Below are 45,592 nucleotides of genomic sequence, written 5' to 3' on the forward strand. Positions count from 1 at the left end.
GAAATGGAAGGGCAACGACCGGATACGTTCACGCAGCTTCTCCAATACATCGACCGCGGTCTCAGGGGGAGTGGCAGGCAGGACAACGACAAATTCCTCGCCGCCATAGCGGGCGATGTAATCCGTCTCCCTCAGGTTTTCCCTCAGCGATCGTGCGAGCAGCTGCAGCACCTTGTCCCCGGCCAAGTGACCATAGGTGTCATTGATCTCCTTGAAACGGTCAATATCGATAATCGCCAGAGTGGTCGGCTCACGATACCGGTGCCAGCGCCTGTACTCCTGCTCCAGACGCTCCTCCAGCGCCTCCCGATTGGGCAACTGGGTCAGCATATCGGTCGTGGCCTTTTCCCGCTCCTTCTTCAGTTCCTTCTGCGCCTCCCTGGATTCAGCCTCCATGGCAGCCACCTTGTCGCGCAGGTCATTCACCTGGGCCTGGAGTTCCTGCTCCCGGTCCGCCTCCGCGTCACGGTATTCCTTCAGGGTGGCATTGAGCCGATCAACATGGTCACGCACCGCCTGCTGCAGCGCACTCAGCTCGGTTGCACCCAGTGCCTCGCTGCCCATCTCGTCGAGTTCCTGGTCAATGCGCCGGTCAAAATGCTCGGATACGTCCTGCCAATGCTCAAAGTCCAGCGCACCGGTCTCGAACTGGGTACGCAGCCGCACAAGGCGCTGGTCCAGCCCCGCCAGGAACTGCTCAAATTCCCGCTGCCCCCGGCCCACGGCCGCCACGATCAGGTGCACCACCTCATCCAGTGCCGCCTGGATCTGATGCCAGTTCTGGCTCTCGCCAACGCCTTCAAGCAGCTGCTCAATCCGTTCCCCGGCCGGCCCAGAGAGCGGGATGTGCTGCTGGATATGGCGCAGCAGCTGCAGCAGGCGAGCCTTGAGGTTATGGAACTGATCATCATCAACCCGGGGTTCACCGCTGTCGAGTTCAAGCCCGTTGGCGCTGGTGTCCATGACAGAGTCTGGCGCCGCTGAAGAAGGGGTTTCAGCGGCTTGCGACGGCGCCTCTTCAGCGTCGTTGCCCGACGTTCCAGAACCGCGACGTCCAAAAAGGCGCTGCAGCAACGACCCCTGTTTCGTGCTCTCGCCGGCCGCACTGAGCAGCTGCTGCTGAATGGCCGCAAGCTGCTCGAGCAACGCCGGCAGCGCGTCGAACCGGCCGATGGTTTCCGGCGATGTGCGCTGCAGGGACTTCAGTTGCCGCCGCTCTTCCCGGCCCGCCCGCGCGCGCAGGGGCTCGGCAAGACGTCCAATGGCCCCCTGAAGCCGGCGAATGACCTCATCACGCGCCTCGTCAAAACCGGAAACACGTTCCTCCAACGCTTCCTGGAGCCGAAGCAGACGGTCCGCATCCGGATTGTCGGAGCGGGCCAGCTCACGCAACTCCCCAAGCAGCCCATCAAGATCGCTATCCTGGCCCTCGGCAACAAGCGAGACACGCACCAGCAAGCGCTGCAGGCTGTTCTGCCGGCGTTGCCACTGCTGCTCGTCCTGCTCGTGCTGCTCCAGCGCCGCGATGTATTTCTGCCGCCAATCCTGATCACTCATCCCGCCCGTTCTCCGTCGCCGCTCCCCGTTTTCTGTCTTTCCGCCGGCGCGCACGCGGATGCGCGCTGTCGTATACCTGGGCCAGATGCTGGAAGTCCAGGTGTGTATAGACCTGTGTGGTCGCAATGTCCTTGTGGCCCAACAGTTCCTGAACGGCCCTCAGGTCACCGCTGGATTCCAGTATGTGACTGGCGAAGGAATGACGCATCAGATGCGGATGGACCCCCTGGTCAGCCTGCTGGAGCTGGCCCCAGCGACGCAGTCTTGCCTGCACGGTCCGGCGGTGGATGCGCCGGCCGTGGCGGCTGACGAATACAGCCTCTTCCCCCGCCGCGGCCAGGGCCGGGCGATGCGCCAGCCAGCAATCCAGTGCCTGCAGCGCTACCCGACCGACCGGCACAATACGCGTCCTGTTGCCCTTGCCGGTCACCCGCACACTGGCGTCACTGGGATCCAGCTGGGATTCGTCCAGTGCCACCAGCTCAGCCAGCCGCAACCCGGATGAATACATCAGCTCCATCATGGCAAGGTCACGCACCTCCAGTGGATCCCGGGGCGTACGCGCCAGCAAATGGTGCAACTGGTCCACGTCCATGACCCCGGGCAAGGGAGACTGGCTGCGGGGCGGGCGGATGTCGAGGGCCGGGTTATCCGTCACCATCCCTTCCCGGATCAGGAAGTCGTAGAAACGCCGGATGGCGGAGAGATGGCGGGCTATGGTGCGGCCAGAGCGCCCTGCACGCGCCAGGCCAGCCGCATAGCGCCGCAATGCGGCTTGATCCAACGACAGAAGCTGCCATCCCTGCTGATCACACCATTCGCTCAGTTGGTTCAGGTCCCTGCCATAGTGTTCACAGGTCCGCTGAGCGCAGTGCCTCTCTGATGCCAGATAGCGCAGGAAGCGCTGTACCGGCTCCGGGTGCGTTCCAGCGGCCTCAATCCGTTCAGCGTGCGCATCAGTGGACGCCATACCGGAGCTCCCGGGGGATGGGGGTCAGTGACCGGCTTCCGCCTCGGGCGGGGTCATACGGCCTTCCGGTGCCAACAGAGGCGGCAGAAGCCGGCCCAGGGTATCGCTGATGTAGGTCATGAACAGGGACCCCATGCTGCTGTGGAAATAGCCTTCTTCAGCACTGGCAATGGCAATCAGCCCCAGGCACTCGTCCCGGCGCACGGGAATCACCGCTGCCGAACCGACCTGGTCAGGGGCCGCAAACAGAGCCTCACGGTGGCTATCACGCAGACGCCCGAACAACGGCTGGCTTTCATCCAGTGCCTCACCAAACACCGCCCTGGCCTCATCGCGGCCCAGATAACGCACGGCGCCACACTGGGACGGAGGTTCACCGTCGGTCAGGACCGTCAGGGTCGCGCCCTGAAGCTGGAACTCACCCCGGATGGTTTCATCCAGAATCGCCGCCACCTCCTCCACGGAACGGGCATCCAGCAACTGCATCAACAACCGTTTGCTACGGGCAAACAACTGATCATTCTGGCGGGCGATACCAATCAGCCCGGACAGCTCCTCGCGCAGTGCATCCCGCTGCTCACGGAACAGGTGCACCTGGCGCTCCACCAGCGAAATCGCCTCGCCGCTGTCATGGGGCAGCCGCAGTTTCTGCAGAAGCGCCTCATGGCGTTCAAAAAAATCCGGATTGGCCTCCAGGTACCTGGCGACATCGGCTTCAGAGACCGTGGCGCTTGCCGGTTCCGCTGTCGGGTCTGTCATTCACTACCTCCCGTCTGTCAGGCGGAGTTTCCGCCCCGACCCTTTTTCTTCCTGTTGTTCTGGGGGCGACCGCCACCCTGGCGGGAACGCCGTCCGTCACCAGGTGGCTTGATCCTACCCTCGAAGACCCGCGTCGCGGGCCCTTCCATCGTAACAGCTGCCCCATCCCCCGGCCACGAAATGGTCAGCGTGCCACCCAGCAGCTCCACCGTCACGCTCTCGGCCAGAAGCCCGCGCAGTCGCCCGGCCACCACCGCAGCACAGGCACCACTACCACAGGCCCGGGTTTCGCCCACACCACGCTCGAACACCCGCAGCCGGATCCGGTCCGGCGCCACGACCTGCATAAACCCCGCGTTGGCTCGCGCCGGGAAGCGTGGATGGGCTTCCATCAGAGGGCCAAGGCTTTCAACGGGCGCCGTGTTCACATCGTCCACCACCAGCACCCCGTGCGGGTTGCCCATGGAAACGGCGGAAAGGGGCAGCGTGTCACCATCCACCATTACCGGGTAGGTCACCGCCTGCTCATCCGCGGCAAATGGAATCGCAGCCGGAGCCAGCTCCGGAACGCCCATATCCACCCGGACCTGGCCTTTTTTGGTGACCTCCAGAGTCATGATGCCAGTCGCTGTCTGCACCTTGAGCCGATTCTGGCGGGTCAGCTGCTGATCGCGCACAAAGCGCGCAAAGCAACGGGCACCGTTGCCACACTGCTCCACCTCGGTGCCATCCGCATTGAAAATGCGGTAGCGGAAATCCACGTCCGGGCGCTCCGGCGGTTCCACCATGAGCAGCTGGTCAAAGCCAACCCCCAGGTGGCGATCCGCCATCTTCCGGATCTGGCTGGTCTCCAGCTGCACCGGCTGGGTGATGGCGTCCACCACCATGAAGTCATTGCCCAGCCCGTGCATCTTGGTGAAGCGCAGCCAACCACCACGCCCCCGGCGCCCGTCACCGCTCATGAACCGAACTCCGGCAGCGGCATCTCAGGTGCCAGCTGGTCTTCCAGTGTCTCGCGCCGGCGCACCAGATGTACATCGTCACCATCAACCAGGATTTCCGCCGGTCGATTACGGGTATTGTAGTTTGAACTCATAACAAAACCGTAGGCGCCAGCCGAACGCACGGCAAGGAGGTCGCCAGCGCCGATCGCCAGCGACCGCTGTTTACCCAGGAAATCGCCGGTTTCACACACCGGCCCCACCACGTCGTAAACCGCCGGTTCAATGTCGCTGCGTTCAGCCACCGCCTCAATCCGCTGCCAGGCGGAATAGAGCGACGGCCGGATCAGGTCGTTCATGGCCCCGTCCACGATGGCAAAACGATGTGCCTCGTCCCCCTTGAGCCCTTCCACGCGAGTGATCATGAGGCCGGCGTTGGCAGCAATGGAGCGCCCCGGCTCCAGCAGCAGTTCAAGATCGCGCCCCGCCAGGCGCTGCCTCAGGGCTTCACCATAGGCTTGGGGACTGGGCGGCTGCTCATCGCCATAGGGCACGCCGAGCCCGCCTCCCATGTCCAGGTGCTGGATGCTGATTCCCTCTTCCGCCAGGGCATCAATCAGGGCCAGCATCCGCTCCAGCGCATCCATCAGCGGCTCCAGACTCTGCAGCTGGGAGCCGATGTGGCAGTCGACGCCCACGATCTCGACACCGGGCATCGCCTTCGCCTGGCGATACAGCGTTCTGGCCTGCTCGATATCGACACCGAACTTATTGGCCTTCAACCCAGTGGCGATGTAGGGATGAGTCTGGGCATCCACATCCGGATTAACACGCACGGATATGGGCGCGATCTGGCCACGCTGCGAGGCCACGTCATTGATCATGGCCAGCTCAAAGTCGGACTCCACGTTGAAGCAGCGTACACCGACTTCCAGGGCCCTTTCGATTTCCCAGCGCTGTTTCCCCACGCCCGAGAAGACGGTACAGGCGGGATCACCGCCAGCACGGATCACGCGCTCCAGTTCACCCCCGGAAACAATGTCGAACCCCGCCCCCAGGCGCGCGAGCACATTGAGCACGGCCAGGTTGCTATTGGCCTTCACGGCGTAACAGATGCGGTGCGCCCTACCAGCCAGGGCTTGGTCATAGGCATGGAAGTGCCGTTCCAGCGTAGCCCTGGAGTAGATGTAGCAGGGTGTCCCGTGCGCCTCGGCAATCCTTCTCACCGGCACGGATTCGGCGTGCAGCTCACCGTTGTATTGATTGAATAGATCCATGGATCGGCACCCGCCTGATCAGCAGAGATGAGTGGAGATAGTCTGCGCGTCCAGCACGCTGGCATTATCCGGCGCCTCGGGCTTGCCCTCCCGATGCAACGCTCCTTTCTGCCCACACCCGGCCAGAACCAGCATCAGTGCCAGCATCACCAGCATAGAGCCACGCATAAGCCACCTCCCCGAGCAAACGGGGCATTATAACGCCACAGTTGACGGAACTCACACACGGATGTAACCCCGCCCCCACGCTTTCTGCTAATCTCGGGCGCTATGAAGGAATATCTGATCAAGCGGGTTCGCACCGAACCAGGCACCAATACCAATACGGCGCCTGCCAGCCTCCAGGTGGACGACGACGGCACCATCCAGGCGGCGGACGATGCGGCCGAGGCCCTTTTCGGCTACGGCATCCTGGAAATGCAGGGACTGCCCCTGCACAAGCTCGTGGCCAGCCATGAAGACAACCCATTGATGCCCCCCCTGAGCGACGCCCTGGAACAGGGCCAGAGCGCGCTCATCACCGTCCGTCACGCCTCGGGCTACTTTTTCTCCATCAGCCTGCGGCGCGCCGCCAATGACACCAGCGCGAATACCGAAGATGCCATGCGCATCCGCCCCCGCCAGGCCACCCCCCTCGATACCCGGGTATTCCGTCTGGCGGAAGAGAGCGGCGGCATCGGCATCTGGGAGATGGACCCGGACCACAACCGCCTCCACTGGTCGGAAGGGCTGTACCACCTGCTGGATCTCCCGCCGGGCAACCAGCTCGACCCGGAACATGTGCTGTTCTATTTCCAGGAGCACCAGAGCCAGGTACGGCGGGCCATCCTCCAGTGCCTGCGCCAGGGCGAGGCGTTTTCCATGGAAGTCCCCGTGCTGACCGCGAACCAGAACCACCGCTGGCTGCGGCTGACCGGCCGCAGCCTGGATGACTCCGGCAAGCGCCGCCTGATTGCCGGCAGTGCCGTGGACATCACAGCCCGGCGGGCGGACGCGCACTCGGCACAGGTCTGGAAGTACCGTACGGAAAGTGTGCTCGCCGCTTCCAATGACCTCATCGTTATTGTGAACCCGGAGCTGGAGATTGTGGCAGTCAACCAGGCCTACACTGATGCCTTCCACTGCGCCTTTGGCGTGACCCCTAACGTGGGCGACCGCCTCTCGGATCTGCTCGCGGACCATCCCGATGAGCGGCGACTCTATACCCGCTTGTGGGAACGCGCCCTGAGTCAGGAGGGGTTCTGTATCGAGATGCCGCTGGCCCAATCCGAGGAACAGCAGCGGGTCTACGAGATCCAGTTCAACCGGATTTTCTCCCCGGATGGCGAGCTGCTGGGCGCCGCCCATGTTGGACGGGACAAGCGCATTGCGCAGCTGGACGGCGAGGACCACGTCCACTACCTCAACCGCCATGATCCGCTGACCGGTCTGCTCAACCGCCGCGAGATCCTCCAGCGCCTGCACCGAGCCCAGAACCTCCAGCGCGAAGCCGGCACGCCCCATGCTCTGGTGCACATGGACCTGGACGGTTTCAGCACCCTCAACGCCCGTTTTGGCTCCGGCGGCTGCGACCGCTACCTGCGCGAACTCAGCAGCATGATCTCGGGCCGGCTCCGCCAGCGTGACGCCATTGCTCGGGTCGCCAGTGACCAGTTCGTGGTCATTCTGGACAACTGCGGTACAGAGGAAGCCGTCAAGGTCTGCCACGGCCTCCGCGATGCTGTGGGGGGATTCAGTTTTGAATGGCGTGGCGATACCATCCAGACCACCGTCAGCGCGGGTCTTCTGCCACTGAACCAGGTAATTGGCGAGGCGCCGGAACAGTGCCTGACGCTGGCCGCCGATCTGTGCGAAACAGCCAAGGCCACGGGCCCCTCCAGCATCAACCTTTACCGGGCCACCGATGAAACCGGCAACGAAACCGCTACCCGGGAAGACCTGGCGCAACTGATGTACGCCATAACCACCGACGCCATTGAACTGCACTTCCAGGCGCTGCGCCCCATCGCCAGTGCCAGCTGGGGTGACCATGTGGAAGTGCTCGCACGCCTTCACCGGGAACCGGACGATCAACGCCCAAACGACGAGCCACTCTGGCGTCCGGCCTCCTTCATGCCACTGGCAGAACGCTTTGACCTGGGATATGTCCTGGATCGGCGGGTTATTGCCCGCGCACTCGCATGGCTTGAGAACAACCCGCTGATGCAGCCGCGGCTGAAGATGATCAGTTTCAACCTCTCAACCAGCAGCATCATGGATGAAGGGTTTGCCAGCGAAGTGGCCCGGCAAATCGAAGCCAGCTCTTTTGAAGCAGCCAGCTTCTGCTTTGAGATCCGGGAATCCCATGCCTGGCGCTACCCGGAAGCGGCCCGGCGCTGCGCCCAGGCACTGCGCGCCTCAGGCTGCCGGATCGCCCTGGATGGGGCTGGCGTCACTGGCCACACCCATAACCTGCTCGGCGATCTGGGGGCCAGCATCATCAAGATGGATGAAAGCCTGGTGCACGACCTGGCGGATAACCCGTTGCAGGTGATCATGGTCGAGGCCATCCACCGGATGGCCCTGCTGTGCGACGCGGTGACCGTTGCCCCCTTCATCGAGGACGATGCCACCCTGCGCAAGGTGCGGGAACTCGGGCTGCACTTCGGCCAGGGCTACCGCCTCACCGCCCCAGAGCTTCTGGACGAACTCGCGCCTCCGAGCCAGCCCGGGGCGCGGGAAAGCATCTTCGGGACGCGCCGCTAATCAGGAGCGTCCCCCGCTCCCATTTCATCCAGCCGTTGCGCAGCCTCCCGCGCCGCCTCGCGCACCCGCTCCGGTGCCGTGCCCCCGACATGGTCGCGGGCACTCACTGAGCCCTCAAGCGTGAGGACCTGGTACACATCCTCATTGATGACCCCACTGAACTGCTGCAACTCGCCCAGCGCCAGGTCCTCCAGGTCCCTGCCGTCGTCGTCGGCATAGGCCACGGCCTGCCCCACAACCTCATGAGCATCCCGGAATGCCAGACCCTGGCGCACCAGATAATCCGCCAGATCAGTGGCCGTGGCAAAGCCACGCCGGGCCGCTGCCCGGGTGTTGTCCCGGCGCACGGCGAGCGCGGGCATCATGTCCGCGTAGGCCCGCAAGCATCCCTTGACCGTGTCCACCGTATCGAACAGAGGCTCCTTGTCCTCCTGATTGTCCTTGTTGTAGGCCAGCGGCTGCCCCTTCATCAGGGTTAACAGCGAGAGGAGATGGCCGTTCACGCGTCCGGTCTTGCCGCGCACCAGCTCGGGCACATCCGGGTTCTTCTTCTGGGGCATGATCGACGAGCCGGTACAGAACCGGTCCGGAAGATCCACGAAACTGAACTGCGCCGACGTCCACAGCACCAGCTCCTCACTGAACCGCGACAGGTGGGTCAGCAACAGTGCAGCAAAACTGTTGAACTCAATGGCGAAATCACGGTCACTGACCGAATCCAGCGAATTGGCGGTTGGGCCATCAAAGCCCAGAAGCTCGGCGGTATAGTGGCGGTCAATCGGATAGCTGGTGCCGGCCAGGGCCGCGGCACCGAGGGGCAGGCGGTTGACGCGTTTGCGGCAGTCGAGCAGACGCTCGTGGTCACGCTGCAGCATCTCGTTCCAGGCCAGCATATGATGACCGAAAGTGACGGGCTGGGCACTCTGAAGATGGGTAAAACCGGGCATGATGGTGTCCGCCTCGCGCTCGGCAAGCTCGATCAGCCCGGACTGCAGGCGCCCCAGCTCAACCGCGATGGCATCGATTTCGTCACGCAGGTAGAGGCGGATGTCGGTGGCGATCTGGTCATTGCGCGAACGCCCGGTGTGAAGCTTTTTGCCGGTCACGCCGATACGCTCGGTCAGCGCCGCCTCGATGTTCATGTGCACGTCCTCAAGGCCCACGGACCACTCAAAGCGTCCTGCCTCAATATCGGCGTGCACTGCCTCCAAGCCCTCAATGATCTGGCGCTCTTCCTCGCGGGTCAGCACGCCAACCCTGGCAAGCATCCGGGCATGGGCAATAGAACCACGAATGTCATGATGGTAGAGCCGCTGATCAAAGCCCACCGAGGCTGTGAACCGTTCCACAAAGGCATCCGTGGGCTCGCTGAAGCGCCCGCCCCAGAGTTTGCTCGCCGCTTTCCGCTCGTCACTCATGGTCTATCCTGTTGTCATAAAATCCAGTAAACCCGCAGACCGCGTAGTATAACAGCCTTCTTACTCAGGGCCCTATTCCTCATGACCCAGACCCCAGAGCCAAAAACCGACGGCGGCTTCATCCCGGATCTGTGCCAGGTCCGTGCCGTCTTTCTGCTGGTGCTCACCACCGAGCTGGTGGTGGTGCTCTTCGCGCTGGCGCAGCCCTCCGACGGCCTTCTGGACTGGCGCTACCTGGGCCTCGCCTCGCTGCTGGTCCAGTGGGTCACCCTGACCGCCGCCGGCCTCATCTGTGCCCTGCGGCGCAGGCTTGAAACACTCGGCGTAACGCTGACCGTCACCATCATTACTGCCCTGGTCCTGGCCGATACCGCCCTATTCACACTGCTTGGCCAGTGGCTGCTCACACCACCCCCCTCGCCGTTGAACGCCCCATTCACTTTGCTGCGCAACCTGATCATGGCGGCACTGATCACGCTGATGCTGCTGCGTTACTTCCATCTTCAATACCAGCGCCGGCGCCAGGAGGAAGCGGAGCTGGAGGCTCGCATCGCCGCCCTGCAGGCCCGCATTCAGCCCCATTTCCTGTTCAACAGCATGAACACCATCGCCAGCCTTATCGTCTCGGAGCCCGAGCGCGCTGAGGAGGTCGTTCTGGACCTGTCCGAACTCTTCCGGGCCAGCCTCAATACCACCGGCGAGCGACTCATTACACTGGGCGAGGAGCTGAGACTGTGCGAGCGTTACCTGGCCATCGAACACCTGCGCCTGGGCTCGCGCCTGCACGTGGAATGGGCACTGGATGAGGCGGCGGATGACCGCCCCGTCCCGCCGTTGATTCTGCAACCACTGCTGGAAAACGCGGTCTATCACGGTATCCAGCCCCGCAGCGAGGGCGGCACCATCAGGGTGGAATCCGAACTGACACGGCGCTGGCTCTACATTCTGATCCATAATCCCCTCGCCAGTAACCTGGCCGGCCAAAACCAGGGCCAGCGCATGGCGCTGGAGAACATCCAGGCCCGGCTGAGCGCGGTTTACGGGGATGCTGCGGCACTCAAGGTCAGCCGGAGAGAATCACAGTTCACCGTTACACTGAGACTGCCAGGGAACAGGGAGTACAACCCATGAGCGAACACCGCATCCTGATTGTCGACGACGAGACCCCGGCCCGCGACCGCCTGCGGCGCCTGATCGACGGCCTGGACGACTGCCGGGTATGCGCCGAAGCCACCAACGGCCAGGAGGCGCTGAGTATGGCGGAAGCATACGGGCCGGATGTCGTGTTCATGGACGTGCGTATGCCGGAGATGGACGGTATAGAAGCAGCCCAGGCGCTGACCGCCCAGGCCACGCCACCCGCGGTGATCTTCTGCACCGCCTATGACGACTACGCCCTTGACGCCTTCCAGGTACAGGCCACGGACTACCTGGTCAAACCCGTGCGCCGGGAAGCGCTTGCTGGCGCCCTGACGCGGGCGGCGCGCGTCAACCGCGTCCAGAGCCGCCAGTTCGTGCCCGAAGAGCCGCCGGCCATTGTGGTACGCAACCAGGCCGGTGTGGAACGCATCGAGCTGGACCGACTCTATTATGCCCACGCCGATAACAAATACGTTTCCCTCGTCCATGACCGGGGCGAAACCCTGTGCGACTACAGCCTGAGGGAGCTGGAAAACAGCTACAGCAGCCACCTCCTGCGCATCCACCGCCACACCCTGGTCAACCGGCGCTACCTGGAGGCGATGACCCGGACCCAGGCCGGGCACCAGGCTCAGCTGTCGGATCCTTCCGGCACCCGCCTGCGCGTCAGCCGCCGCCACGCCGCCACAGTCCGCGATTTCCTTGAAGGCTGAACCGGCCACGGGCGACAACCGCCCGCTGAAACGCTACCCTAGGGATCCCGGAAACCATCCACCCACTGAGGAACCGCCACTCCATGGCCCGAGACACCCTGCGCATCGCCACCCGCCAGAGCCAGCTTGCCCTGTGGCAGGCTGAGCACATCCAGGCCCAGCTTGAGCAGGCCCACCCCGGACTCAACGTGGAGCTGGTGGGCATCAAAACCCGTGGCGACAAGATCCTGGACGTGCCATTGGCCAAGATCGGCGGCAAGGCGCTGTTCGTGAAGGAACTCGAAGAAGCCATGCTCGACGGGCGCGCGGACATTGCAGTGCATTCCATGAAGGATGTGCCCATGGTTTTCCCGCAAGGGTTGGGCCTGATGGCCATCTGCGAACGCGGCGCGCCCACGGATGCGTTTGTCAGCAATCACCATGCGGATGTGGACGCGCTCCCGGAGGGGGCGGTTATTGGCACCTCCAGCCTGCGCCGCCAGGCCCAGCTCGCCGCCCACCGGCCCGACTGCCGGATCGAGACCCTGCGTGGCAACGTCAACACCCGTCTCGCCAAGCTTGATGAGGGCCAGTACGACGCCATTGTCCTGGCCACCTCTGGCCTGCGACGGCTCGGCTTCGACACCCGCATCCGCTATGAGATCCCTCCGGAGATCAGTCTCCCCGCCGTGGGGCAGGGAGCGTTGGGCATTGAATGCCGCACTGACGACACGGATCTCATCGAGATGCTGCACCCCCTGGTCCACGCGGACTCGCGGGACCGCGTTCTGGCGGAACGGGCCCTGAACACACGCCTTGAAGGCGGTTGTCAGGTGCCCATCGGAGCCTATGCCGAACTGGAAGGCGATGAGCTTTACCTGCGCGGCCTTGTTGCCTCTCCCGACGGCAGCCGCGTCCATCAGGTGGACGGTCGCGCCCACCGCAGCGACGGCGAGGCTCTTGGCCGACAGCTGGCTGAACAGCTTCTGGAAAAGGGCGCCGGCGCCATACTGGCGGAGGTCTATGGCTACGAACCCGAATAATGGGCCCCTCACCGGGCGCCGCATTCTGGTGTCACGCCCGGAGCCCAAGGCCACAGAAACCTGCGAGGCACTTGAACAGGCCGGTGCCAGCACCCAGGCCCTGCCACTGATCGAGATAAAACCACAGCCTCTCGATGGTCGGCAGCGCAGCCTGATTCAGGACCTGGACAATTTCGGGAAGGTTATCGCGGTCAGCCCCAACGCCGCCCGGCTGCTACTGGCACACGCGGACGAATGGTGGCCCCAATGGCCTGTGGCACTTGAATGGTGGGGCCCTGGCGAAGGCACCGCCAAAGTCTTCCGTGACGCAGGCCTCCCCGGGCAGGCCCCCGCCAGCGGCCATAACTCCGAAGCACTGCTCGATTGCGATGCCTTCCAGCCCGAAGCGGTGGCTGGAGCCAGGATACTGATCGCCCGCGGTGACCAGGGCCGGGAATTGCTTGTGAACACGTTGACGGAACGTGGCGCCCGGCTTGAGGTGCTCCCGCTGTACGAGCGGGCCCCCATCGAATGGCCGGAAACCACGCTCCTGCAGCGCCTGACCCGTTTCGACCCGGACACCGTTCTCGTGCTATCCGGAGAAACATTGAAGCACCTGCTCGAGGTAGGTCAGAATACAGACGCGAAGCTGCGGGAACGCCGCCTCGTGGTACCGGCGGAGCGGGTTGCCCAGCAGGCCCGGGAAGCCGGCTTTCGCGACGTCCGGGTAGCCGCGGCCATGACCCCGGACGGGCTGATCGACGCCTGCACGGCGTCCCCCTCTGATGCGGAGTAACGGACACTCGTGAACGACAACAGCAAACAGCTTCCGGCGACCACCACGGCCAGCCCGCACCCCAAATCCCCAAGACTCTGGCCACTATGGCTGGTCATACTACTGCTGGCTGCCGGCCTGATCGGCTCTGGCGCCCTGCTATGGCAACAGCAGCGGCTGCAACAACAGCTCAGCAGCCGCATTGACAGCCTCAACAGCGCCACCGAGGAGCTGCGCCAGAACCAGCGCTCCAGCCGTCAAGCGCGGGAACAGCGCCTCAACCGCCTGGAAGGCAAACTCGACAAGCAAGCCAGCGAGCTCAACACCCAGTCCCGCCAGATCGCGCATAACGCCCGCTCACTGCTGGGACTCGGCGAGCGCACCCGGACTGATTGGCTGCTTGCGGAAGCGGAATACCTTCTGCGGCTGGCCAACCAACGCCTGGCACTCGAAGGCGATCACAAGGGCGCTCTCCGCCTGTTGCAGAGCACCGACGAACTCCTGGCGGGCACCGACGCTGCCGGGGTCCATCCCATCCGCGAAGCCCTTGCCGAGGAAATCCTGGCATTGCGCACCATGGAACCGGTAGACCGGACCGGTATCCACCTGCAACTGGAAGCCGCCATGGGCATGGTTCCGGAGCTTGGCAACGCCCAGTCCATGGACAGCACCGCCACGCTGCCCGAGGCCGAGCGCCCCCCGTCCGCGGCGCAGGATGCCAGCCTCTGGCAAGACATTCTGGGCATCCTTGACCGCATGGTCCGTATCCGCCGCCTGGATAAGCCCACCCAGGCACTGCTGACGCCTGCCCAGGAAACCCAGGCACAGCTTCACCTGCAGTTGATGTTCGAACAGGCCGCTGCCGCGCTGCTGCGCGGCGACAACGCCGTCTACAGGCGCTCACTCGGGCGCGCGGACGAATGGCTGGAGCGCTGGTACGGCAGCGACAACCAGACCGCCACAGCCCTGCGCGAGCTGATCAAGGACCTGCGGGACATCCCCATCAGCACCACCATGCCGGATATCAGCGAATCGCTGGCCCTCCTCAAGGCCCGGATCCGGGCCCGCACAGAGGCCTCCGGGCCAGAGCAGAAGTCAGAAGACAATGCAGGGCCGGACAACAAACCGGAGACTGACACGACCGCCGATGGGGAGACCACCCCATGAGATCCCTGCTCATTGTCCTGTTCACCGCCCTGCTGGCGGGCACCCTTCTAAGCCTGGGCATGGCGGAGGAACCCGGGTATGTCCGCGTCAGCATCGGTCCCTGGCTGGTCGAAACCAATTTCTGGGTAGGCCTGGCGCTACTGGTGCTGGCGGCGCTGGCCCTGCACTGGCTTCTGGACCTTATGCGGGGCCTGCGGCTGAGCCCCACGGCCATGGGCCAGTGGCTGCGTAACACCGGCCGCAGCCGTTCCCGGCGCCTCACCACCCGGGGCCTTCTGGAGCTGGCCGAGGGCAACTGGGGGCGGGCCCGAAAGCTGCTGGAAAATGGCGCCGGCAACGCGGAAACACCGCTCATCAACTATCTATCGGCAGCGGAAGCCGCACACCAGCTGGGGGACCAGGAGCAGGCAGAACGGCTCCTCAAACTCGCCTGGGAAAGCACGGCGGGCTCGGATCTGGCAGTCGGGCTCACCCAGGCACGGCTCCAGCTCAATGCCGGGCGCAATGAACAGGCACTGGCCACATTGCTCCGGCTGCGCCGCAAAGCGCCCAACCACCCTCACGTCATCCGCCAGCTGGCCAACGTTTACCGTAACCTTGAGGACTGGCAGGCCCTCAGTGAGCTGCTCCCCGAACTGCGCCGCCAGGCCGCGCTGGATGCCAGCAGCCTTAACGAACTGGAACAGGAAGTCTGGCTCAATGTTCTGGACCAGGCCGCAGAGCGGCTGGAGCGCCACCCCCCCGAACAACGCAACATGGACCAGCTGGACCGGATCTGGGACCAGCTGCCGCCAGCCCGGCGCCACGATGAATCCGTGGTGCACCATTACGCCAGCCACCTGGCCCGCCTGGGCGCCGAACCCCGTGCCGAGAGTCTGCTGCGCAAGGTATTACGCCACAACTGGAGCGATCTACTGGTTAACCTCTACGGTCGCATCCATGGTGCGCGGGCGGATGAGCAGCTGTTAACAGCCGAAGGGTGGCTTCAGGAGCGCCCAAATAATCCGGAGCTGCTGCTCGCACTGGGGCGGATCAGCCTGCGTAACCGCCTCTGGGGTAAGGCCCGGGAATACCTGGAGACAAGCCTGGGCGTACGCCACAGCCAGGAAACGGCCGCGGAGCTGTGCCGACTCTACGCTCACATGGGCCGCTATGAGGACAGTGTCACCCTCCTGCGCCAGGGCGTTCTGGAACATCATGGCCTGCCCTGGCTGCCCATGCCCGAGGCTCGCCCTGCCGCCCGAGCACGCTGATCCCTCAGTCCCTGGGGGCGTACTCAAGAACGTCCGAGTAAAAACGGGCCGCATCGAAGCCAGCTGGCGTCAGGCCATCCAGAACATTGTAGACCATGGCCGGCGACCCGCTGGCCAGCACCATGACCCGGGCCAGATCATGACCATCCGCCAGCACGGCCTCCGCAAGGCGCTCGTGGTGGCAGTCCGAGGCAGCATCCGCTTCACAGACCACTGGCTGGAAATGGAAGCCGGGCCAGTCCTGCGCCCAGCGTTCCGCCGTGTTGCGCAGATACATCTCCGCGCTATCACGCGCCCCCCAGTAAAGGGTCACCGGCTGTTCCATCCGGCTTGTACGCAGATAATCCACAATGCTCTTGGCCTGAGCAAAGCCGGTTCCCGCCACCACCAGCAGAAGCGGCGCCTGCGGCGGCTCGCTCAGACAGGCATGGCCATAGGGCATGGAGATCCGGGCACAGCCTTCATGGCGGAGGTAGGCCATCACTTCACAGGCACTCTCCCACTCCGGCGGTGCCTGGATATGCAGGGTCAGCTGATCCGCACCAGGGGCACTGGCGATGGAAAACCAGGCGGGATCCCGGCCGGGCAGATGAATGGCCAGATACTGGCCGGCATGGAAGCGTACGGGGCGCCCCTGCGGCCATTCAAAACGTACCTGATAGATGTCATCACCCAGCTGTCCGATCTCAGTGAGATGGAACAGGTCTGACTTCGGCTGTTGTGTGTTGGCGTCCATACTTCCTCGTACGTAGCGTAAAGGAGCCGGGTTCAATCAAGGCCAAGCTGCGGCCAGAGCTCATCCACCCGGCGCTTCACATCGTCGCTCATGGTGATCGGACGCCCCCACTCGCGGTCCGTTTCGCCCGGCCATTTGGTGGTGGCATCCAATCCCATCTTGGAGCCCAGCCCCGCCACTGGCGATGCAAAATCCAGGTAATCAATGGGGGAGTTATCCACTAGGGTGGTGTCCCGGGTCGGATCCATACGGGTGGTGATGGCCCAGATCACGTCCTGCCAGTCACGGGCATTGATGTCATCGTCGGCCACGATCACGAACTTGGTGTACATGAACTGGCGCAGGAAAGACCATACGCCCATCATCACCCGCTTGGCATGGCCAGGGTACTGCTTTTTCATGGTCACAACGGCCATACGGTACGAACAGCCTTCCGGAGGCAGGTAGAAATCCACGATCTCGGGGAACTGTTTGCGCAGTATGGGCACGAACACTTCGTTCAGGGCCACCCCCAGCACGGCGGGTTCATCGGGCGGCCTGCCGGTGTAGGTGCTGTGATAGATCGGGTTCTTACGGTGGGTAACCCGCTCCACCGTGAAGACCGGGAAGGTCTCCACCTCGTTGTAGTAACCGGTATGATCCCCAAAAGGCCCTTCCGGCGCTGTATCATCCGGATAGATGTGCCCCTCCAGAATGATCTCGGCGCTCGCCGGCATCTGCAGATCCCCCACCCCGGCATTGACCAGTTCCGTGCGGGAACCGCGCAAAAGCCCGGCAAAGGCGTATTCGGACAGGGTATCCGGAACCGGGGTTACGGCCCCCAGGATGGTTGCTGGATCAGCCCCCAGCGCCACCGCCACGGGAAAGGGCTCCCCCGGGTGCTGCTGTTGCCACTGCTGGAAGTCCTGGGCCCCGCCGCGGTGGGCCAGCCAACGCATGATCAGACGGTTCCGCCCGATCCGCTGCTGGCGATAGATGCCCATGTTCTGGCGTTCCTTCTCCGGCCCACGCGTCACCACCAGCGGCCAGGTAATCAACGGGCCGGCATCCCCGGGCCAGCAAGTCTGAACCGGCAGCTGGTAGAGATCAACATCCGTGCCCTCCAGAACAACCTCCTGACAGGGGGCGGACCGCCGGATCTTGGGGCCCATCTTCATGACCTGGCGGAATATCGGCATCTTGTCGAAGGCATCGCGGAACCCCTTGGGCGGTTCGGGCTCCTTCAGGAAAGCCAGAAGCTCGCCGATCTCGCGCAGACTGTCGACACTGTCGCGCCCCATACCCAGTGCCACACGCCTGGGCGTGCCGAAAAGGTTGGCGAGCACGGGCATGTCATGGCCAGTGGGATTCTCAAAAAGCAGCGCAGGGCCCTCATTACGCAGGGTCCGGTCCGCAACCTCGGTCATCTCCAGGTTGGGATCCACCGGTGTCCGGATGCGTTTGAGTTCGCCCTGCTGTTCGAGCTGCTCGATGAAGTCACGAAGATCCTGGTATTTCATCGACGCCTCGGGGAATCAGGAGTAAGGAATAAAGGTCACCGCTTCTTCATGGCCTGGAAGAATTCGTCGTTGGTCTTGGTATCACGCAGCTTGTCCAGCAGGAACTCCACTGCCGCCACATCATCCTCCATGGAATGCAGCAGCTTGCGCAGAATCCAGACACGCTGGAGCTCGTCCTCGCCCACCAGAAGATCCTCACGGCGGGTGCCGGAGCGGCGCACGTTGATCGCCGGGTAAGTGTGGCGTTCAGCGATCCGGCGATCCAGGTGCACTTCCATGTTGCCGGTGCCCTTGAACTCCTCGTAGATGACCTCGTCCATCTTGGAACCGGTATCAACCAGCGAGGTGGCCATGATGGTCAGGCTTCCGCCCTCCTCCACATTCCGTGCCGCGCCGAAGAACCGCTTGGGCTTTTCCAGGGCGTGGGCGTCCACGCCGCCGGTCAGCACCTTGCCGGAGGACGGGATCACGGTGTTGTAGGCGCGCGCCAGGCGTGTGATGGAATCCAGAAGCACCACCACGTCTTTCTTGTGCTCAACCAGACGCTTGGCCTTCTCGATAACCATCTCGGCCACCTGGACGTGACGGGCCGGCGGCTCGTCAAAGGTGGAGGCAACCACCTCGCCACGCACGGTACGCTGCATCTCCGTCACCTCCTCCGGGCGCTCGTCGATCAGCAGCACCATCAGGTGGCAGTCCGGCGAATTGCGCACGATGGACTGGGCCATGGTCTGCATCAGCAGGGTCTTACCGGCCTTGGGCGGGGACACGATCAGCCCCCGCTGGCCCTTGCCGATGGGCGCCACGAGGTCCAGGATCCGCGCCGACAGGTCCTCGGTCGAGCCGTTACCTGCTTCCAGGCGCAGCCGCTCTTCCGGGAACAGCGGTGTCAGGTTCTCGAAGAGAATCTTGTGACGCGAGCTGTCGGCCTTGCCGAAGTTGATCTCGTTAACCTTCAGCAGCGCGAAATAGCGCTCACCGTCCTTCGGCGGGCGGATCTTGCCGGATATGGAATCCCCGGTGCGCAGGTTGAAACGCCGGATCTGGCTGGGCGAGACATAGATATCGTCCGGGCCCGCCAGGTAGGACGCATCGGCAGAGCGCAGGAACCCGAAACCATCCTGAAGGATCTCGAGCACGCCATCACCGTGGATGTCCTCCCCGCTTTTGGCGTGTTTCTTGAGGATCGCAAAGATCACATCCTGCTTTCGCGACCGGGCCATGTTTTCGAGGCCCATCTCCTGGGCAACCTCGATCAGTTCGGGAACGGGTTTTTTCTTGAGTTCGGTCAGGTTCATAAATTGTCTGGGATTACGCCTGGATGGATAGGATGAAGTTGGTTGTTATCAGACTGTCGGGGAAGCGAATGTCCGGATTGCCCGGGTTCTGCCGATCGGGGCGATCCAGTGAAGCCAGGGTCAGAACGGAGATTCCGGGATTGGCGGACGAGTGGGGCACCGATCCGCCTGCCTTAATCAGGAATTGCAAAAATACACCATTTTCGGCGCCAGTGCAAAACCCTCCGTTATTACCCCTCAGGGGGCATTGGTCCAGCCCCTGGCGGGTCGTATCATGGCAGAATACGGACCCCTCACAGGAGACCCAATCCAATGGCCGCAGCCAGCGATTTCGTGCCCCTCAACCTTGCCATTCTGACCATTTCGGACACCCGGGGGCCGAGCGAAGACAGCTCCGGCCAGTTCCTGGTGGATGCCGCGCTGGAGGCAGGGCACAGCGTGGTGGCGCGACGCCTGCTCCAGGACGACACCTGCCTGATGCGGGCGCTGGTCAGTCGCTGGATCGCCGATCCTGAGATCCAGAGTGTGCTGATCACAGGTGGCACGGGCCTGCAGGAGCGCGACAGTACGCCGGAGTCACTGGGACCGCTGTTCGAAAAGACGATTGAGGGCTTCGGCGAGGAATTCCGGCGGCTTTCCGCCGGGGAGATCGGCAACAGCACCATCCAGTCCCGGGCCTTCGCCGGGCTCGCCAACCACACGGTTGTCTTTTGTATGCCCGGCTCCACCGGCGCCTGCCGCACGGCCTGGGAGGGCATCGTCCGCGACCAGCTCGACAGCCGCCACCGGCCCTGCAACTTTTCCGCCCTGCTCCAGCGCAAACCCGAACGGGATCTTAAGGGCCTGGACCACCCCATTGCCCTGGACGCTGCCCGAGGCTCCCACTGATGGCTGGCTCCGATGCACTCATAAGCGTTGATGAAGCCCGGTCACAGCTGATGAAGGCGGCCCGGATCCTTCCAGGTACCCAGAGCCTGGCGCTGGATGCCGCGCTCGGGCGGATCCTGGCCGAAAGCCCGGCATCCGCCGTCCAGGTGCCACCAGCGGACAACAGTGCCGTGGACGGCTATGCCGTGCGCACGTTCGATGCCGAAAAGCCAGCACTGACCGTCTCACAGCGTGTACCCGCCGGCCAGGCGCCAGCGCCCCTGGAAACGGGAACGGCGGCCCGCATCTTCACCGGTGCCTCAATCCCCGACGGTGCCGATGCCGTTGTCATGCAGGAAAACACCCGGGCCGACGGGGATGAGGTGCAGCTGCTCCAGAATCCCGAGCCCGGCCAGAACATCCGGCCCGCCGGGCAGGACATCGACACCGGGGCGACCCTGATCCATACCGGCACCCGACTCGATCCCTGGCACCTGGGGCTTCTGGCCTCTGCCGGGCTGCCGACAGTTACCACTTTCCGCCCCCTGCGCGTAGCCATCATCAGCAGTGGCGACGAGCTGGTTCCGCCAGGCCAACCCCTGGCCCCTGGCCAGATCCACAACTCCAACCAGCCGATGCTGACCGGCCTTGTGCGCGCCGCAGGCTGGGATCCAGTGCCCTTCCACACCATGGCGGATACTCTGGAGGCTACCCGGGAGACACTGGCGCAGGCCTCGGAGCAGGCGGACGCAATCATTACCACGGGCGGAGTCTCCGTGGGCGAGGAAGACCACATCCGGGACGCCATCCAGGCCCTGGGTGAGCTGGATCTGTGGCGCATGGCCATCAAACCCGGCAAGCCCCTGGCGTTCGGCCATATCGGCGAGACGCCGGTACTCGGCCTGCCCGGCAACCCCGCCGCCGTGCTGGTGACCTTTCTGGTGCTGGGCCGCCCCTTCCTGCGGGCATGCCAGGGGGAAGGCGGCGACCTCATGCCACAGGCCTATACCATGCCCTCCGGCTTTGCCGTGGAACGCGCGCAGGGACGGCGTGAATTCCAGCGGGTGCGGTGTCGCTCCATCGAGGGCCGCAGCTGGCTCGAACCAGCGCCCACCCAGAGCTCGGGGGTACTCAGCAGTGCCTGCTGGTCACAGGGGCTGGCTATCATTCCGGAACACCAGACCCTGGCGGTCGGTGACCCGGTGTCTTTCCTGCCGTTCCCGGAGTTGCTTCATGGCTGACACCTGCATCACCCTGCGTTTCTTTGCGAGCCTGCGCGAGCGCCTGGGCACCAGCGAGGAGCTATTGCCAGCCGAAGGCGTTGCCAGTATTGGCGATATCCGGCAAAGGCTCCAGCAACGCGGGGATGAGTGGGCCAAACTGCTCGGTGATGAGCGTGTGCTCATGGCCGTGAACCAGGCCATGGCGCGGGCGGATACCCCGGTACAGCCCGGCGATGAGGTTGCCTTTTTCCCGCCAGTCACCGGAGGCTGACATGGTCCGAATCCAGTCCGCCCCCCTGGCCACGGAGCCGGTGCTTGCCACCCTGGAAGCGGATGCCCCCGCCGTGGGCGCCGTCTGCAGTTTCACCGGCCTCGCCCGGGAGCTCGGGGACCATAGTGGCGTCCAGCAACTCTTCCTGGAGCATTACCCGGGCATGACCGAGTCCGCCATAGAGGGCGTGATCGATGAGGCCGCTCAGCGCTGGACCATCCATCGTGCCGAGGTGGTGCACCGTGTGGGCGAAATACAGGCGGGAGAGCGGATTGTCTTCGTCGGAGTCAGCAGCCGCCATCGGCAGGATGCCTTTGAGGCCTGCCAGTTCATCATGGACTACCTGAAGACCAGCGCTCCATTCTGGAAAAAAGAAATCACGGCGGACGGCCAGGGCGAATGGGTGGAACAGAAGGCCAGCGACCGCGAGGCGGCCCGGCGCTGGTCGGATTCAGACGGTCTCTGATCGGGAATCGCCGCTGATCCGCGCCAGATCGTCCGGGCTGTTCACATTCAGGAAGCCATCCACCATGGCACTGCAGTCCATCCACTCTGCCTGCAACTGTTCCGCCAGAGCCAACGCTCGTCGTTCTCCACGACGGAGGTAGCGTTCAACAAGGCCCAACAACGCCACCGGATAATAGCCGTGCACCGGATGGCGTTGATCGCCGGTATCCGAAAGGCAGGGAATAGCCGGACGCCGCCGTGCCGCCTCCAGAATCTGGACCGCCCAGATGGGCGGCAGCCGCGGGGTATCACAAGGCGCCACAACCACTCCCTGGAAGCCACGGGAACGGGCCCAACGCAGCCCCTCTACCAAACCCGCCAGCGGACCGGCATCGGCAAAAGCACGATCAGGCAGGACAGTATCCGTTCGCTGGCCGTAAACCGCTTCGTTGCGATTGGCACTGATCGCCAACGCCGACGTTACCGGCGACAGAACGTCAGCCAGATGATCCACATAGGCGCGCCCGTCGAGCCGCAGAAGCCCCTTGTCTTCCTGGCCCATCCGCTCACCGCGCCCACCTGCGAGAATCAGACCTCCAACCACCATAGCGCATCACAACGCCCCGTTTTGGCGGGGCGAACCGTGTTACAGGTTGCTGTCGAGAAAAGCTGTCAGCTGGGACTTGGACAGCGCGCCCACCTTGGTGGCGTCCACATCGCCGTTCTTGAACAGCATCAGGGTCGGGATCCCCCGGATGTTGAACCGCGGCGGTGTCTGCTGGTTCTCGTCGATGTTGAGCTTGGCGATCTTGAGCTTGCCCTCGTACTCATCCGCGATCTCTTCAAGCACCGGATGGATCATCTTGCAGGGCCCGCACCATTCCGCCCAATAGTCCACAAGCACCGGTACATCCGATTTGAGGACTTCATCTTCGAAGGTGCTGTCGGTCACGCTCACAATATTGTCGCTCATCGCCCTACTTCCAAATTGCCGCTGTATGAATGGGAGTCCGCCAGTCGCACCCCGCTGTTAACGGGACACGCTGTTTTCCCCTCTGTTGCTTGGACCGCTCCACGGGTTAGTATCCGGTTTGAATACCAGCCCTGAACACGGCGCTGTTCAGAATATATGGGCTTTCAGCAGGATTTCAAGACAGGTGACTTCCCCGCACAGTTCCCAGGACGCCCCCCGGCTTCTGGCCGCCGTGGATCTGGGCTCCAACAGTTTCCACATGGTCGTGGCCCAGGCGGTCCACGGCGAGATCCGTACCATTGAGAAAATGGGCGAAAAGGTCCAGCTCGGCGCGGGCCTGGACAGCGACAACTACCTCTCCGCGGAGGCCCGTGACCGGGGCCTGGCCTGCCTGCAACGCTTTGCCCAGCGAATCCGCAGCATGGAGGCGGACTCGGTTCGGGTGGTGGGCACCAACGCGCTACGCGCGGCGCGCAACGCGGATCATTTCATCCAGGCCGCCGAGCAGACGCTGGGTTGCCCGGTGGAAATCGTAGCCGGGCGGGAAGAAGCCCGCCTGATCTATCTGGGCGTCTCCCACACGCTGTCGGACGATGTGGGCCCCCGCCTGGTCATCGACATTGGCGGCGGCAGCACTGAGTTCATCATTGGCGAGCGCTTTGAGGCCCGCGAGACAGAGAGCCTTCACATGGGCTGTGTCTCGTTCCGCAACAGTTACTTCCCGGATGGCAAGATCTCCCGCAAGCGCATGGACAAGGCCATCACCCACGCCCGCCAGGAACTGCTCAACATCCAGCAGCGATTCCGGGAGCGGGGCTGGCAGAGCTGCGTGGGCTCGTCCGGCTCCATCAAGGCCATCATCGGTGTGGTGAACGAGCTGAAGCTGGCCCGCGAGGGCGTTACGTGGGAAGCGATGAAGTCCCTGCGCTCACGGTTGATCGACATTGGCCGGACCAGCAAGCTGGATGCCCTTGGGGTGCGCGAAGACAGGCGCAGCATTTTTCCAGCAGGCTTCGCCATCCTCTATGCCGCCTTCGAGGCTCTGGGCATCGACTCCCTGAGCTTTGCCGACGGCGCCCTGCGCGAGGGGGTGCTCTATGACCTGCTGGGGCGCGACAACCACGAGGATGTGCGCGAACGCACCATCCAGGCGCTACAGGGCCGCTACTCGGTGGACCTGGACCACGCGGCGGCCGTGGAAGCCACTGCCATCCGCGCGCTGGACCAGGTTGGCCCGGCCTGGGGGCTGGACGCCGCCTACTACACCAACCTGCTTTGCTGGGCCTGCCGGGTCCATGAGATCGGGCTGGCCATCAGCCACACCCAGTACCACAAGCACGGCAGCTACCTGATGACCCATTCAGACCTGCCGGGCTTTTCACAGGACGACCAGCGCGCCCTGGCCACCCTGGTCCGAACGCACCGACGCAAGTTCAATAACGGGCTGTTCAAGCACCTCTACCCGGATGAAATACAGCCGATCAAGCGCCTGGCGGTGGTATTAAGGCTCGCGGTTCTCTTCCAGCACGGGCGCGCCGGCGCGGCGCCACCGCCATTCAGCATCAGTGCCAAAGGGGCCCGCATCAGGGTTTCACTGCCCGAAAACTGGCTGGACGACCACCCCCTGACCCGGGCCGACCTGCTGAGCGAAAGCGACTGCCTCAAGCAGGCGGACATCGACCTGGTGATTCAGGAGTAGGCATCCGCCTCCAGTGACTCCAGCGTCTCGCTGGCCTCCAGCCAGGCGGCCTCAGCCTCGGATTCACGCTGCGCCAGTTCCGCCTGGCGATCCAGCAGCTGCTTGAGTTCGTCCTTGCGCGCCGCCTCGTACAGGCCGGTGTCCCCGAGGGCTTCTTCCACCTCGGCCTTTTCCCGGCCAATGCGCTCCAGCTCTTTCTCCCAGCGTTCAACTTCTTTCTTCCAAGGGGCCATCTTCTGGCGTTGCTCGGCGGCCGCTTTCTTGCGCGCCTGGCGTTCCGCCGCGCTTTCCTTCACGTCGGCGTCCGGGGTCGAAGCCTTCGCTCCCGACTTGCTGCTGCTTCCCCCCGAGGTTGCCTCCCCAGATTCCGCCAACCAGCGCTCGTATTCGTCCAGATCCCCATCGAACTCGCTCACGCCGCCGTCCGCAACGCGCCAGAAGGTATCCACGGTGTTGCGCAACAGGTGGCGATCATGGGAAACCAGAACCATGGCGCCATTGAAGGACTGCAGAGCCATGGTCAGGGCCTGACGCATTTCCAGGTCGAGGTGGTTGGTCGGTTCGTCCAGGAAGAGCACATTCGGCTTCTGCCAGGCAATGATCGCCAGCGCCAGACGTGCCTTCTCGCCCCCGGAGCAGTTGCGGATGCTCGCCAGTGCATCGTCCCCGCGGAACCCGAAACCACCCAGGAAGTTGCGGATCGACTGATCCGACGCCTCAGGCGTCAGGCGCTGCAGGTGCAGAAAGGGGCTGGCATCCAGGTCCAGCTCATCCAATTGGTGCTGGGCAAAGTAACCGGGGCGGAAGTGCTCGCCGGTAACCCGTTCGCCACTGAGCAGCGGCGTCGCACCCCGCAGCATGCTGATCAGGGTGGACTTGCCCGCCCCGTTCACACCCAACAGGCCGATCCGGCTGCCCGGCAGCAAATGCAGATGGATGCCACTGAGCAGGGGCTTGCCCGCATACCCCACGGCACCACCCCGGACCGTCAGCAGGGGATTGGAGATCTTGTCCGCCTCGGGGAAACGGAACTCGAACTGGGAGTCCACATGCGCCGGGGCAATGGTTTCCATGCGCTCCAGCGCCTTGATGCGGCTCTGGGCCTGCTTCGCCTTGTTCGCCTGGGCCCGGAAGCGATCAATGAAGGCCTGGATCTCGGCCACCCGTTTCTGCTGCTTCTCATACTCCGCCTGCTGGCGGGCCAGGCGTTCCGAGCGTTGGCGCTCAAACGCATGATAGTTGCCCGCGTAGTAATGCAGCTTACGGTGCTCGAAATGGATGACATGCGTTGCCACCCGGTCCATGAAATCCCGATCATGGGAAATGAACAGCAGCGTGCCCGGGTACTGCTTGAGCCAGCCCTCCAGCCAGTAACAGGCCTCAATGTCCAGGTGGTTGGTGGGCTCGTCCAGAAGGAGCAGGTCCGAAGGCACCATCAGCGCCTGGGCGAGGTTCAACCGGATGCGCCAGCCTCCCGAGAAGCTTTCCACCGGCCGATCCATGTCCTCATCCGTAAAAGCCAGTCCGCGTAACAGGGCCTCGGCCTCGCGCGGCGCGTCCCACGCCTTGAGATTATCAAGCTCGCCATGCACCCGCACCATCTCATTCTCGTCGCCACTGGCTTCGGCGCGGGCCAGGCGCTGCTCCAGGCGCCGCAGTTCGGCATGGCCATCGAGCACAAAATCCCGGGCCGTGCGCTCACTGCCGCCCACTTCCTGTGCCATGTGGGCAATGCGGCAGCCACCGGGGATCTGGATCTCGCCGTTCTCCGGCGCCAGTTCCCCCAGGATCATTTGAAAGAGACTGGACTTGCCGGCACCATTACCGCCAATGAGTGCGACTCGCTGCCCCGGTTGGATGGTGGCGGAGCAGTCCTCAAGCAACCACTGGCCGCCGCGCTGAAGTGTCAGGTTATTCAGTACAAGCATGGCGGCATTCTACAGGAAAGACCCCATGCCACGGCAGGAGCCGCCGGACAATCTCGCGCTGGACAATCCTCTCTGGCAGTATGCGCTGAGCCTCTGGAGCCACGAAGGCATGGCGCAACGCTGCCTCGAAGCCCAGTCCCAGGGACTGGCAGTCATCCCCCTGCTGGTGGCCCTTTTCTGTGCCGCCCGCAACACCCAGGTCCCTGAGGCCGAACCCGTCGCGCTCCAACAATGGCGCGAAGGGGTAACCAGTGACCTGCGCGCCCTGAGAACGAGCCTTCCCAAGCACCACAGCGCCATCGTTGCATTGCGCGACACTGTGAAGGCAGCGGAACTCCAGGCCGAGCAGGTGGAGCTGGCCTGGTGGTGGCAGCACCTGGCGGAACACGACCTGCCCGGTCATCCGGGCCTTTCGCGGGCCCAACTCGCCCGTCATAATCTGGACAGCCTCCTTCCGGAGCTCGCCCCGTCCCTTGCGGCATCGCTGGTTGAGCTGTGGCGGGAGATTATGGAAGCCAACGGAGATCCATTATGATACGACGCACCTCCCTCGCCCGGTACCGCACCCCTCTTGCCGGCGCCTTGCTGATGCTCACGGTCGGCTGCAGCGCCGACGCCGATGTTTCCCTCGAGTCCGAGAACGAGCGCTTGGGCTACGCCATGGGTAAGCTCTTCGCCGACCGCATCCAGCAGGATATGCAGGACCTTGATAGTGATGCGTTCATCGCTGGCGTGCGGGACAGCCTGGAGGGCAATGAGGCCCGCCTGTCGGACGAGGCCATTCAGAAAGCGGTACAGAACTACCAGAAACGCCTTCAGGAGGAAGCCGCCAGCAAGGGGGGCAAACAACAGAGTGACAGTGATGGCGGAGGCGATGCCGAGGCCAACCTGGCTGCTTCCAGGGACTTTCTGAAGGAAAACCGCCAGCGTGACGGCGTCAAGACCACCGACTCAGGGCTGCAATACGAAGTCATTGAGGAGGGGGATGGGCAATCGCCAGGCAAAAACGACCGGGTCACGGTCCACTATACCGGCGAACTGATTGACGGTACGGTCTTCGACAGCTCCCGCAAGCGCGGTGAGCCCGCCACCTTTGGACTGCAACAGGTGATTCCTGGTTGGACGGAAGGGCTCCAGCTGATGAACGAGGGCGACCGCTATCGGCTCTATATCCCGCCCGACATGGCCTACGGCGAAAACGGGCCACCCTCGATCGGACCCAATCAGGCGCTGATCTTCGACGTCAAGCTCATCGAAGTCCAGTAAGGCCCCTGATCAGGCCACCTGATCGGCATGCGCGTTGTGGAGGTTCTCGATCAGGAGATCCTCCAGCTCGAAGCGCTCCTCCATGATCTCGCCCAGGTTCGAAACCCGGGCATACATGGCACGCATGTCGTCCTCCGTTGTCTCGCTCACCTCAAGCAGGTCGTTGAACGCCAGCATTTCCTGGGTGGTCTTGCTGATCTTCGGATAGACCCGGTTGGCCACTTCAATACCGCCGTCGTCGAATTCACGGGCCTCGTTCATGAGTTGCTCGTAGACTTCGAAATGGCCGGCGGAGACATAGTCCAGGAGCTGCTCGCACAGGGAGGAGAGCTGCTCGTACAGCGGCTCCGGCTGACTGAAATCCGGGCTGCTCGCGAGCCCGCAATACTGAACGATCAACTGTTGGCGTGACTGCAACCAGCGATCGATCAGTTCACTGACCCCTCCCCAACGCTCTTTGGCGCTCCGGCAGTCTTCCAGCATATTCCCCTCCCCTCAACAAGTCAGGTGTTTGTGGAACCCCTGGAGGATTCCTGATTGTTGGCATTCAACACCATGTGCAGTTTCAAACTACCGAAACTTTACCACTCCAGCAACCCATCCCGCTGCCGTCCTGAGCCCGCCACCAGTAACCCCAGGCCCACCAGCGCCGCCCCCGCGAACAGAACAAAACTCCAGCCGGCTATGCTCAGCCCCAGGAACTGCCACTGGACTTCCGCGCAATCCCCGGAACCCTCCAGCGCCAACCGGATCACCTCCGTCAACGGGAAGGTTTCACGCAGATAATCGTAACCAGGGCCACAGGGGGGTATCCGGTCCGCGGGCAGGCTCTGGAGCCAGAGCTGACGCCCAGCCAGGCCAGCACCGGTCAGCGCCGGAATCAGCATCAAGGCGCCGCCAAGCCGTACCCCCCAACCGGTAGGCCCAATCAACGCCGCCAGAAGGGCCACCAGTCCCAGCCCCACGAATGCCATGCGCTGGAGCATGCAAAGGGGGCAGGGTTCCAGACCCATCCCATATTCCATGTACAGCGCCACGGCCAGCACGGCCGCGCACGCCAGCGCAACAAGCGTGAACAGTATCCGGTTGAATCGCATGCCTACTCCTGGGCCATTCCCTTGGGCCGGATGCACAACCGCAAACGGCCCCCTACAATGGGGATAAGTTACCACCCACAACCATAGGCAGCATCCTCCATGCGTCAATTTCCCGCATTACTGATGGGACTTATCGCGCCTCTGGCGCTGGCAGCGGGCGGCGGCGGGGGTGATGACAAGCCCCCCTCCACCTATCTGGAACTCTCCCCTGCTTTCGTGGTCAACATCGGCGACAAGGATTCAGTAAGCAGTTACGCCAAGGCCAAGGTCACGCTGCGTTTTCATGAGGGCAAAGCACGCAAGAAAGCCAAAGCACACACGCCCTGGCTGCGCCATGAAGTGGTGATGCTGATGAGCGACCGGTCCGTGGATGAGCTGCAGCGTCCGGAAGGGCAGACCAAGCTGCGACATGCCATCCGCAAGGCCGCGAATGAGCGGCTTGTGAGCGAAGTTCCCGAACTGGCGAAAAACAGCGGGGGCGACGGGCACAAGGACCCGGAACAAGCGGAAGGGGGTGAGGGTGAGTCCAAATCAAAGGGACCGGTCCGGGAAGTACTGTTACCGGATTTCATCGTTCAGGCCCGCTGAGCCGCCCTTGAGCTGGACGCTGCTGCTCGCCGATCGCTTAGCAGGCCAACGGCCCCAACACCGTGCTGTACTACAGCCAGCCCAGAAAGCCGCTGCTGGTGGGCTGACCAGTCCGCTCTGTTGCGACGCTAAGACCGTCTTCCCACCCTGCCTCCCAGGCAGCCCTCACCACATCGGTGCGATAAGGGCAACGCGACGGCTCCATATGGATGGCAGCTGCCGCATAACCATGCTGGTAGGCTTTGTTCAGCGATTCCAGATCCCAGCCAAGTTCCCCACTTTTCGCCATGGCGCCGCGCCTCCGGATGCCGCTTTCAGGTCAGCGAGCAACACCTCGTTACCCTTTGCAACAAACAGTAACAACGGCCAAGGCGATCAACAACTGACCATTAACGGATTGTGCGCCACTGCCTTCCGGTAGAGGGACAGCGTTCACAATGCGGGCTTATTCCGCGAGATAACGGGCCAGGAAGGTCTCGAAGTCCTCGCTTTCCCCGCCCTCGACGGTTTGCTGTTCAGCCAGCGACTGGCGTGCCTGATCAGCAAGGTGGGCGTCCCAGCCATCCGGTGCCTGACTGCGGATCTGCGCCTGCTGGGCGCTTGCCTGAGCCAGCCCCCAGTCCACCAGGTCCCGGCCATCGCCAAGCTCTCCCAGAAGACGGCCCGACGGCGTTTGGGCCGGATCATCCAAACGAGCGCGCATGGTGGCAAGAACGGCCTGGTAGCGTTCAGCACCCGGCAGAACCGCTGCCAGTGACTCAAGCTGATCCAGGATCCGATGCCCTGCCCCGGCCAGCTCCTCGGCTCCGGCGCCAAAGCAGAACCGCGCCCCCGGACTGCGGCCATGTCGGACCACGTCCTGGAACGCATTGTCCAGGCTGTCGCACTCATTATCGTCAATCAGCGGGCTGTCACTGACCAGGCAATGCAGCAGGAACAGGTCCATGAAATCAAGCTGGTCCTCGGTAACGCCCACGGGTGAGAAGGGATCCAGATCGAGACAGCGTACCTCCACGTACTCCACGCCTCGTTGCTGCAGGGCATGCAGGGGCTTCTCGCCGGATTCGGTGACTCGTTTGGGCCGGATGGCGCTGTAGTACTCGTTCTCGATCTGCAGCACGCTGTCGTTGATCTGGATGCGCTGCCCATCCTGGAACAGCCCAATGTCCCGGTAAGGAGGCCAGGTGGTGTGGATGGCGTTATCCAGGGTCTCGGTGTAGGTCTCGAGTCGGTTGAAACAGATATCCAGCGAGGATTGCGCCTGGTTGTTGTAACCCAGGTCGCTCATGCGCAGCGAGGTGGCGCCCTGCTGCAACAGGGTCCGCTCCCCCAATGGTTCCAGGCCGGAGCGCTTGCCGTTCATGAAACTGGTATCCAGCGCCGGTGAGGCCCCGAACAGATACATCAGCAACCAGCTCTGGCGACGGAAGTTACGGATCAGCCAGAAGTACTGCTGGGTCCGGAATTCCCCCAGCGGGCCCGGGTCCCCAAGCTGCTGCTGCCACTGCTGCCAGAAAGCGTCCGGCAGGGAGAAATTGTAGTGGGTACCGGCGATGCTCTGCATGATGCGCCCGTAGCGCCAGGCCAGGCCCCGCCGGTAGACGGTTTTGAGCATGCCAATATTGGAGGTGCCGTATTGCGCAATGGGAATGCTCTGCTCACCATCCAGCCGACAGGGCATGCTCAACGGCCAGAGACGCTCCTCACCCAGATGGCGATGAACATAGCCATGAATGCCCTCAATCGCCGCCATCAGCTCCGGCGTGCTCCCGCAGACCGGGGTGACCAGCTCCAGCAGCGCCTCGGAATAATCCGTGGTAATGGCCGGGTTGGTCAGCGCGGAGCCCAGCGCTTGCGGGTGCGGAGTCTGGGCAATGGCACCGTCCGGGTCCACCCGGAGCCCTTCCTTCTCCAACCCCTTGAAAAAACCCGGCCAGTCACCGCCGGCGATCGACTCCAGGGCCCTGAAACGGCGTTCCCCCATGCAATACTCCCGGTTAATGCTGTTTGTCGGACTGACAGGCGCGCGCAAAAGCCTCCGCCATGGCGCCGCCGGCTTCCGGCTGCTTTTTGGATGTGGTTCCGCGCTTATCCGGGCTCTTACGTTGGCGCTTTCCAGCCGGTTCACCCTGACCGGCCTTTTGGGCACCGGCCGTGTTCTGTTTGCCCTGGCCCGGTTCATCCCCCATACGCATGGTCAGCTCAATACGCTTGCGGTCCTTGTCCACGGACAGCACCTTAACCGTAACGACGTCCCCCGCCCGGACTACATCCCGTGGGTCCTTCACGAACTCATTGGACAGCGCCGAAATGTGCACCAACCCGTCCTGGTGTACGCCAATGTCCACAAAAGCACCGAAGTGGGTCACGTTGGTGACGTTGCCTTCCAGCTTCATGCCGGGCTCCAGGTCCGCAAGCGTCTCCACACCTTCCCGGAACTGGGCATGCTGGAATTCAGGACGCGGATCCCGACCGGGCTTTTCCAGCTCGTTCAGGATGTCGCGGACCGTCGGCTCACCAAAGCGCTCATCCGCGAGTTTTTCAGGGTCCTGGGCCCGGGTGAATGCGTGATCACCGATAACCGCATCCAGGGACCGACCCTCCTTCTGCGCCAGGGCCTCAACAAACCCGTAGGCTTCCGGGTGGACTGCCGAGGCATCCAGCGGGTGCTCCCCGTCCATGATGCGCAGAAAGCCTGCCGCCTGCTCGAACGTCTTGGCACCCAGCCGGCTCACCTCCAGAAGCTCGCGGCGGCTGCTGAACATGCCCTTCTGCTCCCTGAGCCGGATGATGTTCTCCGCAATCCCGGTATTGAGCCCGGCCACGCGCGTGAGCAGGGGCACCGAGGCGGTATTGAGATCCACCCCAACGGCGTTCACGCAATCCTCGATCACCGCATCCAGGGTCCGGGCAAGCTGCACCTGGGAAACGTCGTGCTGATACTGGCCCACACCAATGGACTTGGGCTCGATCTTGACCAACTCCGCCAATGGATCCTGAAGGCGCCGGGCAATGGAGACCGCGCCGCGGATGGTCACATCCAGCTCCGGCAGCTCCCTGGACGCATATTCGGAAGCGGAGTACACGGATGCCCCGGCCTCGTTCACCATCACCCGAGTGACGCCCAGCTCCGGGTAACGTTTGATAAGATCCGCCACCAACCGGTCCGTCTCCCGGGACGCGGTGCCATTACCGATGGCAACCAGGCCGACCCCGTGCTGGCGACACCAGCCCGCCAGTTGCTCAATCGACTGGTCCCACCGGTTCTGTGGTGAATGAGGGTGAATGGTGCCCTGGTCCAGAAAACGGCCTGTGCCGTCCACGATAGCCACTTTCACGCCGGTGCGGAGCCCCGGGTCCAGGCCGATGGTGGCTGTCTTGCCAGCGGGCGCTGCCATGAGCAGGTCCTTCAGGTTGCTGGCAAAGACCTGGATGGCCTCGGATTCAGCGCGTTCGCGCAGACTGCCCATGAGATCGGTTTCCAGGTGCGTACTGAGCTTGACCCGCCAGGTCCAGCGCACCACGTCGCCCAGCCAGGGATCCGCCGGGCGCCCCTCATTGCGGATGCCCCAGTGCGCAGCAATCATCCCCTCAGCCGGATGGGGCGCGCGACTGTCCGCTTCCGGGTCGCCCACCTCGATGCTGTACTGCAGTACGCCCTCATTACGGCCCCGGAATATCGCCAACGCCCGATGGGAGGGCACCTTCTTCAATGGCTCGCGATGATCAAAGTAATCCCGGAAACGCGCCCCTTCTTCCTCCTTGCCGCTGACCACCTGAACACGCAGCTGGCCGTCCTGCCACAGGAAATCACGCAGCCGGGCCAGCAGGTCCGCATCCTCGGCAAAACGCTCCATCAGGATGTAACGGGCGCCATCCAGTGCGGCCTTGGTCCCATCAATGCCGGCCTCCTGATTGAGGTAATCGCCGGCCAGGGCTTCCGGCTCCTGATCCGGCTCCTCGAACAGCGCATCCGCCAACGGCTCCAGCCCTGCTTCCCGGGCGATCTGGCCCTTGGTACGCCGTTTCGGCTTATAGGGCAGGTACAGGTCTTCCAGCCGGCCCTTGGTATCCGCCTGGCTCAGGCTGGCCAGCAGCTCATCGGTCAGCTGCCCCTGGTCCCTGATGGTCTCGATGATGGTGGTGCGCCTGTCCTCCATTTCCCGGCGATAACGCAGCCGCTCGTCAAGCTGACGCAACTGGCTGTCATCCAGGGAACCGGTGACTTCCTTGCGGTAACGGGCAATAAAAGGGACGGTCGCGCCGTCATCCAGCAGGGCCACGGTGGCATCCACCTGGCGCTGGCTGATGCCCAGTTCATTGGCAATAGCCTGATTGATTGAGCTCATGGGAAACCGTTTCCAGTGGGTTTGAAATCCGCTCGCCATTATAGCGATGCGACCGCGCAGGTACAGGCTTCAACACTTTTCAACCCACAACCACTTCCGCGCCTGAAAGAAAAATGTCACAGTCCCGTAACCTGCGAGGTCTTCGCGTTTTCAGGGTTGCTGTCGCCTGCTGACGCGACCGTGAAGGCGGAGACGCTGACTGATGACATCCTGTCGATAAACGCTTTTTCGGGAACAAACCATGACTCGCAAGCATCTTCTCACGGCTGCCATTGCCACCGCCCTTGTCGCACCTGGTGCCCAGGCCCTCGAATTTACCGCCCAGGACGGGCTCAGCCTGGCGGAAAACACCACCTTCAACCTTTACGGCACCGTTGAACCCAAGGTCATCTCTGAAAAAAACGGAGCCGGGGACAGTTCCACGGAACTTGATGATGAAGACTCCACCCTCGGGTTCGGCTTCGAAACGCGCCTCGGCAATGCGGTTACCGCCTACGGCCAGATCGAACTGGAATACGAGAGCGATGGAGACGATGGCAGCGGCGCCTTTGACGGCCAGGACAGTGCCTTCCTCGGCCTCAAGGGCAACTTCGGCAAGCTCCAGGCCGGCAACTTCGACAGCGTTTACGAGGACCTGATCATCGACGCCACCGAAGTCGCCGAGGACGCCGAGATCTCGGATGAGGCCTTCGCCAGCGAGGACAACCAGGTCGCCTACTACAGCCCGGACTGGAACGGCTTCAGCTTCCGCACCCAGGCGCGGATCCAGGGCCGGGACGAAGGCCCTGCCAGCGAGGAGAGCAACGAGGTGGGTCTCTCCCTCGCCGGTGGCTACACCGGGGATAACTGGGGACTTTATGCCGGTTATGACGACCGTGGTGCCGAGACCGGAACCAATGCCGCTGGCAACGATGTCTATGTCAGCGAAAACACTTACGGTATGTCCGGCCTCTACGGCATCGGTCCGCTTGAATTCGGCGCCAAGTACTCAATCCAGGAAAACCTGGAGGGTGACCCGGCCGGTGACGAGACCACCTTCACTGCCCTGCGCGGCACGTTCAGCCAGGGCCGCACCGAGTTCTACGGCGCCGTTCAGCGCGTCTCACCGGATGACGAAACCGTTGTCAGCGAACGTGACGAACTCACCCTGGGCGTCTCGCATCAGCTCTATGAGCCTTTGAGCCTCTGGGCGGAAGCCGGCTGGTACGACAAAGCGAACGATGAAGGCGACAACGTCATGGTTGGCGCCATCTTCAGCTTCTGAGCCCCAGGACTGGCTTTTCCCGCCGGGACCAGCCCCGGCGGGAAGGCTGCCCCGCTCCTGTCACAAAACTGTCATAGAACTCTCATAAACTTTCAATCTGATGAACGAGATGAACAATTGGGGCAACCTTAGGAGTCTCCTGATGCAGAACTGGAAGAAATCCGCCATCGCACTGGCCGCACTCATGACCGCGAGCACCACCTCGCTCGCCCAGGAGCGCGATCAGATCCGGATCGTGGGGTCGAGCACGGTTTACCCGTTTGCCAGCTATGTGACAGAGGAGTTCGGGGCGACGACGGAATATCCCACACCCACCATTGAATCCACTGGCTCCGGCGGCGGCTTCCGGCTGTTCTGCGAAGGGGTCGGCGCAGGCACGCCGGACATCACTAACGCATCACGCCGCATGAAGCCCAGTGAATTCGACCGGTGCCAGGAAAACGGCGTCGAGAAGATCACCGAGGCAATGATCGGCTCCGACGGCATCGTGTTGGCTCAAAGCAGTGATAACAAGGACATCAACCTGTCCCGCGAACAGATCCTGTTAGCCGTAGCCGCCAAAGTGCCCCAGGACGGGGAGTTGGTTGAGAACCCCTACGACAGCTGGAACGATATCGACGCCAGCCTGCCGGATCGCGAGATTGAGATCCTCGGCCCGCCGACCACCTCCGGCACACGCGACGCCTTTGAGGAGCTGGTTATGGCGGATGTCAGCGAAGAAGCCGGCTATCCGGGCGAATACACCGACATCCGCTCCGATGGCGCCTACGTGGATTCCGGCGAGAACGACAACCTGATCATCAAGCGCATCCAGGAGAACAAGGCGGCTTTCGGCATCTTCGGCTACAGCTTCCTTGAGGAAAACCGGGGCAGCGTCAAGGCTGCAAAGGTCGATGGCGTGGCGCCAACAACCGAAAACATTTCCACTGAATCGTACCCGGTGGCGCGCAGCCTCTGGTTCTACATCAAGAAGGCGCATGAAGGGTCGGTGGCGCCCGGTATTGACGGCTACGTCAGCCTCTTCATGGATGACCTCATGATCGGCCCGAACGGACTGCTGGTGGAAGAAGGTCTGATTCCACTGCCCGACAGCACACGTCAGGAGTGGCAAAAGCATGTCGCGAACCGGACCGTACTGAAGCGTAGCGATCTGGAATAATCTCTGGTAGTTTCCCGGCTGCTTCCGCCGCCAGCGGACAGTCGGGTTTTCGTGTGTACAGGAGAGGCAAAAGTGGGCGTAGGTGAAACCACGCTGTTACTGCTCGCGGGACTGATCCCGCTGGGCTACGCCGGATTCCACCTCGGCCGGCGCAAAGCTCTGGCCACTCAGGCCGATGGCACTCGCCTGCATTCCAGGCCCCAACAGTACGGCTGGTATTCCGTCGTCTCCATGGCGATTCCCGCCATTGGCGTCGCCGGTGCCGCCTCCCTGTTGAACCTTCTCGGCTGGCTTGCCCTGCCTTCGGAGCTGGTGCTGGCCATGACGCTGGTCACGGCACTCGCCGGCTTCGCTTTCGGGCTGAAAGCCATCCGACCCAGCCTGCGCGCCCGCAACACGCTGGACCGGGTGGTGCGCTGGCTGTTACTGGGGGCGGCCCTGATCTCCATCATGACCACCATTGCCATTGTGCTGTCGGTCATCTTCGAAGCCATGCGCTTTTTCCGCGAAGTCAGCTTCTGGGAGTTCATCACCGGAACCACATGGGATCCGGGCGACTCTTTCCTTGAAGCGGCAGGGCGCGGTGACGAGGTCAGCGAAGGCGGTGGCGGCATGTTCGGTTCCGTGCCCCTGTTCGCGGGCACCTTCATGGTCACTGGCATTGCCATGGCCGTGGCGCTGCCCATTGGCCTGCTGTCAGCGATCTTCATGTCGGAATACGCCTCGCTGCGGACCCGTGGCATCGTCAAACCCATCCTGGAGATCCTTGCCGGTATTCCCACTGTGGTCTATGGCTTCTTCGCGGCCATCACCGTCACGCCGATCGTGGTCGATATCGCCGGCTTCTTCGGGCTGGATGCGTCCTACAGCAACATCCTCTCTCCCGGCATTGTCATGGGCATCATGATCATCCCCTTCATCTCCTCGCTTTCGGATGACGTAATCAACAGTATTCCCCAGAGCCTGAGGGAAGGCGCTTTCGCCCTGGGCACCACCCGTTCCGAGACCATCCGCAACGTCGTGATTCCAGCGTCTCTGCCCGGGGTCATCTCGGCCTTCCTTCTGGGGGTTTCCCGCGCCCTGGGCGAGACCATGATCGTGGTGATGGCGGCGGGCGTGCGCCCGAACCTGACCTGGAACCCGCTTGAGGACATGACGACGGTCACCGTGAACATCGTCTACTCACTCACCGGGGACCAATCCTTCGACAGCCCACAGACGCTTTCAGCGTTTGCCCTGGGGCTGGTGCTGTTCATTGTGACCCTGACGCTGAACATCATCTCGACGGTGATGGTGCGGCGATTCAAGCAGCAATACGACTGAGCGAACCGAGATGAGCACCCGCAGACTGACCGGCTCCGCCGACAACCCGCGCCTTCGCCGGCGCTATCGCGCGGAAAAGCGCTTCAAGGCCTATTGCATTGGTGCGGTCACCATTGCCTTCGCCATCATCGTGGCGTTTTTCAGTGACATCATCAGCCAGGGCTACACCGCCTTCATGCAGCACCAGGTGAAGGTCACCCTGGAATACAACGACCGCTCGGAACGGCTCGGCCAGTTCGCGCTGCCCAGCGACATGCGGGACATCGCCTCGCGCGGGGCTACCCGGTCAATCCCCAGGGCCATCGACCGCAACCCTGACCTGCTCGGGACCACGGAAGAGAAATGGGTCCCGGTGAAAGCGGAGGTCGACCAGTACCTGAAACACGACCAAAGCATTGCCAGTGACCTGCAGCAGCAGGTCGATGAACTGGTCTCCCAAGGTCGGATCCAGAACGCCTTCAACACACGCTTCTTCACCACCGGGGATTCCAAGCTTCCGGAACTGGCCGGCATTTTCTCGGCCGCCGTGGGCACCCTCTATGTACTGGGTATTACACTGCTGTTCGCGTTCCCCATTGGCGTGATGTCCGCGGTCTATCTGGAGGAGTTCGCCCCGGACAACAAGCTGACCCAGACCATTGAGGTCAACATCAACAACCTGGCAGCCGTACCGTCGATCATCTTCGGTCTTCTGGGGCTGTCGCTGTTCATCAACTTCTTCGGGGTACCGCGCTCCTCCGCCCTGGCCGGGGGACTGACGCTGGGGCTGATGACGCTGCCCATCATCATCATCAGCACCCGGGCCGCGTTGCGCGCCGTACCGGACCCCATCCGCCTGGGCGCCTTCGCCATGGGCTGTTCGCGCTGGCAGGTGGTGCGCGACCACGTGCTGCCATCCTCACTGCCCGGCATCCTCACCGGCACCATCATCGGTCTGGCCCAGGCTATGGGCGAGACGGCACCGCTGATCATCATCGGCATGATCGCCTACATTCCGGATGCACCCTCCGGTATTTTTGAATCCGCCACGGTACTCCCAGCACAGGTTTTCACCTGGGCATCGGAACCCCAGCAGGCGTATGTGGAAAAGACAGCCGCCGGCATCATGGTGCTGCTGGCCGTGCTGCTGTCACTCAACGCCACTGCCGTCTTCCTTCGGCGAAAGTTTGAACGCCGCTGGTAGCGCTCTACGAGGTGCCTTATGTACTCTGAAGCCACAACTGACCCATCCGAGACCATGGAATCAACAACCGCTATGACGGGGCAGACCGACACTGACACCACGGCCCAGAAAACCGAGACCGCCGAGAAGAACGTCAAGGTCCAGGCCGAAAACGTACGCCTCTGGTATGGCGAGGCCCAGGCGCTCCATAACCTCAATCTCAACATCTATGAGCGCGAGGTCACCGCCATGATCGGGCCCTCGGGCTGCGGTAAGAGCTCCTTCCTGAAGTGCCTCAACCGCATGAATGACCTGGTCCCGAATGTCCGGATTGAAGGCAACATCACCCTGGACGGCGAGGATATCTACGCCCCGGATGTCGACGTGGTCCAGCTGCGCAGCAACGTGGGTATGGTCTTCCAGAAGCCCAACCCCTTCCCCAAGAGCATCTACGAAAACATCGCCTATGCCCCCCGGCTGCATGGCATCGTCAACAGCCGCCGCGACCTTGATGACCTGGTCGAGAACTCGCTCAAACGCGCCGGACTCTGGAAAGAAGTCTCTGATCGGCTCCAGACGCCCGGGACCGCCCTTTCGGGGGGCCAACAGCAGCGCCTGTGCATCGCTCGCGCCATTGCCGTGAATCCGGAAGTCATACTGATGGACGAACCGGCTTCCGCCCTGGACCCGCTGGCCACCGCCACGATTGAGGAACTGATCGACGAACTGAAGGATCGCTACACCATCGCCATCGTCACCCACAACCTCCAGCAGGCGGCCCGGGTGGCCAACTACACGGCGTTCTTTCACATGGGCGAGATTGTCGAGTTCAACGACACCGACACCCTGTTCACCAACCCGCGCGAACAGAAAACCGAGGACTACATCACCGGCCGCTACGGCTGAAGGGCCAGACCGGCCCTCAGCCGATCAGCACCGTAGGGTTGCCGACGACCAGCATGCCGCCATGCATGGTGGCGCACCCCTGGGTGGAGGCAGGGCTTCCATTGATGAACACCGTTGGCGAGCCTTCGGCGACGATATCCGGCGGTCCCACGCAGATGGCTGTATCGCCCTGGCGTACTGCCGGTTTCCCCCCAATCAACACATTCGGTGACCCTGCTATCGTAGGGCCTCCCACATGAGGCTTGGGGCCATCAAACATAGGGCAAATGTGGAAATCCCCAAGGGTTGCGGCTGGTCTTCCCATGAACGTCTCCCTGTTCCTTGCTGTAGCATGTCGTAGTGATTTAATCACTGCTCAGAGCGCCGATCAAGCCACGCCCACTCGATGCTACAATACCGGACCATTCAGGAGGACTGCCCGTGGCCGATCTCAACCCCCGCCAACGCGAAGCCGTAAAATACCTGGACGGCCCGCTTCTGGTGCTCGCTGGTGCCGGCAGCGGCAAGACCAGCGTGATCACGCGCAAGATCGCCCACCTGATTGAATACGCCGGCTACCCTGGGCGCCACATCGCCGCCGTCACCTTCACCAACAAGGCCGCGCGGGAGATGAAAGAACGCGTGGGTAAGCTGGTGGACCGCCGCGCGGCCCGTGGGCTCACCGTGGCCACCTTCCACAACCTGGGCCTGACCATCCTGCGCGAGGAGCACGACGCCGTAGGCTACCACCCTGGTTTTTCCATCTTTGACGCCGAGGATGCACGCGCCCTGCTGCGCGACCTCCTGGCCGAACATGCCCCGGACACGGGACTGGAGGTGGGCGACCTGCAGGCGACCATTTCCAACTGGAAGAACGCCATGCTGCTGCCGGACCAGGCCTTGAGCCGGGCCAACGACGCCCGCGAGGAGCGCTTCGCGGTCATCTACCAGCACTACGCGGACTACCTGAGAGCCTACAACGCCCTGGATTTCGACGACCTGATCCTGCTGCCGGTGCTGTTGTTCCGCAACCAGCAGGAGATCCTCCAGAAATGGCAGCGCCGTATCCGCTACCTGCTGGTGGACGAGTACCAGGACACCAACCTGAGCCAGTATGAACTGGTACGCCTGCTGGTGGGCCACCGCCAGGGCCTGACGGTGGTGGGTGACGACGACCAATCCATCTACGCATGGCGCGGCGCGCGGCCGGAAAACCTGGCGCAACTCAAGGAAGATTTTCCGTCGATCAAGATCGTCAAGCTGGAGCAGAACTACCGTTCCATGCGCCGTATCCTGAGCACCGCCAACACCGTCATCGCCAACAACCCGCACGTCTTCGACAAAGCCCTCTGGAGCGATCTGGGCGTAGGCGACCCCATCCGCGTCCTGCGCACCCGGAACGAGGAAGGCGAAGCCGAACGCATTGCCTCCGAGATCCTGGACCAACGGCTCCGCAGCCGGTCGGAATACCGGGACTTCGCGGTACTGTACCGGGGCAACCACCAGTCGAAGCTGCTGGAGATCAAGCTCCAGGCCTACCAGATCCCGTACAAGATCTCAGGGGGCACCTCCTTTTTCGCCCGCAACGAGATCAAGGATGCCATGGCGTACCTGCGCCTGCTGACCAACCCGGACGACGACGTAGCCTTCCTGCGGGTGGTCAACGTGCCCCGGCGCGAGATCGGGCCCCGAACCCTCGAGCAGCTCACCGGCTACGCCCGCCAGCGCCAGATGAGCCTGACCCGGGCGCTGGACGAAGTCGGTGCCGACAGCCATATCCAGGGCCGCGCCCTGGACAAGCTCCGGCGCTTTTCCCACTTCCTCCACGATGTACGCCGGCGTCTGGAGAACGAGGACGACACGCTGGGCGTGATCCGGCGCATGTTCACCGAGGTTGAATACGAAGAATGGCTGTACCAGAACGCCTCCAGCGCCAAGCAGGCCCAGAAGCGCATGGAAAACGTCTGGTACCTTCTGGATTCCATCGAGCAGATGGAACCGGATGAGGACGACGGCGACACTGAACAGACCCTGGAGGATGCCGTCAGCCGCCTGGTCCTGCGGGACCTTCTGGACCGCCAGGAGGAAGAAGACGACAGCGACCGGGTGCAACTGATGACCCTGCACGCCTCCAAGGGACTGGAATTCCCCCACGTGTTCATCATGGGGCTGGAAGAAGAGCTGCTGCCTCACCGCAGCAGTATCGAGACGGAAACCATCGAGGAGGAACGGCGGCTGATGTACGTGGGCATCACCCGCGCCCAGCGCTGCCTGACGCTGACTTACACGGCCCAACGCAAGCAGTACGGCGAGCTCATTGAGCCCATCCCCAGCCGCTTCCTGGACGAAATGCCGGACGAGCACGTGGAGCGCGAGGGCACCACGGACAACGACCCGGAAGCCAACCACCGCCGGGGCCGGGCCACGCTGTCCGCGCTTATGGACGATCTTTCATGAGGTGCCCAGGCCGCGCCGCTGGTTTACGCCAAAGTCCCACGCCCCCTGAGCTCGGATCTTACAGATCCCGGGCCAGGCGAATACCCCCAACGGTGCTGCCAGGGTGTTTTTTATATTTGCGATAGGCTGACAGCATCCTGGCAGGACCAGAGGTTATGGCCCCGCCGCGCAGAACCCGCCTGCAATCCTCATCATCCTTGAGCCAGGCCGAACCATCCGTGGGGGCACCCTTGTAGTTAGGGTGCCAGCAATCCTGAACCCACTCCCAGGCATTGCCGTGCACATCATAAAGTCCGAAGGGGTTGGGCTCGAAAGAGCCCACCGGGGCTGTATCCTGCTCATCCCGGGGGCGATCGTCCCATTGGCTGCCACAACCATCGCAGACTGCACGCCCCTCGCCCCGGCCTGCGTCATTGCCCCACCAATACCAGGTACTCGTTCCAGCCTTGGCGGCGTATTCCCATTCCGCCTCCGTGGGCAGCCGATAGTTGTGGCCCGTCTGCTCGGACAGCCAATCGGCATAGGCTTGGGCCCCATGCCAGCTTACTTCAACCACTGGCCGTTGTTGATTTTGAGGTCCTTCCGCAATCTCATACTCATAATAGTGGGTCAGTCCCCAAAACCCCTCGACTTTTTTTTCGATGAGCTTGTTATGCAAGCCCCACACTTGGTCCGTTACCCATTCATAATTCTCCGGACTCTGCAGGCCTGGTCCCCGGTGGCCCTTGGCATTCAGAAAACGCACGTATTGGGCATTAGTAATCTCATGAGTGCTAAGGGCGAACGGCTGGTCAATGGTGACTTGGTGAGCTGGAACACTCTCCCGGAGGACGAAATCATTCGGGGCCTCGCCCATCATGAAACGTCCGGCGGGGATCACAACCATTTCCGGCCCCCGGCCGCCGTCCTCGAGCCGGTCCTGAAAACGCGTCCCTGGGGTCAGTTCCCGGGCGTTCACTTGCGCTGATTCAGCGCCCCTACCTTTGGACGCATCACAGCCTGGAAGAGCGCTACAAAGCAGGAGCAAGCCAATGGCATTGAGCCGGTTCCGTATAAGGTTGTCCACAGATGAAGGTCCTTCTTTAGCGTGTTCCTTATCAGTAGGGCCAAGCCCCGCCATGCCAGATCACAGATCCCGGGCCAGGCGAATGCCGCCAACGTTGCTGGCTGGGTGTTTTCGATATGTGCGATGAATCGACTGCATATCGATAACGCCGGAGGATATGGCGCCACCTCGCAGGACCCGCCTGCAATCCTGAGCATTGGCTTTGAGCCAAGCCGAGCCATCCGTGGGGGCACCTTCGTAGTTGGGGTGCCAGCAATCCTGGACCCATTCCCAGGCATTGCCGTGCACATCATAAAGTCCGAAGGGGTTGGGCTCGAAAGAGCCCACCGGGGCTGTATCCTGCTCCTCCCGGGGGCGATCGTCCCATTGGCTGCCACAACCACCGCACACAGCGCGCCCTCCGCCCCGGCCGCCCTTGTTGCCCCACCAGTACCAGGTACTCGTTCCCGCCTTGGCGGCGTATTCCCATTCCGCCTCCGTGGGCAGTCGATAATTGTGGTCCGTCTGCTCGGACAGCCAGTCCGCATAGGCTTGAGCCCCATGCCAGTTCACATGGGTGACCGGTCGCTGTTCGTTATGGGCCCCTTCAGCAACCTCATACACAGAGTGGCGGGTCAGTCCCATCCACCCCTGAACGTCACGCTCGACGATCTTGCTATACCGCCCCCATGTTTTACTGAAAACCCAATCATAGTCTTTGGAGTGAGGGCCTAAACGGCCCATAGCGTTCAGGAACTCCACATACTGGGCATTAGTGATCTCATGAGTACTTAGGGCAAACGGCTGGTCAATAGTGACTTCGTGAACAGGAAGGCTTTCCCGGTCAAAATCATGCTTCGGAGCATCTCCCATCATAAAACGCCCAGAGGGGATCACGATCATCTCCGGGCCCTGCCCGCCGCTCTTGAGCTTATCTTGAAAGCGGGTACCAGGAGCCAGCTCCCGGGCCTTCACTTGCGCCGCAGCTTCGGTATCCGTTTCACTGAAGCCATCACAACCTGCCAGCCCGCTACAAAGCAGGATCAAGCCAATGGCAGTGAGTCGGTTCCGTATAGGGTGGTCCACAGCGAAAGATCCCTTTTCAGCTTATCCATATGTGGGCTCTGAAGCGTACGACAATCCACCTTTACTCTCAACCCTCAGCATGTTGTTGCTGCCAAGCCGTTGATGTAGTATCCAAATTGAAGGAATGGAGCCAAAAGGGAATAGGAGAAACGATAATGGCACTCTCATCGAACGACGTGGACATTCAGGTCAGAAACCGCGTCGAACAGTTAATCAGCGACCGCTGGCTGGATGACGTAACCCAAGGTGTCAAAGAAGGCGCTGCCGAATTTATCGAGGCCCGTGAGCACGACCTCAATTACAGCCTGATGGCCTCCACAGCCATGGGTCTGGGCTGGATACTGGCGCCTCACACCATGGCAGCCCGCTCCGTGACCCTCTCGATAATTGGCACAGGCGCAGCTTGGGCCAATCACTTCCGAAGCGAATATAACGACTCCCTCAGGGACCCGGCCAATGCGCCGGGCAACGTCTCGGGTCTGAAAAACCGAATGATCGACCAGCTTCAAAAGCGGCCCTCCGAGTTTGCCCAGAGGGGCGCGGGCAAGTGGCTGATTGAGCCAATCAAGGAGTTCATCCTTCAGGAGGTACAGAGCGGATCAATCACCACAAGCCATGAGATTCATAAGTATGTTCTGGATATCCTCGAGAACCTGGCTGTTAACAACACCCCCAAGTCAAAGGTCATCCCGACTGATCGGAGCCAGTTGATCAAAGCCACCAAAAAAAGCATCAAGGCCGAAGCGCTACGGTGGGAAACACTGTATCAACATTCTCATCACTCGGCGCAGCGTATCGTGACGCCAAAGCCTCATGCAGGCATCAAACGGCACACGACCAGAATAACCCCGAAAATCATCGTGTCGTTGGGAGGACAAGAACACGAAGCGGACCCAGCGGTTCAGGACTGGCTACTGCATAATTCCTGGCGCTTGGAGGTGCTGAACAGGAACTCAGGCTGGGATTGGGGATGGAATGAGTTAAAGGTCCAGCCCGAACTACGTGTAACCCTTGCCCGGGGCGGTCGTACCACCCTGCCCAAGCCCGGCACAAAAGGGCAGTGGGAAATCACAACCGGCTCCGCGGACCTTCCCACCAACCTGAAGGTCACTCAGTCCGACATCCGCCGCGCGCTGAATATGGCGCCAAATGCAGCAGCCTGAGAGCAGATGGCTAACCCGGATTTCTCATGAGCATCCAGAAACCGGACTGCTGGCCGCGTAGCGGGCTGTTGGCTCAGCTCTCAATCCCGAT

The 45,592-nt window shown here is 62.7% G+C and carries 43 protein-coding genes (1 of these 43 cut by a window edge); 22 read left to right on the plus strand and 21 right to left on the minus strand.

Annotation, left to right across the window (positions count from 1 at the left end; genetic code table 11):
* The 6 genes in view from AC1RQI_RS08225 to lptM are tightly spaced (at most 24 nt apart) and all read right to left on the minus strand, a layout consistent with a single transcriptional unit that may run on beyond the window.
* On the minus strand, positions 1 to 1,557 hold the 5' portion of the coding sequence (locus tag AC1RQI_RS08225) for a diguanylate cyclase (RefSeq protein WP_481904361.1). 177 nt of this gene lie to the left of the window's left edge; 1,557 of the gene's 1,734 nt are visible here — the first part of the coding sequence; it begins with the start codon at positions 1,555 to 1,557; its stop codon lies off the left edge, out of view.
* Positions 1,550 to 2,527 carry a tyrosine recombinase XerC gene (xerC, locus tag AC1RQI_RS08230; RefSeq protein WP_481904362.1) on the minus strand — a complete coding sequence of 326 codons (978 nt, stop codon included), beginning with the start codon at positions 2,525 to 2,527 and terminating at the stop codon, positions 1,550 to 1,552. The genes AC1RQI_RS08225 and xerC overlap by 8 nt, the downstream gene beginning before the upstream one ends.
* 24 nt (positions 2,528 to 2,551) lie before the next feature.
* Positions 2,552 to 3,286, minus strand: coding sequence for a DUF484 family protein (locus tag AC1RQI_RS08235; RefSeq protein ID WP_481904363.1), 735 nt, complete (start codon positions 3,284 to 3,286; stop codon positions 2,552 to 2,554).
* Positions 3,287 to 3,303: 17 nt separating this feature from the next.
* Positions 3,304 to 4,248: a diaminopimelate epimerase gene (dapF, locus tag AC1RQI_RS08240; RefSeq protein WP_481904364.1), complete on the minus strand. Its 945-nt coding sequence runs from the start codon at positions 4,246 to 4,248 to the stop codon at positions 3,304 to 3,306.
* Positions 4,245 to 5,504 (minus strand): diaminopimelate decarboxylase, encoded by a 1,260-nt coding sequence (gene lysA / locus AC1RQI_RS08245; RefSeq protein ID WP_481904365.1) that lies wholly within the window; start codon positions 5,502 to 5,504, stop codon positions 4,245 to 4,247. The genes dapF and lysA overlap by 4 nt, the downstream gene beginning before the upstream one ends.
* An 18-nt stretch (positions 5,505 to 5,522) precedes the next feature.
* Positions 5,523 to 5,672, minus strand: a complete 150-nt coding sequence (lptM, locus tag AC1RQI_RS08250; protein ID WP_481904366.1) for an LPS translocon maturation chaperone LptM — start codon at positions 5,670 to 5,672, stop codon at positions 5,523 to 5,525.
* Between the two features lie 102 nt (positions 5,673 to 5,774).
* Between lptM and AC1RQI_RS08255 the strand changes: the two genes are divergently transcribed.
* Positions 5,775 to 8,249: an EAL domain-containing protein gene (locus AC1RQI_RS08255; protein WP_481904367.1), complete on the plus strand. Its 2,475-nt coding sequence runs from the start codon at positions 5,775 to 5,777 to the stop codon at positions 8,247 to 8,249.
* On the opposite strand, the gene argH is transcribed toward AC1RQI_RS08255, so the two are convergent.
* A complete protein-coding gene (argH, locus tag AC1RQI_RS08260) occupies positions 8,246 to 9,667 on the minus strand; it encodes an argininosuccinate lyase (RefSeq protein WP_416632563.1) in 1,422 nt (473 codons plus the stop codon). The two genes, AC1RQI_RS08255 and argH, sit on opposite strands and share 4 nt — an antisense overlap.
* Before the next feature lie 81 nt (positions 9,668 to 9,748).
* Here argH and AC1RQI_RS08265 point away from each other — a divergent pair, with 81 nt between their 5' ends.
* From AC1RQI_RS08265 to AC1RQI_RS08290, 6 genes are all read left to right on the plus strand, one after another.
* Entirely contained in the window at positions 9,749 to 10,798 is a 1,050-nt protein-coding gene (locus AC1RQI_RS08265) for a sensor histidine kinase (protein WP_481904368.1), read from the plus strand.
* Positions 10,795 to 11,520 carry a LytR/AlgR family response regulator transcription factor gene (locus AC1RQI_RS08270; RefSeq protein ID WP_481904369.1) on the plus strand — a complete coding sequence of 242 codons (726 nt, stop codon included), beginning with the start codon at positions 10,795 to 10,797 and terminating at the stop codon, positions 11,518 to 11,520. The genes AC1RQI_RS08265 and AC1RQI_RS08270 overlap by 4 nt, the downstream gene beginning before the upstream one ends.
* An 83-nt stretch (positions 11,521 to 11,603) precedes the next feature.
* Positions 11,604 to 12,542, plus strand: a complete 939-nt coding sequence (gene hemC / locus AC1RQI_RS08275) for a hydroxymethylbilane synthase (protein WP_481904370.1) — start codon at positions 11,604 to 11,606, stop codon at positions 12,540 to 12,542.
* The gene (locus tag AC1RQI_RS08280; RefSeq protein WP_481904371.1) at positions 12,523 to 13,317 is read left to right on the plus strand and encodes a uroporphyrinogen-III synthase; all 795 of its coding nucleotides are present in this window, start codon (positions 12,523 to 12,525) and stop codon (positions 13,315 to 13,317) included. The genes hemC and AC1RQI_RS08280 overlap by 20 nt, the downstream gene beginning before the upstream one ends.
* Before the next feature lie 9 nt (positions 13,318 to 13,326).
* A complete protein-coding gene (locus AC1RQI_RS08285) occupies positions 13,327 to 14,463 on the plus strand; it encodes a uroporphyrinogen-III C-methyltransferase (RefSeq protein ID WP_481904372.1) in 1,137 nt (378 codons plus the stop codon).
* Positions 14,460 to 15,716: a heme biosynthesis HemY N-terminal domain-containing protein gene (locus tag AC1RQI_RS08290; RefSeq protein ID WP_481904373.1), complete on the plus strand. Its 1,257-nt coding sequence runs from the start codon at positions 14,460 to 14,462 to the stop codon at positions 15,714 to 15,716. The genes AC1RQI_RS08285 and AC1RQI_RS08290 overlap by 4 nt, the downstream gene beginning before the upstream one ends.
* Positions 15,717 to 15,720: 4 nt before the next feature.
* Here AC1RQI_RS08290 and AC1RQI_RS08295 read toward each other — a convergent pair whose 3' ends face one another.
* Genes AC1RQI_RS08295 through rho form a run of 3 tightly spaced genes read right to left on the minus strand, consistent with a single transcriptional unit; the run spans position 15,721 to position 19,249 of the window.
* Positions 15,721 to 16,452 carry a CDP-6-deoxy-delta-3,4-glucoseen reductase gene (locus tag AC1RQI_RS08295; protein WP_416632570.1) on the minus strand — a complete coding sequence of 244 codons (732 nt, stop codon included), beginning with the start codon at positions 16,450 to 16,452 and terminating at the stop codon, positions 15,721 to 15,723.
* Between the two features lie 32 nt (positions 16,453 to 16,484).
* On the minus strand, positions 16,485 to 17,951 hold the full coding sequence (gene ubiD, locus AC1RQI_RS08300; RefSeq protein WP_481904374.1) for a 4-hydroxy-3-polyprenylbenzoate decarboxylase: 1,467 nt from the start codon (positions 17,949 to 17,951) through the stop codon (positions 16,485 to 16,487).
* 35 nt (positions 17,952 to 17,986) lie between these two features.
* Positions 17,987 to 19,249 (minus strand): transcription termination factor Rho, encoded by a 1,263-nt coding sequence (gene rho / locus AC1RQI_RS08305; protein WP_416632572.1) that lies wholly within the window; start codon positions 19,247 to 19,249, stop codon positions 17,987 to 17,989.
* Positions 19,250 to 19,561: 312 nt separating this feature from the next.
* Here rho and moaB point away from each other — a divergent pair, with 312 nt between their 5' ends.
* From moaB to AC1RQI_RS08325, 4 genes are read left to right on the plus strand one after another with little or no spacing between them, the layout of a single operon-like run.
* Positions 19,562 to 20,137, plus strand: a complete 576-nt coding sequence (moaB, locus tag AC1RQI_RS08310) for a molybdenum cofactor biosynthesis protein B (RefSeq protein ID WP_481904375.1) — start codon at positions 19,562 to 19,564, stop codon at positions 20,135 to 20,137.
* Positions 20,137 to 21,357 (plus strand): molybdopterin molybdotransferase MoeA, encoded by a 1,221-nt coding sequence (locus AC1RQI_RS08315; protein WP_481904376.1) that lies wholly within the window; start codon positions 20,137 to 20,139, stop codon positions 21,355 to 21,357. Before moaB ends, AC1RQI_RS08315 begins: the two co-directional genes overlap by 1 nt.
* Positions 21,350 to 21,610, plus strand: coding sequence for a molybdopterin converting factor subunit 1 (gene moaD, locus AC1RQI_RS08320; protein WP_481904377.1), 261 nt, complete (start codon positions 21,350 to 21,352; stop codon positions 21,608 to 21,610). The genes AC1RQI_RS08315 and moaD overlap by 8 nt, the downstream gene beginning before the upstream one ends.
* Before the next feature lies 1 nt (position 21,611).
* Positions 21,612 to 22,076, plus strand: a complete 465-nt coding sequence (locus AC1RQI_RS08325) for a molybdenum cofactor biosynthesis protein MoaE (protein ID WP_481904378.1) — start codon at positions 21,612 to 21,614, stop codon at positions 22,074 to 22,076.
* Here AC1RQI_RS08325 and mobA read toward each other — a convergent pair.
* Together mobA and trxA are read right to left on the minus strand one after the other, a co-directional pair.
* Positions 22,062 to 22,664: a molybdenum cofactor guanylyltransferase MobA gene (mobA, locus tag AC1RQI_RS08330; protein ID WP_481904379.1), complete on the minus strand. Its 603-nt coding sequence runs from the start codon at positions 22,662 to 22,664 to the stop codon at positions 22,062 to 22,064. The two genes, AC1RQI_RS08325 and mobA, sit on opposite strands and share 15 nt — an antisense overlap.
* A 39-nt stretch (positions 22,665 to 22,703) precedes the next feature.
* Positions 22,704 to 23,030, minus strand: a complete 327-nt coding sequence (trxA, locus tag AC1RQI_RS08335; RefSeq protein ID WP_416632578.1) for a thioredoxin TrxA — start codon at positions 23,028 to 23,030, stop codon at positions 22,704 to 22,706.
* A gap of 184 nt (positions 23,031 to 23,214) precedes the next feature.
* On the opposite strand from trxA, the gene ppx reads away from it, so the two are divergent.
* Positions 23,215 to 24,729, plus strand: coding sequence for an exopolyphosphatase (ppx, locus tag AC1RQI_RS08340; RefSeq protein WP_481904380.1), 1,515 nt, complete (start codon positions 23,215 to 23,217; stop codon positions 24,727 to 24,729).
* Here the strand turns inward: ppx and AC1RQI_RS08345 are convergent.
* Complete coding sequence (locus tag AC1RQI_RS08345; RefSeq protein WP_481904381.1) at positions 24,720 to 26,657, minus strand: ABC-F family ATP-binding cassette domain-containing protein; 1,938 nt, start codon at positions 26,655 to 26,657, stop codon at positions 24,720 to 24,722. The two genes, ppx and AC1RQI_RS08345, sit on opposite strands and share 10 nt — an antisense overlap.
* Before the next feature lie 25 nt (positions 26,658 to 26,682).
* On the opposite strand from AC1RQI_RS08345, the gene AC1RQI_RS08350 reads away from it, so the two are divergent.
* Together AC1RQI_RS08350 and bamJ are read left to right on the plus strand one after the other, a co-directional pair.
* Positions 26,683 to 27,192, plus strand: coding sequence for a TIGR02444 family protein (locus tag AC1RQI_RS08350; protein WP_481904382.1), 510 nt, complete (start codon positions 26,683 to 26,685; stop codon positions 27,190 to 27,192).
* The gene (bamJ, locus tag AC1RQI_RS08355; RefSeq protein ID WP_481904383.1) at positions 27,189 to 27,923 is read left to right on the plus strand and encodes a BamJ family beta-barrel-assembly machinery protein; all 735 of its coding nucleotides are present in this window, start codon (positions 27,189 to 27,191) and stop codon (positions 27,921 to 27,923) included. Before AC1RQI_RS08350 ends, bamJ begins: the two co-directional genes overlap by 4 nt.
* A 9-nt stretch (positions 27,924 to 27,932) precedes the next feature.
* On the opposite strand, the gene rsd is transcribed toward bamJ, so the two are convergent.
* Together rsd and AC1RQI_RS08365 are read right to left on the minus strand one after the other, a co-directional pair.
* A complete protein-coding gene (gene rsd, locus AC1RQI_RS08360; RefSeq protein ID WP_416632583.1) occupies positions 27,933 to 28,406 on the minus strand; it encodes a sigma D regulator in 474 nt (157 codons plus the stop codon).
* A 98-nt stretch (positions 28,407 to 28,504) separates the two neighbouring features.
* Positions 28,505 to 29,020: a disulfide bond formation protein B gene (locus AC1RQI_RS08365; RefSeq protein WP_481904384.1), complete on the minus strand. Its 516-nt coding sequence runs from the start codon at positions 29,018 to 29,020 to the stop codon at positions 28,505 to 28,507.
* Positions 29,021 to 29,119: 99 nt separating this feature from the next.
* Between AC1RQI_RS08365 and AC1RQI_RS08370 the strand changes: the two genes are divergently transcribed.
* Positions 29,120 to 29,608: a flagellar basal body-associated FliL family protein gene (locus AC1RQI_RS08370; protein WP_481904385.1), complete on the plus strand. Its 489-nt coding sequence runs from the start codon at positions 29,120 to 29,122 to the stop codon at positions 29,606 to 29,608.
* A 70-nt stretch (positions 29,609 to 29,678) separates the two neighbouring features.
* Here AC1RQI_RS08370 and rmf read toward each other — a convergent pair whose 3' ends face one another.
* From rmf to AC1RQI_RS08385, 3 genes are all read right to left on the minus strand, one after another.
* Positions 29,679 to 29,897 (minus strand): ribosome modulation factor, encoded by a 219-nt coding sequence (rmf, locus tag AC1RQI_RS08375; RefSeq protein ID WP_481904386.1) that lies wholly within the window; start codon positions 29,895 to 29,897, stop codon positions 29,679 to 29,681.
* A gap of 156 nt (positions 29,898 to 30,053) precedes the next feature.
* Positions 30,054 to 31,592: a glutamate--cysteine ligase gene (gene gshA / locus AC1RQI_RS08380; protein WP_481904387.1), complete on the minus strand. Its 1,539-nt coding sequence runs from the start codon at positions 31,590 to 31,592 to the stop codon at positions 30,054 to 30,056.
* A gap of 13 nt (positions 31,593 to 31,605) precedes the next feature.
* Complete coding sequence (locus AC1RQI_RS08385) at positions 31,606 to 33,957, minus strand: Tex family protein (RefSeq protein WP_481904388.1); 2,352 nt, start codon at positions 33,955 to 33,957, stop codon at positions 31,606 to 31,608.
* 241 nt (positions 33,958 to 34,198) lie between these two features.
* On the opposite strand from AC1RQI_RS08385, the gene AC1RQI_RS08390 reads away from it, so the two are divergent.
* The 5 genes from AC1RQI_RS08390 (at position 34,199) to pstB (ending at position 39,771) form a co-directional block, all read left to right on the plus strand.
* Positions 34,199 to 35,221, plus strand: a complete 1,023-nt coding sequence (locus tag AC1RQI_RS08390; protein WP_481904389.1) for a porin — start codon at positions 34,199 to 34,201, stop codon at positions 35,219 to 35,221.
* A 142-nt stretch (positions 35,222 to 35,363) separates the two neighbouring features.
* A complete protein-coding gene (locus tag AC1RQI_RS08395; protein WP_481904390.1) occupies positions 35,364 to 36,380 on the plus strand; it encodes a substrate-binding domain-containing protein in 1,017 nt (338 codons plus the stop codon).
* 72 nt (positions 36,381 to 36,452) lie between these two features.
* Positions 36,453 to 37,703 carry a phosphate ABC transporter permease subunit PstC gene (gene pstC / locus AC1RQI_RS08400; protein WP_416632591.1) on the plus strand — a complete coding sequence of 417 codons (1,251 nt, stop codon included), beginning with the start codon at positions 36,453 to 36,455 and terminating at the stop codon, positions 37,701 to 37,703.
* A 10-nt stretch (positions 37,704 to 37,713) separates the two neighbouring features.
* Positions 37,714 to 38,886 (plus strand): phosphate ABC transporter permease PstA, encoded by a 1,173-nt coding sequence (gene pstA, locus AC1RQI_RS08405; RefSeq protein WP_481904391.1) that lies wholly within the window; start codon positions 37,714 to 37,716, stop codon positions 38,884 to 38,886.
* A 72-nt stretch (positions 38,887 to 38,958) separates the two neighbouring features.
* Positions 38,959 to 39,771 carry a phosphate ABC transporter ATP-binding protein PstB gene (gene pstB / locus AC1RQI_RS08410; protein ID WP_416632593.1) on the plus strand — a complete coding sequence of 271 codons (813 nt, stop codon included), beginning with the start codon at positions 38,959 to 38,961 and terminating at the stop codon, positions 39,769 to 39,771.
* A gap of 16 nt (positions 39,772 to 39,787) precedes the next feature.
* On the opposite strand, the gene AC1RQI_RS08415 is transcribed toward pstB, so the two are convergent.
* Positions 39,788 to 40,075: a PAAR domain-containing protein gene (locus AC1RQI_RS08415; RefSeq protein ID WP_416632594.1), complete on the minus strand. Its 288-nt coding sequence runs from the start codon at positions 40,073 to 40,075 to the stop codon at positions 39,788 to 39,790.
* Between the two features lie 116 nt (positions 40,076 to 40,191).
* On the opposite strand from AC1RQI_RS08415, the gene rep reads away from it, so the two are divergent.
* Entirely contained in the window at positions 40,192 to 42,207 is a 2,016-nt protein-coding gene (gene rep / locus AC1RQI_RS08420) for a DNA helicase Rep (RefSeq protein ID WP_481904392.1), read from the plus strand.
* 58 nt (positions 42,208 to 42,265) lie between these two features.
* Here the strand turns inward: rep and AC1RQI_RS08425 are convergent, their stop codons facing one another.
* Positions 42,266 to 43,273, minus strand: coding sequence for a formylglycine-generating enzyme family protein (locus AC1RQI_RS08425; RefSeq protein ID WP_481904393.1), 1,008 nt, complete (start codon positions 43,271 to 43,273; stop codon positions 42,266 to 42,268).
* A 60-nt stretch (positions 43,274 to 43,333) separates the two neighbouring features.
* Entirely contained in the window at positions 43,334 to 44,338 is a 1,005-nt protein-coding gene (locus tag AC1RQI_RS08430) for a formylglycine-generating enzyme family protein (RefSeq protein ID WP_481904394.1), read from the minus strand.
* A gap of 155 nt (positions 44,339 to 44,493) precedes the next feature.
* Here AC1RQI_RS08430 and AC1RQI_RS08435 point away from each other — a divergent pair, with 155 nt between their 5' ends.
* Positions 44,494 to 45,501 (plus strand): hypothetical protein, encoded by a 1,008-nt coding sequence (locus tag AC1RQI_RS08435; protein WP_481904395.1) that lies wholly within the window; start codon positions 44,494 to 44,496, stop codon positions 45,499 to 45,501.
* Positions 45,502 to 45,592: the final 91 nt, after the last annotated feature.

The organism is Salicola sp. AFF1, from assembly GCF_056783195.1.

Bases quoted from the DNA above. Each gene is read 5' to 3' on its own strand.
- AC1RQI_RS08435 (WP_481904395.1), top strand. From the start codon at position 44,494: ATGGCACTCTCATCGAACGACGTGGACATTCAGGTCAGAAACCGCGTC.
- lysA (WP_481904365.1), bottom strand. From the start codon at position 5,504: ATGGATCTATTCAATCAATACAACGGTGAGCTGCACGCCGAATCCGTG.
- AC1RQI_RS08370 (WP_481904385.1), top strand. From the start codon at position 29,120: ATGCGTCAATTTCCCGCATTACTGATGGGACTTATCGCGCCTCTGGCG.
- moaD (WP_481904377.1), top strand. From the start codon at position 21,350: ATGGCTGACACCTGCATCACCCTGCGTTTCTTTGCGAGCCTGCGCGAG.
- AC1RQI_RS08415 (WP_416632594.1), bottom strand. From the start codon at position 40,075: ATGGGAAGACCAGCCGCAACCCTTGGGGATTTCCACATTTGCCCTATG.
- hemC (WP_481904370.1), top strand. From the start codon at position 11,604: ATGGCCCGAGACACCCTGCGCATCGCCACCCGCCAGAGCCAGCTTGCC.
- AC1RQI_RS08325 (WP_481904378.1), top strand. From the start codon at position 21,612: ATGGTCCGAATCCAGTCCGCCCCCCTGGCCACGGAGCCGGTGCTTGCC.
- AC1RQI_RS08315 (WP_481904376.1), top strand. From the start codon at position 20,137: ATGGCTGGCTCCGATGCACTCATAAGCGTTGATGAAGCCCGGTCACAG.
- AC1RQI_RS08235 (WP_481904363.1), bottom strand. From the start codon at position 3,286: ATGACAGACCCGACAGCGGAACCGGCAAGCGCCACGGTCTCTGAAGCC.
- AC1RQI_RS08345 (WP_481904381.1), bottom strand. From the start codon at position 26,657: ATGCTTGTACTGAATAACCTGACACTTCAGCGCGGCGGCCAGTGGTTG.
- argH (WP_416632563.1), bottom strand. From the start codon at position 9,667: ATGAGTGACGAGCGGAAAGCGGCGAGCAAACTCTGGGGCGGGCGCTTC.
- AC1RQI_RS08270 (WP_481904369.1), top strand. From the start codon at position 10,795: ATGAGCGAACACCGCATCCTGATTGTCGACGACGAGACCCCGGCCCGC.
- AC1RQI_RS08350 (WP_481904382.1), top strand. From the start codon at position 26,683: ATGCCACGGCAGGAGCCGCCGGACAATCTCGCGCTGGACAATCCTCTC.
- moaB (WP_481904375.1), top strand. From the start codon at position 19,562: ATGGCCGCAGCCAGCGATTTCGTGCCCCTCAACCTTGCCATTCTGACC.
- AC1RQI_RS08265 (WP_481904368.1), top strand. From the start codon at position 9,749: ATGACCCAGACCCCAGAGCCAAAAACCGACGGCGGCTTCATCCCGGAT.
- rsd (WP_416632583.1), bottom strand. From the start codon at position 28,406: ATGCTGGAAGACTGCCGGAGCGCCAAAGAGCGTTGGGGAGGGGTCAGT.
- dapF (WP_481904364.1), bottom strand. From the start codon at position 4,248: ATGAGCGGTGACGGGCGCCGGGGGCGTGGTGGTTGGCTGCGCTTCACC.
- AC1RQI_RS08295 (WP_416632570.1), bottom strand. From the start codon at position 16,452: ATGGACGCCAACACACAACAGCCGAAGTCAGACCTGTTCCATCTCACT.
- AC1RQI_RS08385 (WP_481904388.1), bottom strand. From the start codon at position 33,957: ATGAGCTCAATCAATCAGGCTATTGCCAATGAACTGGGCATCAGCCAG.
- gshA (WP_481904387.1), bottom strand. From the start codon at position 31,592: ATGGGGGAACGCCGTTTCAGGGCCCTGGAGTCGATCGCCGGCGGTGAC.
- pstA (WP_481904391.1), top strand. From the start codon at position 37,714: ATGAGCACCCGCAGACTGACCGGCTCCGCCGACAACCCGCGCCTTCGC.
- xerC (WP_481904362.1), bottom strand. From the start codon at position 2,527: ATGGCGTCCACTGATGCGCACGCTGAACGGATTGAGGCCGCTGGAACG.
- AC1RQI_RS08390 (WP_481904389.1), top strand. From the start codon at position 34,199: ATGACTCGCAAGCATCTTCTCACGGCTGCCATTGCCACCGCCCTTGTC.
- ubiD (WP_481904374.1), bottom strand. From the start codon at position 17,951: ATGAAATACCAGGATCTTCGTGACTTCATCGAGCAGCTCGAACAGCAG.
- mobA (WP_481904379.1), bottom strand. From the start codon at position 22,664: ATGGTGGTTGGAGGTCTGATTCTCGCAGGTGGGCGCGGTGAGCGGATG.
- rho (WP_416632572.1), bottom strand. From the start codon at position 19,249: ATGAACCTGACCGAACTCAAGAAAAAACCCGTTCCCGAACTGATCGAG.
- AC1RQI_RS08395 (WP_481904390.1), top strand. From the start codon at position 35,364: ATGCAGAACTGGAAGAAATCCGCCATCGCACTGGCCGCACTCATGACC.
- AC1RQI_RS08365 (WP_481904384.1), bottom strand. From the start codon at position 29,020: ATGCGATTCAACCGGATACTGTTCACGCTTGTTGCGCTGGCGTGCGCG.
- AC1RQI_RS08290 (WP_481904373.1), top strand. From the start codon at position 14,460: ATGAGATCCCTGCTCATTGTCCTGTTCACCGCCCTGCTGGCGGGCACC.
- lptM (WP_481904366.1), bottom strand. From the start codon at position 5,672: ATGCGTGGCTCTATGCTGGTGATGCTGGCACTGATGCTGGTTCTGGCC.
- bamJ (WP_481904383.1), top strand. From the start codon at position 27,189: ATGATACGACGCACCTCCCTCGCCCGGTACCGCACCCCTCTTGCCGGC.
- pstB (WP_416632593.1), top strand. From the start codon at position 38,959: ATGACGGGGCAGACCGACACTGACACCACGGCCCAGAAAACCGAGACC.
- AC1RQI_RS08255 (WP_481904367.1), top strand. From the start codon at position 5,775: ATGAAGGAATATCTGATCAAGCGGGTTCGCACCGAACCAGGCACCAAT.
- trxA (WP_416632578.1), bottom strand. From the start codon at position 23,030: ATGAGCGACAATATTGTGAGCGTGACCGACAGCACCTTCGAAGATGAA.
- AC1RQI_RS08280 (WP_481904371.1), top strand. From the start codon at position 12,523: ATGGCTACGAACCCGAATAATGGGCCCCTCACCGGGCGCCGCATTCTG.
- rmf (WP_481904386.1), bottom strand. From the start codon at position 29,897: ATGGCGAAAAGTGGGGAACTTGGCTGGGATCTGGAATCGCTGAACAAA.